This window comes from Micromonospora sp. LOL_015, assembly GCF_048060275.1.
Lineage (GTDB): Bacteria > Actinomycetota > Actinomycetes > Mycobacteriales > Micromonosporaceae > Micromonospora_E.
This window is the reverse complement of sequence record NZ_JBHMIO010000002.1, coordinates 284,150-339,915: the sequence shown is the minus strand read 5'-3', so window position 1 is coordinate 339,915 and position 55,766 is coordinate 284,150. Positions and strand designations below refer to the sequence as shown.

Annotated in this window: 56 protein-coding genes, 1 tRNA gene, 1 pseudogene and 1 riboswitch (2 of these 59 running past the window's edge); of the genes and pseudogenes, 28 read left to right on the top strand and 30 right to left on the bottom strand. The window is 71.0% G+C overall.

What is annotated here, in order from left to right:
• From ACFHWU_RS04010 to ACFHWU_RS03995, 4 genes are all read left to right on the top strand, one after another.
• Positions 1–256, top strand: partial view of an APC family permease gene (locus tag ACFHWU_RS04010; RefSeq protein WP_416551029.1) — the final stretch only. 1,244 nt of this gene lie to the left of the window's left edge; the window shows 256 of its 1,500 coding nt (coding positions 1,245–1,500); its start codon lies beyond the left edge, outside the window; the stop codon is at positions 254–256.
• The gene (locus tag ACFHWU_RS04005) at positions 213–638 is read left to right on the top strand and encodes a GNAT family N-acetyltransferase (protein WP_416589834.1); all 426 of its coding nucleotides are present in this window, start codon (positions 213–215) and stop codon (positions 636–638) included. The genes ACFHWU_RS04010 and ACFHWU_RS04005 overlap by 44 nt, the downstream gene beginning before the upstream one ends.
• 125 nt (positions 639–763) lie before the next feature.
• The gene (locus ACFHWU_RS04000; protein WP_416551027.1) at positions 764–997 is read left to right on the top strand and encodes a helix-turn-helix domain-containing protein; all 234 of its coding nucleotides are present in this window, start codon (positions 764–766) and stop codon (positions 995–997) included.
• Positions 994–1,173, top strand: a complete 180-nt coding sequence (locus tag ACFHWU_RS03995; protein WP_416551026.1) for a hypothetical protein — start codon at positions 994–996, stop codon at positions 1,171–1,173. Before ACFHWU_RS04000 ends, ACFHWU_RS03995 begins: the two co-directional genes overlap by 4 nt.
• A gap of 108 nt (positions 1,174–1,281) precedes the next feature.
• On the opposite strand, the gene ACFHWU_RS03990 is transcribed toward ACFHWU_RS03995, so the two are convergent.
• From ACFHWU_RS03990 to ACFHWU_RS03980, 3 genes are all read right to left on the bottom strand, one after another.
• A complete protein-coding gene (locus ACFHWU_RS03990; protein WP_416551025.1) occupies positions 1,282–1,800 on the bottom strand; it encodes a hypothetical protein in 519 nt (172 codons plus the stop codon).
• A 122-nt stretch (positions 1,801–1,922) separates the two neighbouring features.
• Entirely contained in the window at positions 1,923–2,948 is a 1,026-nt protein-coding gene (gene fbaA, locus ACFHWU_RS03985; RefSeq protein ID WP_416551024.1) for a class II fructose-bisphosphate aldolase, read from the bottom strand.
• Between the two features lie 144 nt (positions 2,949–3,092).
• Positions 3,093–3,476 (bottom strand): phage holin family protein, encoded by a 384-nt coding sequence (locus tag ACFHWU_RS03980; protein ID WP_416551023.1) that lies wholly within the window; start codon positions 3,474–3,476, stop codon positions 3,093–3,095.
• Between the two features lie 136 nt (positions 3,477–3,612).
• Between ACFHWU_RS03980 and ACFHWU_RS03975 the strand changes: the two genes are divergently transcribed.
• The 4 genes from ACFHWU_RS03975 to ACFHWU_RS03960 all read left to right on the top strand — a co-directional run bounded on the left by ACFHWU_RS03975 (position 3,613) and on the right by ACFHWU_RS03960 (position 8,949).
• On the top strand, positions 3,613–3,828 hold the full coding sequence (locus ACFHWU_RS03975; protein ID WP_416589833.1) for a hypothetical protein: 216 nt from the start codon (positions 3,613–3,615) through the stop codon (positions 3,826–3,828).
• A 75-nt stretch (positions 3,829–3,903) separates the two neighbouring features.
• Complete coding sequence (locus tag ACFHWU_RS03970) at positions 3,904–5,421, top strand: 3' terminal RNA ribose 2'-O-methyltransferase Hen1 (protein WP_416551022.1); 1,518 nt, start codon at positions 3,904–3,906, stop codon at positions 5,419–5,421.
• Positions 5,418–7,985, top strand: a complete 2,568-nt coding sequence (locus ACFHWU_RS03965; protein WP_416589832.1) for a polynucleotide kinase-phosphatase — start codon at positions 5,418–5,420, stop codon at positions 7,983–7,985. Before ACFHWU_RS03970 ends, ACFHWU_RS03965 begins: the two co-directional genes overlap by 4 nt.
• Before the next feature lie 25 nt (positions 7,986–8,010).
• Positions 8,011–8,949: a DUF368 domain-containing protein gene (locus tag ACFHWU_RS03960; RefSeq protein WP_416589831.1), complete on the top strand. Its 939-nt coding sequence runs from the start codon at positions 8,011–8,013 to the stop codon at positions 8,947–8,949.
• A gap of 71 nt (positions 8,950–9,020) precedes the next feature.
• Here ACFHWU_RS03960 and ACFHWU_RS03955 read toward each other — a convergent pair whose 3' ends face one another.
• The 7 genes from ACFHWU_RS03955 to ACFHWU_RS03925 all read right to left on the bottom strand — a co-directional run bounded on the left by ACFHWU_RS03955 (position 9,021) and on the right by ACFHWU_RS03925 (position 16,573).
• A complete protein-coding gene (locus ACFHWU_RS03955) occupies positions 9,021–9,683 on the bottom strand; it encodes a class II aldolase/adducin family protein (RefSeq protein ID WP_416568759.1) in 663 nt (220 codons plus the stop codon).
• Positions 9,684–9,761: 78 nt separating this feature from the next.
• Positions 9,762–10,139 (bottom strand): ArsR/SmtB family transcription factor, encoded by a 378-nt coding sequence (locus ACFHWU_RS03950; protein ID WP_123606510.1) that lies wholly within the window; start codon positions 10,137–10,139, stop codon positions 9,762–9,764.
• A gap of 58 nt (positions 10,140–10,197) precedes the next feature.
• Positions 10,198–10,737 (bottom strand): orotate phosphoribosyltransferase, encoded by a 540-nt coding sequence (gene pyrE, locus ACFHWU_RS03945; RefSeq protein ID WP_416551018.1) that lies wholly within the window; start codon positions 10,735–10,737, stop codon positions 10,198–10,200.
• Between the two features lie 155 nt (positions 10,738–10,892).
• The gene (locus tag ACFHWU_RS03940) at positions 10,893–11,684 is read right to left on the bottom strand and encodes an SDR family NAD(P)-dependent oxidoreductase (protein WP_416589830.1); all 792 of its coding nucleotides are present in this window, start codon (positions 11,682–11,684) and stop codon (positions 10,893–10,895) included.
• A gap of 84 nt (positions 11,685–11,768) precedes the next feature.
• Positions 11,769–12,554 (bottom strand): hypothetical protein, encoded by a 786-nt coding sequence (locus tag ACFHWU_RS03935; protein WP_416551016.1) that lies wholly within the window; start codon positions 12,552–12,554, stop codon positions 11,769–11,771.
• Positions 12,555–12,712: 158 nt separating this feature from the next.
• Positions 12,713–15,304, bottom strand: a complete 2,592-nt coding sequence (gene clpB, locus ACFHWU_RS03930; RefSeq protein WP_416589829.1) for an ATP-dependent chaperone ClpB — start codon at positions 15,302–15,304, stop codon at positions 12,713–12,715.
• Between the two features lie 111 nt (positions 15,305–15,415).
• Positions 15,416–16,573, bottom strand: a complete 1,158-nt coding sequence (locus ACFHWU_RS03925) for a hypothetical protein (RefSeq protein WP_416551014.1) — start codon at positions 16,571–16,573, stop codon at positions 15,416–15,418.
• A 136-nt stretch (positions 16,574–16,709) separates the two neighbouring features.
• Between ACFHWU_RS03925 and ACFHWU_RS03920 the strand changes: the two genes are divergently transcribed.
• From ACFHWU_RS03920 to ACFHWU_RS03910, 3 genes are all read left to right on the top strand, one after another.
• Positions 16,710–17,210: a cation:proton antiporter regulatory subunit gene (locus ACFHWU_RS03920; RefSeq protein ID WP_416589828.1), complete on the top strand. Its 501-nt coding sequence runs from the start codon at positions 16,710–16,712 to the stop codon at positions 17,208–17,210.
• A 7-nt stretch (positions 17,211–17,217) separates the two neighbouring features.
• The gene (locus ACFHWU_RS03915; RefSeq protein ID WP_416551012.1) at positions 17,218–18,447 is read left to right on the top strand and encodes a cation:proton antiporter; all 1,230 of its coding nucleotides are present in this window, start codon (positions 17,218–17,220) and stop codon (positions 18,445–18,447) included.
• A 117-nt stretch (positions 18,448–18,564) separates the two neighbouring features.
• Positions 18,565–18,996, top strand: a complete 432-nt coding sequence (locus ACFHWU_RS03910) for a hypothetical protein (protein WP_416589827.1) — start codon at positions 18,565–18,567, stop codon at positions 18,994–18,996.
• Positions 18,997–19,081: 85 nt separating this feature from the next.
• Here ACFHWU_RS03910 and ACFHWU_RS03905 read toward each other — a convergent pair whose 3' ends face one another.
• The 4 genes from ACFHWU_RS03905 to dnaK form a co-directional block, all read right to left on the bottom strand.
• On the bottom strand, positions 19,082–19,525 hold the full coding sequence (locus ACFHWU_RS03905; RefSeq protein WP_416551010.1) for a heat shock protein transcriptional repressor HspR: 444 nt from the start codon (positions 19,523–19,525) through the stop codon (positions 19,082–19,084).
• A 7-nt stretch (positions 19,526–19,532) separates the two neighbouring features.
• Positions 19,533–20,750 (bottom strand): molecular chaperone DnaJ, encoded by a 1,218-nt coding sequence (dnaJ, locus tag ACFHWU_RS03900; RefSeq protein ID WP_416551009.1) that lies wholly within the window; start codon positions 20,748–20,750, stop codon positions 19,533–19,535.
• Positions 20,751–20,931: 181 nt separating this feature from the next.
• Positions 20,932–21,873 (bottom strand): nucleotide exchange factor GrpE, encoded by a 942-nt coding sequence (locus ACFHWU_RS03895; protein WP_416589826.1) that lies wholly within the window; start codon positions 21,871–21,873, stop codon positions 20,932–20,934.
• Between the two features lie 67 nt (positions 21,874–21,940).
• Positions 21,941–23,845: a molecular chaperone DnaK gene (gene dnaK / locus ACFHWU_RS03890; protein WP_416551007.1), complete on the bottom strand. Its 1,905-nt coding sequence runs from the start codon at positions 23,843–23,845 to the stop codon at positions 21,941–21,943.
• 344 nt (positions 23,846–24,189) lie between these two features.
• Here dnaK and ACFHWU_RS03885 point away from each other — a divergent pair, with 344 nt between their 5' ends.
• The 3 genes from ACFHWU_RS03885 to ACFHWU_RS03875 all read left to right on the top strand — a co-directional run bounded on the left by ACFHWU_RS03885 (position 24,190) and on the right by ACFHWU_RS03875 (position 29,048).
• Positions 24,190–25,926 (top strand): ABC transporter, encoded by a 1,737-nt coding sequence (locus tag ACFHWU_RS03885; protein WP_416589825.1) that lies wholly within the window; start codon positions 24,190–24,192, stop codon positions 25,924–25,926.
• Positions 25,923–27,683 (top strand): GTPase, encoded by a 1,761-nt coding sequence (locus ACFHWU_RS03880; protein ID WP_416589824.1) that lies wholly within the window; start codon positions 25,923–25,925, stop codon positions 27,681–27,683. Before ACFHWU_RS03885 ends, ACFHWU_RS03880 begins: the two co-directional genes overlap by 4 nt.
• Before the next feature lie 135 nt (positions 27,684–27,818).
• A complete protein-coding gene (locus ACFHWU_RS03875; RefSeq protein WP_416551004.1) occupies positions 27,819–29,048 on the top strand; it encodes a hypothetical protein in 1,230 nt (409 codons plus the stop codon).
• A 13-nt stretch (positions 29,049–29,061) separates the two neighbouring features.
• Here ACFHWU_RS03875 and ACFHWU_RS03870 read toward each other — a convergent pair whose 3' ends face one another.
• Positions 29,062–29,838, bottom strand: a complete 777-nt coding sequence (locus tag ACFHWU_RS03870; protein WP_416568765.1) for a hypothetical protein — start codon at positions 29,836–29,838, stop codon at positions 29,062–29,064.
• Between the two features lie 449 nt (positions 29,839–30,287).
• Between ACFHWU_RS03870 and pdhA the strand changes: the two genes are divergently transcribed.
• The 6 genes from pdhA (at position 30,288) to ACFHWU_RS03840 (ending at position 38,327) form a co-directional block, all read left to right on the top strand.
• Positions 30,288–31,466 (top strand): pyruvate dehydrogenase (acetyl-transferring) E1 component subunit alpha, encoded by a 1,179-nt coding sequence (gene pdhA / locus ACFHWU_RS03865; RefSeq protein WP_416551002.1) that lies wholly within the window; start codon positions 30,288–30,290, stop codon positions 31,464–31,466.
• A complete protein-coding gene (locus ACFHWU_RS03860; protein WP_416551104.1) occupies positions 31,463–32,452 on the top strand; it encodes an alpha-ketoacid dehydrogenase subunit beta in 990 nt (329 codons plus the stop codon). Before pdhA ends, ACFHWU_RS03860 begins: the two co-directional genes overlap by 4 nt.
• A gap of 6 nt (positions 32,453–32,458) precedes the next feature.
• Positions 32,459–33,919, top strand: a complete 1,461-nt coding sequence (locus ACFHWU_RS03855; protein WP_416589823.1) for a 2-oxo acid dehydrogenase subunit E2 — start codon at positions 32,459–32,461, stop codon at positions 33,917–33,919.
• A gap of 222 nt (positions 33,920–34,141) precedes the next feature.
• A complete protein-coding gene (locus ACFHWU_RS03850; RefSeq protein WP_416551000.1) occupies positions 34,142–34,279 on the top strand; it encodes a hypothetical protein in 138 nt (45 codons plus the stop codon).
• Between the two features lie 335 nt (positions 34,280–34,614).
• Complete coding sequence (locus tag ACFHWU_RS03845; RefSeq protein ID WP_416589822.1) at positions 34,615–36,495, top strand: LppU/SCO3897 family protein; 1,881 nt, start codon at positions 34,615–34,617, stop codon at positions 36,493–36,495.
• The gene (locus tag ACFHWU_RS03840) at positions 36,492–38,327 is read left to right on the top strand and encodes an NHL domain-containing thioredoxin family protein (protein ID WP_416550998.1); all 1,836 of its coding nucleotides are present in this window, start codon (positions 36,492–36,494) and stop codon (positions 38,325–38,327) included. The genes ACFHWU_RS03845 and ACFHWU_RS03840 overlap by 4 nt, the downstream gene beginning before the upstream one ends.
• 7 nt (positions 38,328–38,334) lie before the next feature.
• Here the strand turns inward: ACFHWU_RS03840 and ACFHWU_RS03835 are convergent, their stop codons facing one another.
• From ACFHWU_RS03835 to ACFHWU_RS03825, 3 genes are read right to left on the bottom strand one after another with little or no spacing between them, the layout of a single operon-like run.
• Entirely contained in the window at positions 38,335–39,084 is a 750-nt protein-coding gene (locus ACFHWU_RS03835) for a LamB/YcsF family protein (RefSeq protein WP_416550997.1), read from the bottom strand.
• Complete coding sequence (locus tag ACFHWU_RS03830) at positions 39,059–39,928, bottom strand: biotin-dependent carboxyltransferase family protein (protein WP_416550996.1); 870 nt, start codon at positions 39,926–39,928, stop codon at positions 39,059–39,061. The genes ACFHWU_RS03835 and ACFHWU_RS03830 overlap by 26 nt, the downstream gene beginning before the upstream one ends.
• Positions 39,925–40,641, bottom strand: a complete 717-nt coding sequence (locus ACFHWU_RS03825) for a 5-oxoprolinase subunit B family protein (protein WP_416589821.1) — start codon at positions 40,639–40,641, stop codon at positions 39,925–39,927. Before ACFHWU_RS03825 ends, ACFHWU_RS03830 begins: the two co-directional genes overlap by 4 nt.
• Before the next feature lie 96 nt (positions 40,642–40,737).
• On the opposite strand from ACFHWU_RS03825, the gene trhA reads away from it, so the two are divergent.
• Positions 40,738–41,415: a PAQR family membrane homeostasis protein TrhA gene (trhA, locus tag ACFHWU_RS03820; RefSeq protein ID WP_278172704.1), complete on the top strand. Its 678-nt coding sequence runs from the start codon at positions 40,738–40,740 to the stop codon at positions 41,413–41,415.
• Positions 41,416–41,525: 110 nt separating this feature from the next.
• Here trhA and ACFHWU_RS03815 read toward each other — a convergent pair whose 3' ends face one another.
• Positions 41,526–41,813 (bottom strand): DUF6458 family protein, encoded by a 288-nt coding sequence (locus tag ACFHWU_RS03815; protein ID WP_416550994.1) that lies wholly within the window; start codon positions 41,811–41,813, stop codon positions 41,526–41,528.
• A gap of 116 nt (positions 41,814–41,929) precedes the next feature.
• Between ACFHWU_RS03815 and ACFHWU_RS03810 the strand changes: the two genes are divergently transcribed.
• Positions 41,930–42,430, top strand: a complete 501-nt coding sequence (locus ACFHWU_RS03810) for a SixA phosphatase family protein (RefSeq protein ID WP_416589820.1) — start codon at positions 41,930–41,932, stop codon at positions 42,428–42,430.
• Positions 42,431–42,483: 53 nt separating this feature from the next.
• On the opposite strand, the gene ACFHWU_RS03805 is transcribed toward ACFHWU_RS03810, so the two are convergent.
• From ACFHWU_RS03805 to ACFHWU_RS03790, 4 genes and pseudogenes are all read right to left on the bottom strand, one after another.
• On the bottom strand, positions 42,484–42,744 hold the full coding sequence (locus tag ACFHWU_RS03805; protein WP_123606537.1) for a DUF6458 family protein: 261 nt from the start codon (positions 42,742–42,744) through the stop codon (positions 42,484–42,486).
• 102 nt (positions 42,745–42,846) lie between these two features.
• The gene (locus ACFHWU_RS03800; protein ID WP_416589819.1) at positions 42,847–44,706 is read right to left on the bottom strand and encodes an acyl-CoA dehydrogenase; all 1,860 of its coding nucleotides are present in this window, start codon (positions 44,704–44,706) and stop codon (positions 42,847–42,849) included.
• A gap of 408 nt (positions 44,707–45,114) precedes the next feature.
• Positions 45,115–46,245, bottom strand: a complete 1,131-nt coding sequence (locus tag ACFHWU_RS03795; RefSeq protein WP_416550991.1) for a PP2C family protein-serine/threonine phosphatase — start codon at positions 46,243–46,245, stop codon at positions 45,115–45,117.
• A gap of 189 nt (positions 46,246–46,434) precedes the next feature.
• Positions 46,435–46,692: pseudogene (locus tag ACFHWU_RS03790) on the bottom strand (septal ring lytic transglycosylase RlpA family protein); the annotation flags it as partial.
• A gap of 205 nt (positions 46,693–46,897) precedes the next feature.
• Here ACFHWU_RS03790 and ACFHWU_RS03785 point away from each other — a divergent pair.
• Complete coding sequence (locus ACFHWU_RS03785) at positions 46,898–47,488, top strand: phosphoribosyltransferase family protein (protein WP_416550990.1); 591 nt, start codon at positions 46,898–46,900, stop codon at positions 47,486–47,488.
• 18 nt (positions 47,489–47,506) lie between these two features.
• Here ACFHWU_RS03785 and ACFHWU_RS03780 read toward each other — a convergent pair whose 3' ends face one another.
• Entirely contained in the window at positions 47,507–47,950 is a 444-nt protein-coding gene (locus tag ACFHWU_RS03780; protein WP_416550989.1) for a hypothetical protein, read from the bottom strand.
• Positions 47,951–48,024: 74 nt separating this feature from the next.
• On the opposite strand from ACFHWU_RS03780, the gene ACFHWU_RS03775 reads away from it, so the two are divergent.
• From ACFHWU_RS03775 to ACFHWU_RS03765, 3 genes are all read left to right on the top strand, one after another.
• The gene (locus tag ACFHWU_RS03775) at positions 48,025–48,804 is read left to right on the top strand and encodes a glycosyltransferase family 2 protein (RefSeq protein WP_416550988.1); all 780 of its coding nucleotides are present in this window, start codon (positions 48,025–48,027) and stop codon (positions 48,802–48,804) included.
• A 313-nt stretch (positions 48,805–49,117) separates the two neighbouring features.
• Positions 49,118–49,402, top strand: coding sequence for a hypothetical protein (locus ACFHWU_RS03770; protein ID WP_416550987.1), 285 nt, complete (start codon positions 49,118–49,120; stop codon positions 49,400–49,402).
• Entirely contained in the window at positions 49,390–49,770 is a 381-nt protein-coding gene (locus ACFHWU_RS03765; protein ID WP_416589818.1) for a ribbon-helix-helix protein, CopG family, read from the top strand. The genes ACFHWU_RS03770 and ACFHWU_RS03765 overlap by 13 nt, the downstream gene beginning before the upstream one ends.
• Before the next feature lie 76 nt (positions 49,771–49,846).
• Here the strand turns inward: ACFHWU_RS03765 and ACFHWU_RS03760 are convergent.
• A tRNA-Gly gene (locus ACFHWU_RS03760) sits at positions 49,847–49,920 on the bottom strand.
• Between the two features lie 146 nt (positions 49,921–50,066).
• On the bottom strand, positions 50,067–50,582 hold the full coding sequence (locus ACFHWU_RS03755; protein ID WP_416589817.1) for a pyridoxamine 5'-phosphate oxidase family protein: 516 nt from the start codon (positions 50,580–50,582) through the stop codon (positions 50,067–50,069).
• 127 nt (positions 50,583–50,709) lie between these two features.
• Here ACFHWU_RS03755 and dcd point away from each other — a divergent pair, with 127 nt between their 5' ends.
• Entirely contained in the window at positions 50,710–51,288 is a 579-nt protein-coding gene (gene dcd, locus ACFHWU_RS03750) for a dCTP deaminase (RefSeq protein WP_416550984.1), read from the top strand.
• A gap of 159 nt (positions 51,289–51,447) precedes the next feature.
• Here the strand turns inward: dcd and ACFHWU_RS03745 are convergent, their stop codons facing one another.
• Positions 51,448–52,479: an NlpC/P60 family protein gene (locus tag ACFHWU_RS03745; protein WP_416589816.1), complete on the bottom strand. Its 1,032-nt coding sequence runs from the start codon at positions 52,477–52,479 to the stop codon at positions 51,448–51,450.
• Positions 52,480–52,484: 5 nt separating this feature from the next.
• A riboswitch (cyclic di-AMP (ydaO/yuaA leader) is annotated at positions 52,485–52,628 on the bottom strand.
• A gap of 257 nt (positions 52,629–52,885) precedes the next feature.
• A complete protein-coding gene (locus tag ACFHWU_RS03740) occupies positions 52,886–53,929 on the bottom strand; it encodes an NlpC/P60 family protein (protein WP_416589815.1) in 1,044 nt (347 codons plus the stop codon).
• A gap of 191 nt (positions 53,930–54,120) precedes the next feature.
• Here ACFHWU_RS03740 and ACFHWU_RS03735 point away from each other — a divergent pair, with 191 nt between their 5' ends.
• On the top strand, positions 54,121–54,822 hold the full coding sequence (locus ACFHWU_RS03735) for a GOLPH3/VPS74 family protein (protein WP_416568772.1): 702 nt from the start codon (positions 54,121–54,123) through the stop codon (positions 54,820–54,822).
• Here ACFHWU_RS03735 and ACFHWU_RS03730 read toward each other — a convergent pair.
• A complete protein-coding gene (locus ACFHWU_RS03730) occupies positions 54,819–55,403 on the bottom strand; it encodes a VanZ family protein (RefSeq protein ID WP_416568773.1) in 585 nt (194 codons plus the stop codon). The genes ACFHWU_RS03735 and ACFHWU_RS03730 overlap by 4 nt on opposite strands.
• Before the next feature lie 10 nt (positions 55,404–55,413).
• Positions 55,414–55,766: the 3' portion of a heterodisulfide reductase-related iron-sulfur binding cluster gene (locus ACFHWU_RS03725; RefSeq protein ID WP_416550979.1), read on the bottom strand. Its footprint extends 1,876 nt past the window's final position; the window shows 353 of its 2,229 coding nt (coding positions 1,877–2,229); the start codon falls outside the window, past its right edge — the gene reads right to left on this strand; it ends in the stop codon at positions 55,414–55,416.

The window sequence follows — 55,766 nt, the reverse complement described above, 5'->3', positions numbered from 1 at the left end:
CGCCGCACCCGCCGGGGCGTTCGTCGTGCTCGCCGTCATCCTCACCGCCACTCTCGCCGGCTTCGGGGACCTCCTCGACACCCCTGCCGGCTCACCCGCGCGGTGGGCGCTGCCCGGCCTCTACGCCGCCGCGATCACCACCGGCCTCGCCTGGGCCGCCGTCCTGCACCACACACGCCCCCACGTCTACGCCACCGTCGGCACCGGAGCCGATGCCACCACCCACACCACCGTCCGGAAGGAAATCCACCGATGACCACCCCCACCACTGTGATCCGTGTCGCCGACCGCCACGACATCCCACCACTCGTACCCGCCCTGGTCGACGCGTTCGCCACCACCCCCGACGCCGCCCTCACACCTACCTCGCCTACCTCGGCGTCGCACCCGACCGGCAGCGCCACGGCATCGGCACCGCCCTGCTCACCCACCGCCACACCACCTGCGACACCGCCGGCACCGGCATCCACCTCGTCGCCACCAGCCACGGTGCCCGCCGCCTCTACCAACGACACGGCTACTACGACACCACCCCCACCCCGATCCACCTCCCCGACGGCGGACCACCCCTATGGCCCATGTGGCGCCAACCCCGCACCCCCCACGCTGCCGCTGGCGGTCCAGGTCGCGAGCGGTGATGACCCTCCCCGACACCAGCCACACCCCCGCCACGCCGGGCACCAACACCGCCTTCGACACAAGCCGGACACAAGCTCAGGACAAGTCAACGGCGCATCCACCCGTATCAGCGACCACCCGGCAGATGACACCAAGACGACGCATCAGCGGTATCGACCGGTACAGCTGCAGAAACGAGTTCGCGCAGCTGTACCGCGCCGGTTACTCCATCCGCCGCATCGCCCGCGAAACCCACCGCTCCTACGGCTTCGTGCACCGAATCCTCAACGAAGCCAACGTCACCTTCCGGACACGAGGCCACGACCGTCGACCGCACACCCAGACCGCCGACCACATCCCCGAAACCACCAACCCGTGACCGAGGGCACCGTACTCATCCTCGGCCTCGTCCTGCTCGCCATCGCCATCCTCCACGCGGGCAACAGCATCACCTGGGCCTACACCAAATACCGGGCCCGGCGGCTCCTCACCACCGGACTCCTCATCCTCACCGCCGTCATCCTCCTACGCCACCACACCGGCGAACCCGAATGACCCCGCCCACACCAACCGGGCTTGGGTCGACGCCTCAGACGCCGGCCTCGGTGATCGGGGTGATGGGTGGACGTGCGGTGCTTCGCGCAGCGCTCCCTACCGGGCCGGTCAGGCGACGGGGCGGCGGCGCCAGGCGACGATCGGCATCTCGACGTCGGGTTCGGCGGACAGGCCGTTCTCGTCGAGGGCGTTCTGCACGGCCAGCCGGGCACCGTCGAAGCGGAACTCGACCGCGTGCAGCACGTGCGGCCGCCAGTGCGACGGCATGATCCGCTCGATCACGTTGACCGCCCGCAGCGGTCGGCCCCGGGCCGGCAGCGGCGCCGGGTGGCGGTCGCTGCGCCAGTCCAGCCGCAGGCCGGGCTGGTCCACCGGCATCGTCATGTCCACCTGGTTCCAGGTGATCGCGCACTCGTCGAACTTGCGGTGGGTGACCTCGACGTTGACGTCACCGAAGCCGAGGATGACCGGACCGTTGGCGTACCAGGTGTCCAGGTCGAGGTCCCACATCAGCCAGGTGTCGACCAGCGGACGTCCGATGATGCGGGAGAACCGGGCCCGGTGGGCGGCGGCGAGCGTCGCGGCGTCGTGACACCACTGTGGCTCGTACCCATCGATGCCGAGCACGACCGACCTCCGCAGCGGACCACTCTGAATCGGTAGATCCTACCGGTGTAGTTCGTCCGGCAGCGACGCGCGGCCGGCCCCGGGGTACGGGACCGGCCACGCGGCGAGTGGTTCGGTGGGTGTTACTTGGCCAGCGTGGTGCCGGTGGAGCGCAGGTGCTCGCAGGCGCCGACGACCCGCTTGGCCATCCCGGCCTCGGCCGCCTTGCCCCAGGCCCGGGGGTCGTACGACTTCTTGTCGCCGACCTCGCCGTCGATCTTCAACACCCCGTCGTACTTGGTGAACATGTGGGTGACGACCGGGCGGGTGAAGGCGTACTGGGTGTCGGTGTCGATGTTCATCTTCACCACGCCGTAGTCCAGCGCGGCCCGGATCTCCTCCAGCAGCGAGCCGGAGCCGCCGTGGAAGACCAGGCTGAGCGGCTTCTCCTTGCCGTACTTGGCGCCGACCGCGTCCTGGATCTCCTTGAGGATCTCCGGCCGCAGCTTGACGTTGCCCGGCTTGTAGACGCCGTGCACGTTGCCGAAGGTGAGCGCCGCCATGTAGCGGCCCTTCTCGCCGAGGCCGAGCGCCTCGACCATGGCCAGCCCGTCCTCGACGGTGGTGTACAGCTTCTCGTCGATGGCGCCGACGACGCCGTCCTCCTCGCCGCCGACGACGCCGACCTCGATCTCCAGCACGACCTTAGCGGCGGCGGCCTCGGCGAGCAGGTCGGTGGCGATCTCCAGGTTCTCCTTCAGCGGTACGGCGGAGCCGTCCCACATGTGCGACTGGAACAGCGGCGCGCCACCGGCGGCGACCCGCTCCTTGGAGGCGGCCAGCAGCGGGCGGACGAAGCCGTCGAGCTTGCCCTTCGGGCAGTGGTCGGTGTGCAGCGCGATGTTGACCGGGTACTTCTTGGCCACCTCCTCGGCGAAGGCGGCGAAGGCCAGCGAGCCGCTGACCATGTCCTTGACGGTCGGGCCGGAGAGGTACTCGGCACCACCGGTGGAGACCTGGATGATGCCGTCGCTCTCCGCCTCGGCGAAGCCCTGCAGCGCGGCGTTGAGGGTCTGCGAGGACGTGACGTTGATGGCGGGGTACGCGAACGCGCCGGCCTTGGCGCGGTCAAGCATCTCGGCGTAGACCTCGGGAGAGGCGATGGGCATCTCGAACGCTCCTTTGTGCCGGTTCGGCCCGTCGACGGGCCGGATTCCATGCTCAGCTCACTGCGCTGGACCGCGCTGTCCTCCGTCAGGCAGTATCCCGCAGCGGCACCGCCCCGGCGACATCGGCCCTGTCTGTGGGCACGGTCAGCGACGGTCGTACTTGTCGGGGATGACCAGGCTGATCAGCCAGCCGACGACGGCCATCACGATCGCTCCCCAGAATGCCGGCCAGAACCCGTCGATGACGAACGGCAGGTCCAGTTGCTGCGCAAGCCAGTCGGTCAGCAGGAAGAGCAGGGCGTTGACGACCAGGGCGAACAGACCGAGGGTGAGCAGGTAGAAGACGCAGCCGACGACCTTGATGACCGGTTTGAGGACCGCGTTGACCAGTCCGAAGATCAGCGCCACGATGACCAGGGTCAGCGCGTTGTTGGTCGCGGTGTCCCCGGTGACGTCGATGCCGGGCACGATCAGCGTGGTTATCCACAGGGCGACCGCGTTGACCGCAAGCCTGATCAGAAATCCCATACGCCCATCCTGCCACCCGGAGTAAACCACCGCGTCACAAAAACGGACAAGCCTCCTATCTTGGACGGTGGTCAGCGGGCGCCCCGGTTGACCCGTACCGTGGTGGAAGCACCGGTACGGACGAACGGAGGGCGACATGACCTACCCGGACGAGGACATCGCCCCAGGGGACCACCTCGCTCCCGAGGAACGTGACCCGGAGACGCCCGCCGACGACGCGGTCGAGCAGTCGGTCGTGGCCAACCCGGTCGAGCAGCAACCCGAGGTACACCGCGGTCTGGAGGTTGACGACTGGGACGCGGTCGAGCAGTCCCGCATCGTCGACCTCGATGACGACGACGGCTACCGCTGACGACGGCGCGACGGCCACCGGGCAACCGCGATAACCGGTGTCGACCGGTGGTGGCCGGCTGGCACCATCACCCGGGTGCTGATGACCGTGACGACGACCCACCGGCCCGCCACCGACCTCGGCTACCTGCTGGTCAAACATCCGGACCGGATGCAGTCGTTCGACGTACCCACCGGCACCGCGCACGTGTTCTACCCGGAGGCCACCGAACAGCGCTGCACCGCCGCGCTGCTGCTCGACGTTGACCCGGCGCGGCTCGCCGCCGGCGGTCCGCGCCGTGGCCGGCGCACGGCCGCGATGCCGGCGAGCTTCACCCTCGGCCAGTACGTCAACGACCGGCCGTACGCCGCGTCCAGCCTGCTCGCCGCCGCGCTCGCCAAGGTGTTCCGGTCCGCGCTGCGCGGGGAGAGCCGGGACCGTCCCGAGCTGCCCGGCACCGCCCTGCCGCTGACCATCCGGGTGCCGGTGCTGCGCTGCCGGGGCGGCGCGACTCTCGCCGAGCGACTGTTCACCCCGCTCGGCTGGACGGTGACCGCCCGACCCATTCCGCTGGACGAGCGCTACCCGCAGTGGGGGGACAGCCGCTACGTCGACCTCACCCTGACCGGCACGCTGCGGGTCGCCGACGCGCTCAACCACCTGTACGTGCTGCTGCCGGTGCTCGATGACGCCAAGCACTACTGGATCGCCCCGGACGAGTTGGACAAGCTGATCCGGGCCGGCGAGGGCTGGCTGGCCGGCCACCCGGAACGCCGGTTGATCACCCGGCGTTACCTGGCCCACCGGCGGGTGCTCGCCCGACGCGCCGAGGACCGGCTCGCCGAGGCGCGGGCCGCCGAGCTCCGGCTCGCCGACGCCGCCGTCGACGACGTCACTGGTGCTGACGACGACACTGGCGCTGACGAGGACGCCGGGCTGCCGGCGGTGGTCCGGCCGCGACCGCTGGCCGCGACCCGCCGGGCCGCTGTGCTCACCGCGCTGGCCGAGGCCGGTGCCACCCGGGTGCTCGACCTGGGCTGCGGCGGCGGTGCGCTGCTGACCGAACTGCTCGCCCAGCCCCGGTTCACCGAGATCGTCGGCACCGACGTGTCGGCCCGGGCGCTGGAGCTGGCCGCCCGGCGGCTGCGACTGGACCGGCTCCCGGCGCGCCAGCAGCAGCGGATCCGGCTGTGGCAGTCGGCGCTGACCTACCGCGACGACCGGCTGCGCGGCTACGACGCCGCCGTACTGATGGAAGTTGTCGAGCACCTCGACCCGCCCCGGCTGCCGGCGCTGGCCGAAGCGGTCTTCGGCCACGCCCGCCCCGGCACCGTGCTGGTGACCACCCCGAACGTGGAGTACAACGTGCGCTACGAAGGCCTCGCCGCGGGCGCGCTGCGGCACCCGGACCACCGGTTCGAGTGGACCCGCGCCGAGTTCGCCGACTGGGCCGGCCGGGTCGCCGCGGCGTACGGCTACCGGGTCGGGTTTCGGCCGGTCGGCGAGGTCGATCCGGACGTGGGGCCGCCGACCCAGCTGGCGGTCTTCACCCGCGACGACGCCGGCCCGGACAGCACCGGCCGCGACGACGTCGGCGCCGGGGGTGCCCGGTGAACAGGCTGGAGATCCCCGAACTCGCCCTGATCGCCCTGGTCGGTGTCTCCGGCTCCGGCAAGTCGACCTTCGCCCGCCGGCACTTCGCCGCGACCCAGGTGCTCTCCTCGGACACCTTCCGGGCGATGGTCGCCGACGACGAGAACGACCAGTCGGCGTCGGCGGACGCCTTCGACGCGCTGCACTACGTCGCCGGCAAGCGGCTGCGGGCCGGCCGGCTCACCGTGGTCGACGCCACCAACCTGCAGGAGCACGCCCGGGCCGGGCTGGTCGCGCTCGCCCGGGAACACGACGTACTGCCGGTCGCGGTGGTGCTCGACGTGCCCGAGCAGACCTGCTGGGAACGGACCCAGGGCCGGGCCGACCGCGCCTTCGGTCGGCACGTGATCACCCGGATGCAGCGTGACCTGCGCCGCTCGGTCGGCCGGCTGACCCGGGAAGGATTCCGGCACGTGTTCGTGCTGCGCGGCACCGACGAGATCGACGCCGCCGAGATCCGGCTGACCCGGCTGTACAACGACCGGCGGGAGCTGACCGGGCCGTTCGACATCATCGGTGACGTGCACGGCTGCCGCACCGAACTGGAGGCGCTGCTGACGAAGCTGGGTTGGGCGCTCGACCGCGACGACGCCGGCCGACCGGTCGACGCCCGGCACCCGCAGGGGCGTACCGCGGTCTTCGTCGGTGACCTGGTCGACCGCGGCCCGGACTCGCCCGGCGTGCTGCGCCTGGTGATGGGGATGGTGCGGGCCGGCACCGCGCTCTGCGTGCCCGGCAACCACGAGCAGAAGCTGCTGCGCAAACTGCGGGGACGCAAGGTGACCGTGTCGCACGGGCTGGCCGAGACCCTGGAGCAGTTGGCCGCCGAGTCGGCCGGGTTCACCGACGAGGTCGCCCGGTTCATCGACGGGCTGGTCAGCCACTATCGGCTCGACGGCGGCGCGCTGGTGGTGGCACACGCCGGGCTCAAGGCCGAATACCAGGGTCGGGCGTCCGGCCGGGTGCGCAGCTTCGCGCTGTACGGGGAGACGACCGGCGAGACCGACGAGTACGGTCTGCCGGTGCGCTACCCGTGGGCGCGCGACTACCGGGGTGCCGCCACCGTGGTCTACGGGCACACCCCGACGACCCGTCCCGACTGGGTGAACAACACCATCTGCGTCGACACCGGCTGCGTCTTCGGCGGCCGGCTGACCGCGCTGCGCTACCCGTCGCGGGAACTCGTCTCGGTACCGGCTGACCGCGAGTACTACCCGCCGGTCCGGCCACTGACGGCCGAGCCGGGTGCCGCCGACATCGGCGGGCCGGTCACCGACCGCCCCGACGACGTGCTGGACCTGCGCGACGTCACCGGCCGTCGGCACATCGACTACGGCTACGGCACCACGACGGTCCCGGCCGAGAACGCGGCCGCCGCGTTGGAGGTGATGAGCCGCTTCACGGTGGATCCCCGGTGGCTGGTCTGGCTGCCGCCGACCATGTCGCCCTGCTCGACGTCGACCCGGGACGGGTTCCTGGAGCATCCGGCGGAGGCGTTCGCCGACTACCGGGCCGCCGGTGTCGACCGGGTGGTCTGCCAGGAGAAGCACATGGGATCCCGGGCGGTGGTGCTGGTCTGCCGCGACCCGGCGGGGGGCCCACTGTTCGGCCCCGGCGGCGGGGTGGTGCACACCCGGACCGGGCGGCCGTTCTTCACCTCCGACGAGCGGACCGAGGCGCTGCTGGCCCGGATCCGGGCGGCGGCCGAGGCGGCCGGGCTGTGGCAGCGGCTAACCACCGGTGCCGGGCCGGCCGGCTGGCTGCTGCTCGACTGCGAGCTGCTGCCCTGGTCGGCGAAGGCGCTCGGGCTGATCCGCGAGCAGTACGCCAGCGTCGCCGCCGCCGGCCGGGCCGCGCTGCCCGCCGCGTTGGACGTGCTCGACGCCGCCGCCGGTCGGGGCCTGCCGGTCGGGCAGCTGCGTGCCCGGTTGGCCCGCCGGGCCGGCGACGTCGACCGGTACGCCGACGCCTACCGGGCGTACGTCGGTGACCCGGACGCGGTGACGCTGGCGCCGTTCGCGGTGCTGGCCGCCGACGGCCGCTCGTACGCCGACCGCGACCACGGCTGGCATCTGGAGTGTGCGGACGCGCTGGTGGCGGCCGATCCGCAGCTGTTCACCACCACCCGTCGGCGGGTGGTGGAGCTCACTGACGAGGCGGCGGTGACCGACGCCACCGACTGGTGGTCGGAGCTGACGGCGGCCGGCGGTGAGGGCATGGTGGTCAAGCCGTACGCCGGACTGACCGCCCGCAGCGGCACCGGCCGGCTGCTGCAGCCCGGCGTCAAGTGCCGGGGCCGGGAGTATCTGCGGATCATCTACGGTCCGGAGTACACCGAACCGGAGCGGTTGGCCGAGCTGCGCCGGCGGTCGCTGGGCCGAAAACGGTCGATGGCGCTGCGCGAACACGGTCTCGGTCTGGCCGCGCTGGATCTGCTGGCCACCGGCGCACCGCTGTGGCGCCGGCACGAGTTGGTCTTCGCGGTGCTCGCCTGCGAGTCCGAACCGGTCGACCCACGACTGTGAGCACTGGCCCGGTATGGTTCTGCGAATGTCAGTGCGCGAACGTGTCGGCCATATGTTCCGGGGTGCGGCGATCGGGGTGGCAGAGGCCGTCCCGGGGGTCAGCGGCGGGACCATCGCCCTGGTCACCGGCGTGTACGAGCGGCTCATCGCCTCGGCCGGGCACCTGATCAGCGCGGTCCGGTACGCGGTCACCGACGTGCCCCGTAAGCAGGGCTGGGCGCGCAGCGGGGAGCAGTTCCGGCAGGTGCACTGGGGGGTGATCATCCCGCTGGCGCTGGGCATGCTGCCGGGTCTGCTGCTGGCGGCCCGGCTGCTGGAGCCGATGCTGGAGGAGTACCCGGAGCACACCCGAGGGTTGTTCTTCGGCCTGGTGCTGGCCTCGGTGCTAGTGCCGGTCTCGATGATCGGCCGGCCGTGGCGCGGCCGGGACGTCTTCGCGGTGGTCGCCGCCGGGGTCGCTGCGTTCGTGCTGACCGGTCTACCGTCGGCCAGCATCGACCCGAACCCGGTGGTGGTGCTGCTGGCCGCCGCGGTCGCGGTCTGCGCGCTGGTGCTGCCGGGCGTGTCCGGGTCGTTCCTGCTGCTGACCGTCGGGCTCTACGAGCCGACCATCGAGGCGGTCAACGACCGCGACGTCGGCTACCTGGCGGTCTTCGCCGTCGGCATGCTCGTCGGGTTGACGCTGTTCGTGAAGCTGCTGCAGTACCTGTTGGAGCACCACCGGCGGGTGACCCTGGCGGTGATGACCGGGGTGATCGTCGGTAGCCTGCGGGCGCTGTGGCCGTGGCAGACCGAGGAGCGCGGGCTGCTCGCCCCTGGCAGCAACGTGCTGTCGGTGGTGTTGCTGCTGGTGCTGGGGGTCGCCGTCGTCACCGCGATGGTGGTTCTGGAGCAGCGTCGGCTGCGCCGCGCGGCGGTCGATGTCACCCAGGAGGAGTCGCCGCAGCTGCCGACCCACCACTGAGCTGGTCCGCCGGCCGGTTGGCCGACCGGCCCAGCGGGCTTTCCTCATCGGGTCGGTCCGGTCCGGTCGGGTCAGACGGTGCCGTGCTCCGTGTCCGGCAGCCGGTCGAGGTAGTCGGCCGGCAGCGGCGTCAGGTCGTCGAGCCGACCGATGGCCAGTGCCCGGTAGGTGAGCCGGGCGGCCTCTTCCAGGTTGACCGCCCGCTTGTGGGCGAGTTCCACCGACCCGGCCAGTACGGAGCAGCCGTGCCGGGACAGGATCAGGCAGTTGGTGCCGTCGGCGGCCGCGTCGGCGGCGGCTCGGGCGAGCCGCTGTCCGCCGGGCGGCGCGAACGGCACGGTGACGACGCGCCGCAGGTAGAAGGCGTGGTCGGTGGTGACCAGCCGAATCGGTACGCCGAGCGTGTCCAGCAGCAGCATGCTCTGCGGGTGCAGATGCACGATGGCGCGGACGTCGGGGCGGGCACGGTAGACCGCCAGGTGCAGCGCCAGCTCACTGGTCGGTCGGATCTGCGGTTCGTCGGGCAGGGTGCAGCCGTCCGCGATCCGCACCCGGGCGAACGATGCCGGGCCGAGCCGGTCCAGCCAGGTGCCGGACGCGGTTACCCAGCATTCATCGTCGCCCGGCAGGCGGGCGGAAAGGTTGCCGCCGGAGCCCACGACGAGACCGGCGCGCACCACGTCGGACCCGACGTGGGCAAGCTGGTCCCGCAGATCGCCAGCGATGTACGTCACGCGGCGACCTCCGTAAACCTTGGGCACCTTGCCTGGCAGCTCCGCCTCCGCGAGTCGACCAGGCAAGGCGCCGTCAGGTCAGCGTGCCTTCTTGGTGGCGCGCTTACGCGGCGGGGTCAGCAGATCCGCGATCGTGGCGATCGCGGTCGGCACCAGCCGGTAGTAAGCCCACACTCCGCGCTTCTCCCGCTCCAGCAAGCCGGCCTCGGTGAGGATACGCAGGTGGTGGCTCACCGTCGGCTGGGAGAGCCCCAGCGGAGCGGTGAGGTCGCAGACGCAGGCCTCGCCTTCCGGCGCCGACTGGATCAGGCTGAGCAGCCTGAGTCGGGCCGGGTCGGCGAGCGCCTTGAGGACTCCAGCGAGTCGCTCCGCGTCCGCGCGTTCGATCGGCTCGCCGGCAAGCGGCGAGATTTGAGGCATGGTCATTTCAGCCAACGCAGTTCCCACGAAACCCATCCTTCCACCAAACAGCATCGATCCGCCTGCATATCAGCAGATCCGAATCGGCAAACTTTTAGGCCGGAAGGCCGAGGTCAGCCAACGTATAGGCGGCCCGATAGGCCAGTCCGGCTGCCCGAACCGCGTCACCGGCCCCACGATCGACGATCACCGCCACGCCGACCACCTCAGCCCCTGCCTCCTGTAACGCCTCGACAGCGGTCAGTACGCTTCCGCCGGTCGTCGAGGTGTCCTCCACTGCCAGCACCCGCCGGCCGGCCACGTCCGGCCCTTCGATCCGTCGCTGGAGTCCGTGCGTCTTGCCAGCCTTGCGCACCACGAAGGCATCCAGTCGCCGTTGCTCCGCCGCAGCGGCGTGCAACATGGACAGAGCCACCGGGTCCGCTCCCAACGTCAGGCCACCAACCGCGTCGTACTCCCAGTCCGCGGTGAGATCGAGCAGCACCCGTCCCACCAGCGGTGCGGCGGCGTGGTGCAGCGTCACCCGCCGCAGGTCGACGTACCAGTCAGCCTCGCGACCTGACGACAACACCACCCTGCCGTGCACCACGGCCAGGTCAGTGATGAATTTGCGCAGGTCGTCGAGGTTCCCCATGTCACAAAGAGTACTGCCCGTCACTGGGTCCCCATCCGCCGGCCCGGCAACTCGCCGATATCCACCATCCGCCTCGCTACCTGGTCATACACCACGAAATCCCTGGTCAACGCGGCGACCAGTGCAGCGACGTACCCGCTGATACGCTCTTCGGCTCACTCGCGACTCTTTGGGCGCCCGGCCGCCAACCGGAGCAGTCCATGCGGAGCGTGACGCACCACAGTGGCGAGCGTCTTGTAGCGCCAGTCGGGGACGCTCACCGCCCGCCCCCTGGCCAGGTCCCGCAGGCCATCGGCGACCACGTCGTCGGCCCGCAGCCACAGCCAGGTCGGCGAGCCGGAGGTCCGGATGCCGGCGCGTTCGTGGAACTCGGTGCGGACGTAGCCCGGGCACAACGCCATCACCCGCACCCCGAGGTGGCGGACCGACATGTCGATCGACTCACTGAAGTTTGTCACCCAGGCCTTGCTCGCCGAATAGGTCGAACCAGCTGCTAATGGCCCAAAGCCCGCCACCGACGAGACATTAATCACTCTGCCCTGTCGGCGTTGCACCATGCCGGGCAGGACAGCATGCGTCAACCGCAGCACCGCCTCCACATTGAGCCGCAGCAGCCGCAGCTCGTCCGCCTCATCGGTGCGCCGGAACGACCGGTTCAGACCGATGCCCGCGTTGTTGACCAGCAGGTCGACCGGCGCGTCGACGGACCGCAGCCGGTCGGCCACGGCGGTCACTCCACCGTCAGTAGCCAGGTCGGCGTCGAGCACCTCGACGGTCACGCCGTGCCGGTCGGCCAACTCGTCCGCCAACGTGGTGAGCCGCTGCCGGTCACGGGCGACCAGCACCAGCCGATACCCGTCGGCGGCGAGCCGACGGGCGAAGCTGGCACCGAGGCCGGCGGTGGCCCCGGTGACCAGTGCGGTACGCGGGGCAGGCTTGTCCCCCACGTCGTCACCTCCTACGAGGACCGGGTCTCCCCGTACCGGCGGGTCGGTCCGCCCCGGGCGGACCGACCCGTGATCGACTGATCGTCAGCTGGTCGGCGGCGGGGGGTTGCCCGGCGGATTCTCCGGCGGCTCGGCAGCCGGCGGCGCGCCAGGGGTCGGCGGCGGACCGGGCGGGGTGGCCGTCGGCGGTGGGCCGGCAGCCGGCGGCCCACCGGGGGCGGCTGGGTAACTCGGGTAGGCGCCGCCCGGCATCGGCGGCACGCCGTACCCACCGCCCGGCACCGGCGGCTCCCAGGCCACGGCCGGCTTACGGAAGAAGTCGTTCGACGGCGGCAGCGCCAGCAGGATCAGCGCGGCCAGCAGCGCCAGCACGGTCACGACGCCGAGCAACAGGTTGGCCGGCTCGTACCAGCCGGGCAGCGCGGCCTCCAGATCCCGTTGCACCTGCGCCGGGTCCGGCATGTTCGGGTCGGTGCTGGTCGGGCCGGTGGGCAACGCGCTGCCGGCCGCTCCGAGCGCGAGCCCGCCCCCGGAGCAGCAGAGGAAGATGCCACCGAGCACCCAGGTGACGATCCGAGACGGGTTCTTGCCCCGGTTGTTGAGCAGAGCCAGCACCACCAGGCCGGCGGCGATCAGCAGGCCGAAGATCGCGCCGGCGATCAGGGAGATCGTCGTAAGGCTGCTGATGGCCTCCATGTCGGTGCCGGCGTAGGCGTCCTCGTAGACCTGTTGCATCGTGCCCATCACCGACAGCGCGACGATCAGGCCGACGACCTGCAGCGCGGCGATCAGGAACAGCAGGTAACTCGAAATGGTGACGGTGCTCGGCCGCGCCTTGACCGGTGGCGCGGCCGGATTCGGATCCGACACGGCTCTCCTTCCCGAAGCTTCGGAAGATCACCGTAGCGGTACCCCGCCAGTGACACGGGGCAAACGGACGCCGCGTCGACCTCGCGTTTCGTCGCCGAACCCGGCCGCGCCGTCGAGCAGAGCGATCGACAGCACTCACCGATGCACATCGATGCCGGTCAGCCGGCCTGCACCGCCAGCCCTTCCTTGTCGTCGGCGAGCTGCACCCGGACGGTGTCGCCGTCACGGATCTCGCCGGCCAGCAGCGCCTTGGCCAACTGGTCGCCGATCGCCGACTGGACCAGTCGACGCAGCGGCCGGGCTCCGTAGATCGGGTCGTAGCCGTGCTCGGCCAGCCAGCTGCGGGCAGTGTCGTCGACGTCCAGGGTCAGCCGCCGGTCGGCCAACCGCCGGCGCATCCGGTCCAGTTGGATGTCCACGATCGACCGCAGCTCCGCGCCGCTGAGCATCGCGAAGACCACGATGTCGTCCAGCCGGTTGAGGAACTCCGGCTTGAAGTGCGCCCGGACCACGGCCAGCACCGCGTCGCGGCGCTGCTCCTCGGTCAACGTCAGGTCGTTGATCAGCGTCGAGCCGAGGTTGGAGGTGAGGATCAGGATCGCGTTGCGGAAGTCGACCGTACGGCCCTGCCCGTCGGTGAGCCGACCGTCGTCGAGCACCTGCAGCAGCACGTCGAAGACGTCCGGGTGAGCCTTCTCCACCTCGTCGAGCAGAATCACCGAGTACGGCCGGCGGCGTACCGCCTCGGTCAACTGACCGCCCTCCTCATACCCGACGTAGCCGGGCGGGGCACCGACCAGCCGGGCCACGGAGTGCTTCTCAGCGTACTCACTCATGTCGATGCGAACCATGGCCCGCTCGTCGTCGAAGAGGAACCCGGCCAGCGCCTTGCCCAGCTCGGTCTTGCCGACGCCGGTCGGGCCGAGGAAGAGGAAGCTGCCGGTCGGCCGGTCCGGGTCGGCGACCCCGGCCCGGGCCCGGCGGACCGCGTCGGAGACGGCGGTGACGGCGGCGGCCTGGCCGACCACCCGGGCCCCCAGCGAGGACTCCATCCGTAGCAGCTTGGCGGTCTCGCCCTCCATGAGCCGGCCGGCCGGGATGCCGGTCCAGGCGGCGACGACGGCCGCGATGTCGTCCGCGCCGATCTCCTCCTTGAGCATCGCGCCGTCGGCCTGCAGCGCGGCCAGCTCGGTCTCGGCGTGGGCCAGCTCGCCCTGCAGCGCCGGGATCCGGCCGTACCGCAGCTCGGCGGCGCGCTCCAGCTCACCGTCGCGTTCGGCCCGCTCGGCCTCGCCGCCGAGGCGTTCCAACTCCTCGCGGGCGGTGGAGATCCGGGTGATGTGCCCCTTCTCCAGCTGCCAGCGGTCGCTGAGCGCGGTCAACTGCTCGCGCTTGTCGGCCAGCTCCCGGCGCAGCCGCTCCAGGCGCTGCGCCGAGCCGGGATCCGGCTCCTTGGCCAGCGCCATCTCCTCGATCTCCAGCCGGCGGACGGCCCGCTCGATCTCGTCGACCTCGACCGGCCGGGAGTCGATCTCCATCCGCAGCCGGGAGGCGGACTCGTCGACCAGATCGATCGCCTTGTCCGGCAGGAACCGGTCGGTGATGTAGCGGTCGGACAGGCCGGCGGCGGCGACCAGCGCGGCGTCGGTGATCCGTACGCCGTGGTGCACCTCGTAGCGTTCCTTGAGCCCGCGCAGGATGCCGATGGTGTCCTCCACGGTCGGCTCGCCGACCAGCACCGGCTGGAACCGGCGCTCCAACGCCGGGTCCTTCTCGATGTGCTCGCGGTACTCGTCGAGGGTGGTGGCGCCGACCATCCGCAGCTCGCCACGGGCCAGCATCGGCTTGAGCATGTTGCCGGCGTCCATCGAGCCCTCGCCCTTGCCGGCACCGACCACGGTGTGCAGCTCGTCGAGGAAGGTGATCACCTGGCCGTCGGAGCTCTTGATCTCCTCCAGGACGGATTTGAGCCGCTCCTCGAACTGGCCCCGGTACTGCGCACCGGCGACCATCGCGCCGAGGTCGAGCGACACCAGCCGCTTGTCGCGCAGCGACTCGGGTACGTCGCCGGCGACGATCCGCTGGGCGAGCCCTTCGACGATGGCGGTCTTGCCGACGCCGGGTTCGCCGATCAGCACCGGGTTGTTCTTGGTACGCCGGGACAGCACCTGGATCACCCGGCGGATCTCGGCGTCCCGGCCGATCACCGGGTCGATCTTGCCGTCCCGGGCGCTGGCGGTCAGGTCGACGCCGTACTTCTCCAGGGCCTGGTAGGTCTGCTCGGGGTCGACGGTGGTGACCCGGCGGTCGCCGCCGCGTACCGACGGGAACGCGGCGACCAGGTTTTCCTCGGTGGCTCCGGCATCCTTGAGTAGCCCGGCGACGGCCCCGCCGACCCGGGCCAGGCCGGCCAACAGGTGCTCGGTGGAGGTGTACTCGTCGCCGAGTGGACGGGCGATCTGCTCGGCCGCGCCGATCGCGTTGGCGAACTCGCGGGACAGGCTCGGCTCGGCGACGCTGGAGCCGCGCGCGGCGGGCAGGTTCTCCACGGTCCGTACGGCGGACCGGCGGATCTCCACCGGGTTGGCGCCGACGGCCCGCAGCAGGCCGGCGGCGGTTGAGCCGCCGGTGTCCAGCAGGGAGAGCAGCAGATGCCACGGTTCGACCGTGGCGTGGCCCCGCTGGTTGGCGATGGCGACCGCGGCGGTGATGACTTCGCGACTCTTGGTGGTCAAACGTTCGGCGTTCATGAGCTCCCCTGTACGGCAGGTTGGTCCACTGATGAGGACACCACCAGACTTGAGTCTATTCCACTCAACTCCGATCGACGAGTCGACCGCCGAAGCCCGACCCGCACCGGGCTACCGCCCGTACGGTTCCCAGGAGATCTCCACCCACCCGGCACCCGACGGCTGTCGCGCCTTGAGCAGCACCGCGCCGCCCGGCCGGACCGCCTGCACCGTCCCGTCCCGCAGCCGGGTCAGGTAGGCGCCCTGCACCGGCCAGTCAACCGGCTCGAAGCGGCCGTCGGAGCCGACCGACCAGACACCGGTACTGGTGGTGACCAGCAGCCGGCCACCGTCCGGCAGCACCGACATCACCTCCGGCGGCGGGTCATCGAACCGCACCGGCTCCAGCCGACCCCAATCGGCCCGCCAGACGAGCGGAAACTCACCCGGCAGGGGCACCGGCTCGCCGATCAGCCAGTAACCGCCCGACGGCGTCGTCTCCACGACGAGCTGACGGATCCGCTCCGGATCCGCGACGGTGACCGCGTCGGTCCGCCACAGCCAGCGCACCCCTGGCCCACCGCCGCCATCATCGTCGGTCGCCACCGGCGCGCCGAACGCCACATGCAGCCGGCCGTCGTGCAGCCCGGCGACGGTCAGCTTGTCGCCGATGTGGCCGACGGTCTGCACCACCGGGATCGGCGGCTGCGGGGCCAACGGGACCGTCCCCTGCTCGGTCACCTCGACGACCCGCGGCACGGGATCGGTTCGGCAACACACCTGGTACGGCCCGTCCCAACTGGCGAACTCGGGCGGCATCGACCCGTCCGGACTGTCACCCTGGGTGAAGGTCACACCCCCGTCGACCGACCGGTACCAGGCCGCGCCGGCGGACAGCACCAGGCTGCCGTAGCCGACCAGCATCGAATGCTCCACCGCCGCCGGGTCCGGGTGCTCCCGGTGCTGCCAGGACCGGCCGCCGTCGGCGGTCGCGTAGAGCTGCGACGGGCAACCCGACGCAACCCCGACGGACGCCCGGGCGTTGCATCCGTGAAAGAAGGCGTACCCGTGGTCGGCGTCGTCGAACGCGACGAATGGGGCGTTGTAGCCGGCCCGCACCCGCATCGGGCGTACCTCGACGGCGGGCCCGCCGACAGGCCCCGTCGCGTCCGTCGACGGGGCCGCGCGGTCTGGAGGTGGCCGGCGGATGTCGCCGATCGAACACCCGGTGAGGATCAGCACGGCCGACAGACCGACGGCCGCGACCGACCCGCCTACCCGACGTCGCATCCACCCTCTCCTTCCGCCCGCGCCCCACAACCGCCCGGTCCGGCGACCACTCCTGGGCCGATTCGGCACCGCGTCCGCACCAGTCTGCCGGGACGCGGCGCGACCGTCTGCCCTTAGGCGGCGTAGCGTGGACGGTGTGCGCGCACGTGTGGAACAGGTCGATCTCCCCGGCATCGGAGTACGCCACGACCTGATGACCGAGTCAGGCCGACGGATCGGCGTGGTGAGTCACCGGTCAGGGCGTCGTGACCTCGTCCTCTACGACCGGGACGATCCGGACTCCTGTGACGCCGACATCCCGCTGACCGACGACGAGGCGGAGGCGCTCGCCGACATCCTCGGCGCGTCGCTGATGCTCAGCCAGCTCGCCGGGTTGCGCGACCAGGCGGCCGGGCTGCTCACCGAGCAGGTGCCGATCTCGGCTGGCTCGCCGTTCGTCGGCCGCACCCTCGGCGACACCAAGACGCGGACCCGTACCGGGGCGTCGATCGTGGCGGTGCTGCGCAACCGGGAGGTGCTGGCCTCCCCGGGGCCGGAGTTCCGGTTCGCCGCCGGCGACGTGGTGGTGGTCGTCGGTACCAGGTCCGGGCTGGACGGCGTGGGCGGCATCCTCGCCGACGACGACCCGGCCGGCTGACCCGGCCATGCACGACAGCGCACTGCTGCTGATCGAACTCGGCGCGCTGCTGCTGCTCCTCGGGCTGCTCAGCCGCCTGTCCCGGCGCTACGGGCTGTCGCCGATCCCGCTCTATTTGCTCGCCGGGCTGCTGTTCGGTCACGGCGGCCTGCTCCCGCTGCACGACATCCAGGACTTCTTCGCCGTCGGGGCAGAGATCGGCGTGGTGCTGCTGCTGGTGATGCTCGGGCTGGAGTACTCGGCGAGCGAGCTGATCGGCAACCTGCGCCGGGCGGCACCGGCCGGCCTGATCGACGCGCTGCTCAACGCGCTGCCCGGTGTCGCGTTCGCCCTGCTGCTCGGCTGGGGGCCGACCGCCGCCGTGGTGCTCGGCGGGATCACCTGGATCTCGTCGTCCGGCGTGATCGCCAAGATGCTCGGCGACCTGGGCCGGCTGGGTAACCGGGAAACGCCGGTCATCCTGTCGATCCTGGTCGTCGAGGACCTGGCGATGGCGTTCTACCTGCCGGTGCTCAGCGCGGTGCTGATCGGCGCCGGGCTCGCCGCCGGCAGCCTGGCGGTCGCGGTGGCGGTCACCGCGGTCACCGTCGTGCTGCTGGTCGCGGTCCGGTTCGGCCACCGGATCTCCGCTCTGCTGTCGGTACGCGACCCGGAGGCGCTGCTGCTCGGCGTACTCGGATTGACCCTGCTGGTCGCCGGGATCGCCGCCGAACTGCAGGTCTCCGCGGCGGTCGGCGCGTTCCTGGTCGGCATCGCGCTGTCCGGGCCGGTGGCGCACAGCGCCACCGAACTGCTCACCCCGCTGCGGGACGTGTTCGCTGCGGTCTTCTTCGTCTTCTTCGGGCTGGTGACCGACCCCCGGGACATCCCGCCGGTGCTGCTGCCGGCCCTCGGGCTGGCGGTGGTGACGATGTGCACCAAGGTGCTGACCGGTTACCTGGCCGCCAAGCGGGCCGGTATCGCCGCTCCCGGTCGGTGGCGGGCCGGGCTGGCGCTGATGCCGCGTGGGGAGTTCTCCATCGTGATCGCCGGCCTGGCGGTCGCCAGCTCCGGTATCGAGCCGGCGCTCGCGCCGTTGGCCACCGCGTACGTGCTGATCACCGTGGTGACCGGACCGGTGCTGGCCCGGATTCCGGATTCCCGCTGGTTCAAGCGTCGGCTGCGGAGGCGGCCCGCACCCCTCGCGGCCAGCGGGGATCACCTGACGGAAGCGGACCGGCACGTACCGGCTTCGTGAAAGGCATTACCAGGGACTTCCCCGATCACCCTCCGACACGCTACCGTGGCGCGGCAGTAGCTAGTGGTAGGCCCAGGGCCGGTTGTGCCCTGTCGGCCGCGAACGGGAGGGTCCCCGTTGAGCGTGCAAGAGTCGGCGTTCCGCGGCTTCACCAACCCGGTGGACCCGTCGCCCGCCGAGCTGCGCACCTGGGCATACCAGCCGGACTCGGTCCCGCTGCAGTCGATGCCGCAGGACTGGGACCTGCTCGTCTCCGGTGACCGGTTGATCACCACGCTGTTCGACCTGGCGATGGATCCGACCTGTCCGGCCCGCCGGTTTGCGCTGCACTGCCTCTACATCTACGCGGCGGACGGCATCCGGACCAACTTCCGCGCCCACCCGAAACGGCGGCTGCGCAAGCTGGTCGAGCAGGCCGAGCAGGACGGCGACGAGCTGATGTCGGTCTGGGCGCACAACACCCGGGTGCTGCTGGCCAAGCCGCAGCTGTTCGACTACCACGACTGGTGCGAAGGCGGCCTGGTCCGTAAGTCCCGCCGGCTGAGCTAGCATCCGCGAGTCCCGCCGGCTCAGCTGATCGTCAACGGCTCCCGCCGGCTGAGTGACCGACGGACCGGTCCGGCTCCGCCCCCGCTTACTCCTGCCGGCTGCCCCGGTTGGGCCGCCACACCACCAGCGCGGTCGAGGTGCGGCTGGTCGGGACCAGGTCACGTCGCGGGTACGGGCCGACCGACTCCAGCTCGGCGATCCGCCGGTACGCCTCGGCCAGCTCGGCGCGCAACCCGTCAACCTGCTGCTGCAGGTCGCCGACGAGCTGCTCCAGCCCGATGATCCGCTTGATGCCGGCCAGGTTGACGCCGTCGTCCTGGCTGAGCCGCTGCACCTCGCGCAGCAGCACCACGTCCCGGACGCTGTACCGGCGGCCGCCGCCAGCCGCCCGGCCGGCCTGCACCAGGCCCAGCCGGTCGTACTGGCGCAGCGTCTGCGGATGCATGCCGGCCATCCGCGCCGCCACCGAGATGATCAGGACCTTGGCGTCGGAGGCGGCCTCGAACGTGATCAGCAGATCCTCGTCCACCCCTCACTCACCTCCCGTCTGTCCCTCGCGGCGACCCGGCGGCCTGCTCCTCGTTGCGACGCAGCCGGGCGGCGAGACGTTCCCGGTCGGCAGCGGGGGTGTGCTCCGCGAAGGTCCGCAGGGCGGCCTGTGCCGACTCGTCCACGGTAGCCGGAACGACGACCTCGACGGTAACCAGAAGATCACCGGCGGTGCCGTCCCGGCGGGGCACACCCTTGCCGCGCGCCCGCAAGGTACGCCCACTCGGTGTACCCGGTTGCACCCGAAGCGTTACGGCACCGTCCATGGTCGGGACCCGCAGGTCGGTGCCGAGCACCGCCTCGGCGTAGGTGATCGGCACGGTCAACGTGAGATCGTCGCCGGTCCGCCCGAACAGTTCGTCGTTGCGGACCTTGACCAGCACGTACAGGTCACCGGCCGGGCCACCCCGGTCGCCCGGCTCGCCCCGCCCGGCCAACCGGATCCGCTGGCCGTCCGCCACGCCGGATGGGAAGCGGACGTTCAGCGTCCGGGTCTTGGTCACCCCACCGGAGCCATGACATTCCGGGCACTTCTCGTCGACGATCGTGCCCACCCCCTGGCAGTCACGGCACGGCTCGGAGAAGCTGAACGACCCCTGGTTGCGGGTGGTCAGCCCGGACCCGGCACAGGTCGGGCAGGTCCTCGGCACCGAGCCTGGCTTGGCACCGTTGCCGTGGCAGGTGTCGCACACCCCAGGTGCCCGCAGGCTCAGCGGCAGCGTCGTGCCGCGTACGGCGGCGCCGAAGTCCAGCACCACCTCGGCCTCGACGTCGCGGCCTCGGGCCGGTCCACGGGTACGCATCCCGCCCCCGCCGCCGCCGGAAAAGATCGAGCTGAAAATGTCGGAAAACCCGGCCCCGCCGAACCGACGGTCGCCGGCACCGCCAGCCCCGGCGAAGCCGCCGAACAGGTCGGCCGGGTCGAAGCCCGGCCCGCCGCCACGCGCCCCCCGGCGGAACGCACCCGAACCGAACAGCGAGCGCATCTCGTCGTACTCCTTGCGCCGCCGATCGTCGGCGAGCACGTTGTACGCCTCCGACACCGCCTTGAACCGCTCCTCAAAGGCCGAGTTGCCGGGATTGTGGTCGGGATGCAACTCGCGGGCCAGCTTGCGGTACGCCTTCTTGATCTCGTCGGCGGAGGCCGTCTTGGGCACCCCCAGTACGGCGTAGAAGTCCTTTTCCAGCCAGTCCTTGGAACTCACCCTGTCCTCCTCCTGTCCGTCACCGGACCCCGACCCTGACCGCCCTGGTGCCAGGTGGACGACCGGCCAACCACTGCGGGCCCGGCCCACGCGCGGCGGCCGGTACCGCGGTGCCGGCGGCGGGACGCGGTCCGCGTCCCGCCGCCGGCAGTGATGTGCGCCGGTGGACCACCGGCGGCGGTCATTCCGGGTCTGCGACAGCGACCAGCGCCGCCCGCAGCAGCCGGTCCCCGAGCAGGTAGCCCCGCCGCATCACGTCGACGCAGGTGGGTTCGGTGACCTCGGCGGAGGTCAGGTGCGCGACCGCCTCGTGCAGGGTGGGATCGAACGGGTCGCCCTTCTCGCCGAACGCGGTGAGCCCGAACTTGCCCAGCGCCGCGCCGAGTTGCTCGGCCACGGCGCCGAACGGGCCGACCAGGTCGCCGTGCTCCCGTGCCCGGTCCAGGTCGTCCAGGATCGGCAGCAGCGCGGCGAGAACTGCACCAGTGGCCTGATCTGCGGCGACCCCTTTGTCCCGCTCGACCCGCTTGCGATAGTTGGCGTACTCAGCGGTCACCCGCTGCAGGTCGCGGGTGCGTTCGTCGAGATCGGCGCGGAGCGCCTCCAGCTCGGCGCCGAGCGGACCGGGACCGGCCACGCCCCCGGCCGCCTCCTCGGCGTCCGACTCCGGCGCCGGCTCCACCACTTCGCCGACCACCGGCTCGTCGACGACAGCGGTGTCCGACGAGTCGGGCTGAACGGCCCGGTCGGTGCCGGTCGCGGACCCGCTGCTCGTCGCGGACCCGCTTCCGGTCGCGGACCGGGTCGGCTCGTCCTTTCCGGTGTCGCTGGCGGCCGACCCGTCGGCGGACCTGTCGTCGGCTTTCCCGCTCACTGGCTCCTCCTCCGTGCCCGACCGGGCGTGCCGCCCGGTCGGACGATGGTCGGTGGGGGGTGCCGCACCCGTCGGCTCGGCCGCCGCGTGCCGCGCGGTCCGAGGCCGCGTCCCGGTCGGGTCGATCCGGCGTTTGTCCCGGATCACCAGGCGCTCGGTGGTCTCACCGTCCGCCTGCTCGACCGGTGCCGAGCGGCGCCTCGGCGGGCCGGTGCCGGCCGGATCAGCGGCCCGTGACTTCTCCGTCATGTGGCTACCTCGCTCCGTGCGGCAGTTCGAGGGAAGATCATCGCTGGTCCTCGGCCTCGACGGAGACTCACTTCTTGTCGTCCTCGATGATCTCCGCGTCGACCACGTCGTCCGGCCCGCCGGCGGCACCACCTGACGCGGACGCCCCAGCGGCGCCCGGTCCGGCGGTGCCCGGTCCGGGCTCGCCGGGGGTGCCGGCACCGCCCGGCTGCTCGGCCTGCTGGGCGTAGAGCTGCGAGCCGGCCTGCTGGGAAACCTGCGCCAGCTTCTCGTGCGCGGACTTGATCGCCTCGATGTCGCTGCCGGCCAACGCGCCACGCAGTTCGCCCAGCGCGTCGTTCATCTGGTCGCGGGAGTCCGACGGCAGCTTGTCGCCGCTCTCGGCGAGAAACTTCTCGGTCTGCCACTGCAGCTGCTCGGCCAGGTTGCGGGTCTCCGCCTCCTCGCGACGCCGCTTGTCCTCGTCGGCATGGTCCTGCGCGTCGCGCATCATCCGCTCGATGTCGTCCTTCGGCAGCGCCGAGCCGCCGGTGATCGTCATCGACTGCTCCTTGCCAGTGCCCAGGTCCTTGGCGTTGACGTGGACGATGCCGTTCGCGTCGATGTCGAAGGCGACCTCGACCTGCGGCACGCCGCGCGGCGCCGGCGGGAGCCCGGTGAGCTCGAAGGTGCCAAGCTTCTTGTTGTACGCGGCGATGTCCCGCTCACCCTGGAAGACCTGGATGAGCACCGACGGCTGGTTGTCGTCGGCCGTGGTGAACACCTCGGAGCGCTTGGTCGGGATGGTGGTGTTGCGCTCGATCAGTTTGGTGAAGATGCCGCCCTTGGTCTCGATGCCCAGGCTCAGCGGGGTCACGTCGAGCAGCAGGACGTCCTTGACCTCGCCCTTGAGCACACCGGCCTGCAGCGCGGCACCGACCGCGACCACCTCGTCCGGGTTGACGCCCTTGTTCGGCTCCCGGCCGGTCAGCTGCTTGACCAGGTCGGAGACGGCCGGCATCCGGGTGGACCCGCCGACCAGGATGACGTGGTCGACATCGGCCAGCTTGACGCTGGCGTCCTTGATCGCCTGCTCGAACGGGCCCTTGCAGCGGTCCAGCAGGTCCTGGGTCATCCGCTGGAACTCGGCGCGGGTCAGCGTGACGTCCAGGTGCAGCGGCGCCGACGGGGCGCCGTCCGACCCGGCCGGGCCGGCGGTGATGTACGGCAGGTTGATGCTGGTCGTGGTGGCGGCGGACAGCTCGATCTTGGCCTTCTCCGCGGCTTCCCGCAGCCGCTGCATCGCCATCTTGTCCTGGGCGAGGTCAACGCCGTGCTGGCCACGGAACGTCTTCACCAGGTGGTCGATGATCCGCTGGTCCCAGTCGTCACCACCGAGCAGGTTGTCACCACTGGTCGACTTGACCTCGATCACGCCCTCGCCGAGCTCCAGCAGCGAGACGTCGAAGGTGCCGCCACCGAGGTCGAAGACCAGGACGGTCTGCTCCTTGGAGCCCTTGTCCAGGCCGTACGCCAGGGCCGCCGCGGTCGGCTCGTTGACGATCCGCAGCACGTTGAACCCGGCGATCTCGCCGGCTTCCTTGGTGGCCTGACGCTGCGCGTCGTTGAAGTACGCCGGGACGGTGATCACCGCGTCGGTGATCCGCTCACCGAGGTAGGCCTCGGCGTCCCGCTTGAGCTTCATCAGGGTACGGGCGGAGATCTCCTGCGGCGTGTACTTCTTGCCGTCGATGTCGACGGTCCAGCTGGTGCCGATCTCACGCTTGACCGACCGGATCGTCCGGTCCGGGTTGGTTACCGCCTGCCGCTTGGCGACCTCGCCGACGAGCACCTCACCGTTGCGGGCGAACGCGACGATGGAAGGAGTGGTCCGGGAGCCCTCCGCGTTGGCGATGACGGTAGGCTCACCACCCTCCAGCACACTGACGCAAGAGTTCGTCGTGCCCAGGTCGATACCGACCGCACGTGCCATGGTCGCTTCCTCGCTTCGTTCGTAGAGCAGGTGCCGGGGCACCGCCCCGCCGCACACCCACCACAAGTTGAGTGGACTTGACTCAATACTGCCACGATCGTAGCCACCGTCAAGTCAGGTTGAGTCGGAGTCGCGCAACTCATGCCCCCACCAGCACCGATACCCCCTCAGGCCGCGTCACCCACAGTGTCATCGGCAGCCACGCCGGGCCGGTTCAGGTTGTCTGGCATGCATTGATCGGGCACGCTTTACCCGTGACCACGCAGGGCAGACCGGCCGCGCCCAACCCCGGCGCACCCGAACTTCCCGCTGCACTCAAACGACTACGCTCCGCAATTGCGGCGATGGCGTACCCTCTCGTGTTGCCCTCAGCCGGGGAGGGCCGCGAGGTCGGTGCCGGCCTGCTCGCCCAGTTGGACGACTATCTGCTGCCCCGGCTCGCCCGACTCGACGCCCCGCTGCTGGTGGTGGTCGGCGGCTCCACCGGTGCGGGCAAGTCGACCCTGGTCAACAGCATGGTCCGGGCCCGGGTCAGCGCCACCGGCGTACTGCGGCCCACCACCCGGTCCCCGGTGCTGGTCAGCCATCCGGCGGATGCCGGCTGGTTCCGGCAGGGCGAGCTGCTGCCCGGCCTGACCCGCACCGCCGGCCCCACCGACGCGCCGGACGCGCTGCAGCTCGTCGCCGCGCCGGCGCTACCCCCCGGGCTGGCCTTCCTCGACGCGCCGGACATCGACTCGGTGGTCGACGCCAACCGGGCGCTCGCCGTCCAACTGCTCGCCGCCGCCGACCTGTGGCTGTTCGTCACCACCGCCGCCCGGTACGCCGACGCGGTCCCCTGGCAGCTGCTGCAGACCGCGCAGCTGCGCGGGACCATGGTCGCGCTCGCCCTGGACCGGGTGCCGACCGAGGCAGCCGACGAAATCACCGCGCACCTGCGGGAGATGCTCACCGACCACGACCTCGGCGACGTACCGATCTTCGTGGTGCCGGAGACGGTGGTCGGCGGCCAGGGGCTGCTGCCGGAGATCGTCGCCGCGCCGCTGCGCGAATGGTTCGGCCGGCTCGCCGGGGACGCCGCCGCCCGCGCCGCGGTGATCCGGCAGTCCCTCGACGGGGCGCTGAGCGCGCTGGCACCGACCGTCGAAGGGCTGGCCTCCGCTGCCGACGACCAGCTCGACGCGGCCCGCACCCTGACCGACCGGGTCCGCGCCGCGTACCGCAGCGCTAGCCGTAACGCCGAGCAGGCAGTGCAGGACGGCCGGCTGCTCCGCGGCGAAGTACTCGGCCGCTGGCAGGACTTCGTCGGCACCGGCGAACTGTTCCGTTCACTGGAGGCCAGGGTGGGGCGGCTTCGCGACCGGGTACTCAGCGCCGTCACCGGGCGGCCGGCACCCGCCAACCAGCTGCGGACCGCGATCGAGTCACAACTGGTCACCCTGATCAAGGGCGCGGCGACCGAGGCCGCCGACGCCGCGCACCTCGCCTGGCGGACCCACCCGGCCGGCGCCGCGCTACTCATCCCGGACCTCGCCCGGCCCTCCGCCGACCTGCCGGAACGCGCCGAGCGGCTGGTCCGCGACTGGCAACGCGACGTGCTCGAACTGGTCCGGGCCGAGGCCGGCGACAAGCGGTTCGTCGCCCGCACCGCCGCGTACGCGGTGAACGCCACCGGGCTCGCCGTCATGATCGCCGTCTTCGCCTCGACCGCCTTCATCCCGACCGGGCTGGAGGTCGCCGCCGCCGGCGGCACCACCGTCGCCGCCCAGAAGGTACTTGAGGCGATCTTCGGCGACCAGGCGATCCGCAACCTCGCCAACCGGTCCCGGGAGGGCCTGCTACGCCGGATCCGGACACTGCTCGACGAGGAGGCCGGCCGCTACCTGCGGCTGATCGAAGCGGCCGGTGTCCCGCCGCAGGCCGTCGACGCCACGGCCACCGCGCCCGGCGACCGGCTGCGCGCCGCAGCCGTCGAGGTCGAGCAGGCCCGGGCGACCGCCGGGTTGAACAGCGGTACGCCGTACCGGTTGCCGGACACACTGCCCGGCGCGACCGGACCGCTGCCGGGAGCGGTCGCGTGACCGGCTTCGTCGATCGGGTCCGACACCTGGTCCGAGGAGACTCACGGGTGGACGCCGACCTGCTGGTCGACCGGCTCGACGCGCTCGGGCGGTTCCTGCGCGCCGCCGACGGTCGGATTCCCGACGACCGTCTCGGAGCCGCCCACACCCTGGTCGAGCGGGCCGGGGCCCGGCTGGCGCTGTCCCGGGAACACACCGTCGTGGCGCTGGCCGGCGCCACCGGCAGCGGGAAGTCCAGCATCTTCAACGCGCTGGCCGGGCGGGACCTCTCTCCGGCCGGCGTACGCCGGCCCACCACCGGGTACGCGCACGCGTGCGGGTGGGGCGCGGTCGACGGAGCGAGCGGGCTGTTGGACTGGGTCGGGGTCCTGCCCCGGCACCGGTTCGTCCGGGAGAGCGCCCTGGACGGCACCGACGAGGCCGGGCTGCACGGTCTGGTCCTGCTCGACCTGCCCGACTTCGACTCGGTCGAGTACGGGCACCGGCTGGAGGTCGACCGGCTACTCGGCCTGGTCGACCTGGTGATCTGGGTGGTCGACCCGCAGAAATACGCCGACCGGGTGATCCACCGCAGCTATCTGCGGGAGTTCCATCGCAACCGGGACGTCACCGTGGTGGTGCTCAACCACGCCGACCGGCTGGACCGGACCGAGCTGCCCCGGCTACTCGCCGACCTGCGCCGGCTGCTCGACGCCGACGGGCTCGACGGAGTCCCGCTGCTGGCCACCTCGGCGCTGGTACCGGCCGCGATGACCGAGCTGCGCCGGCTGTTGGAAGGCACGGTGGCCGAGCGGCAGGCGGCGCTGCGGCGACTCTCCGGTGACCTGGACTCGGTCACCGGAGGCCTGGCGGAACTGGTCGGCCCAGCCGGCGAACACGCCGAGGAGGAGATCAACCGTGGCACGGTGCGCCGGCTCAGCCTGGCGCTGGCGGCGGCGGCCGGGGTGCCGAGCGTGGTCGACGCCGTCGACTCGGCGTACCGGCACCGGGCCGGGGCCGCGACCGGCTGGCCGCTCACCCGGGCCTGGCGCAGGCTGCGGCCGGATCCGCTGCTACGGCTGCACCTGCTCGGCTCCCGCCGGGCCGGCGGGATCGACCCGGCCGACCAGCCAGCGCCGGTGACCGCGCCCGGTCAACCGGGGCCGCCGTCGCTGGCCGGGGCTGGTGGACCGGTGCCGGTCACCTCGTTGCCGGCACCGAGTGCCGCACAGCGCGCCGCGGTCGATCTGGCCGTACGCGGCCTCGCCGAGCAGGCCGGCAGTCGGCTGCCGACCCCCTGGTCGGCGGCGGTCGCCGCCGCCGCCCGGTCGCAACGGGCCGAGCTGCCGGACGCTCTCGACCGGGCGATCGGCGGCGCCGACCTGGGCCTGGACCGGCCGCCGATGTGGTGGCGGCTGGTCGGCGCGGTGCAGTGGGCGGTCACCGCCACCGCCGCCGCCGGGATCGGCTGGCTGCTGGTCGGCTTCATCATCCGTACGCTGGGTCTGCCGGCCCTCGATTATCCGACGGTCGGTGTCCTGCCGGTGCCGACCGCGATGCTGCTCGGCGGTTTGCTCGGCGGGATTCTGCTCAGTCTGCTGATCCGGCCGGTGACCGGGTGGGCGGCCCGGCGGGTCCGCAGACGGGCCGAGGACCGGCTGTACGACGTGGTGGCCGAGACTGCCCGCCGGCTGGTCGTCGCCCCGGTCCGGGCGGTCCTGCAGGCGCATGCCGACGCCCGTGACGCGTTGGACCGTGCCCGGTCGTCCCACCGCTGACGACCTCGTCCGGTCTTCCCGATGCAAGCGCGGCCCATCGGCCGGCTGGACGGGGCCGGAGTCCGCCCGCCCGGCGTACCCGACATGTGACGCGCAGGTGATGCCAGCCGCCGCAGCACAGCGTAGGGTCGATTCATGGCCACGCCTGAAACCCCCTACGAAGCGGTGCTCGCCGCCGCCCGTGACGTGACCAAGTTGGAGTGTGCCCTCGACGCGGAGATGCTCGGCGCCGCCCTGCTCGGCAGCGTGTACGCGGTGGCGGAGACGGACCGCGCCGACGCGGTGCGGGAGTTCGTCGGCGGCTTTCTCGCCGCCACCACCCGCCGGCGCGCCGCCGCCGCGACCACCATCCGTACCGTCTTCGCCCGGCTGGTGCCGGAGGCGGCGGGCGCCGCCGCGGTGAAGGTCGGCAAGACCGCGCCGCCCTGGTCGGACCGGTTGGGCCGGGTCCGGCTGACCGGCAGCTACGCCTACGGCGACGTGTACGGCGACCAGACCTCGTACCTGGCCACCTTCGCCTACGACGACGAGCTCGGCGGCCCCGAGCACGCGATGGTGGCGCTGGTCGACCACAACATCGGCATCACCAAGGACGTCTTCGTCGGTGGTCCGGCCGAGCGGGTCCTCGGTCAGGTTCGGCAAATGTGTGCCAACGACGAGCTGACCTGGTTCCGCGATGAGGATCCCCGGGTGCTGCGCGGTGAGGTGAGCCGGCACCTGGCGATCACCGACGGCCTGGGCGAACTGCCCGGCGAGGGGTCGCTCGCCACCGACCGGGCGTTGGTCGGCGCGCGGCTCGCCGTACTGCCCGCGCCGCAGCCGACCGTGGCACCGGCACCGGACGATCCGCTGCCCGCCGACCGGCGGACCGTTCTGGTGCGGGAGTTCCTCGCGTCTGCCGAGGCCAAGCGGTTCGGACTGGACGCGGCCGGCGACGCCGACCTTGCCTCGCTGCACTTCTGCCTGAGCCTGGTGCTCGACCACTCGGCGAGCCTGCTCGACCCCGACCCGATGCGCTGGAGCCCGGCGGTGGCCGGCATGTTCCTGCTCGACTGGGTGCACCGCCGGGCGGTGCTGGACATCGACGACGCGGCCATGCTGCCCGGCGTGGTCCGCGGCTGGTCCGCGTACGCCGGCCGGCAGCGCGGTCTACCGGCGGCGGCGTTCAGCCAGACGGACGCCGCGATCGCCGAGATGGTGCCGGAGTTCGTCCGCCTCTACACCACCGGGGAGCGCCGCAGCCCGGCCACGGCCGCGGTCGCCCAACTCCTTGCCGAGGGTGTCGACCTCAACGATCCGCAGGCGCTCGACGCCTGGATCGAGGCCAACCGGCAACGACTCGCCGACGAGCAGGGCGGATCCTGACGGGTCTACCCGGTCACGCCGCGTCCGATGGGCGCGGACTGCAGGACGGACCCGGCGTCGGACCCGGATCCACATCTGGGTCCGGAGTCGGCGTCGGATCGGGGTCCGGCGACGGGTCGATGTCCGGATCCACGTCTGGGTCCGGAGTCGGCGTCGGATCGGGATCAGGGGACGGGTCGATGTCCGGGTCGATGTCCGGGTCGATGTCCGGGTCGATGTCCGGGTCGATGTCCGGATTCGGCGACGGTGTAGGCGTCGGATCGGGCTCCGGGTCGACGTCGGTGACGGGCGGCGGGTCGTCAGGGTCCGGCGAGTCGTCCGGAGTGTCGGATGGTGGCTGTTCTGACCCAGGATCGCTGGGGGTCGTCGGTGCCGGACCATCGGAGTCCGCCGGTGCGCCCGGGGCCGGCCGGTCACGATCCGACGATCCGCTCCCGCTGTCGCGCTTCGTGCCGGTGGAAGGTCCGCCCCGGCCGCCGGCACGACGGTCCGCCGACGCGTCCTGCTCCGTACCGTCCCCGCCGGTCGGCTCGACCGGTCCGGACGGGGTCGGGTGCGGCAGCGGCTGCACGATGATCGGTCCGCCGCCCGGCTGACCGATCAGCGGCAGCACCGTGGCCGGGCCACCTCCGGCCACCGTCGCCGAACCCGCGCCGAGCGTCGCAAGCAGCGGCAACGAAGCGGTCAGCACCAGCAACGCCACGATCAACGCGAACCGCCGGGCAGGTCCGTCCACCCCCGTGGGCCGGGCCACGCGATCCTGCGGCAGCAGCACGGCTCGTCTCCTCATCGGTATGGTCTCCGGTCGATCCACGGTCCCACAGATCACCGGCTCTGGATACATCGTGAAGCAGTGACAGAAAGTTTTCCAGTTCAATACATCGTGTTATCAGAACCGGACGGATGAGTCACACTCGGCCGAACGCAGCGCGAGGCTACAAGTTCCGCGCAACGCGGACATCGCACCTGCACGACCGGACCGACCTATGACACCCCTCACCTCCAATGCGAATATGGACCGGACGGCACCGCAGCCGCTGCCTCCGCCTCTACCGCGGCGGGCACGACTCGATGGCGTCCCTCCCGGACCGGGTCCAGCCAGAACCCGGCCCGTGCCGCGCGGCAACCCTGACCCGGGCCAGGCGCGGCGAGAGGACCTGCACCGGCAGCAGCCGGCGGCAGGACGAGCTGCGCGGTCGGGACACCCCCGCTGCCACGCACGAACGATGGGAGAGACGGATGGCGAAAGGCGAGCGCGGGACAGCGACCCGTGCCAGACCGGCCGCGGCTCGACGGCGCGTCAACAGGAACGCCGCCGATCCGGAGTTGGTGCAACTACTGACTCCGGACGGCGAACGGATCGACCGGGTTACCGGCCCCGACGGCACGCAGTACACGGTCGACTTCACCGACGCCGAGTACCGTGCCCTCTACCGAGACCTCGTCGTGGTGCGGAAACTCGATGCCGAGGCGACCGCCCTGCAGCGCCAAGGTGAGCTGGGCATCTGGGCGAGCCTGCTCGGTCAGGAGGCCGCGCAGGTCGGTTCCGGACGGGCGCTGCGCGCTCAGGACATGGCGTTTCCCACCTACCGCGAACACGGTGTGCTGTACTGCCGCGGCATCGACCCGATCATGCCGCTGGGGTTGTTCCGCGGGGTCGACCAGGGTGGCTGGGATCCGAACGAGTTCAAGTTCAACATGTACACGATCGTGATCGGCGCCCAGACGCTGCACGCCACCGGCTACGCCATGGGCATCACCATGGACGGCAAGGTCGGCGGCGACGACGGCGAGGCGGTCATCGCGTACTTCGGTGACGGGGCGTCCGCACAGGGTGACGTCAACGAAGCCTTTGTCTGGTCCAGCGTCTTCAACGCGCCGATCGTCTTCTTCTGTCAGAACAACCAGTACGCCATCTCCGAACCCCTCGAACGACAGACCAGGATTCCGCTCTACCAGCGGTCGTCCGGCTTCGGCTTCCCGGGCGTACGGGTGGACGGCAACGACGTGCTGGCCAGCTACGCGGTGACCCGGACCGCGCTGGACAACGCCCGGCACGGGCAGGGCCCGACGCTGATCGAGGCGTACACGTACCGGATGGGGGCGCACACCACCTCCGACGACCCGACCCGGTACCGGATTGCCAGCGAGGTGGAGGCGTGGCAGGCCAAGGATCCGATCACCCGGGTCCGCGCCTTCCTGGAGAAGCAGCAGATCGCCGACGCCGACTTCTTCGCCGAGGTTGACGCGCAGGCCAAGCAGGACGCGGTGCAGCTGCGGGAGCGGGTGCTGAGCATGCCCGACCCGCAGCCCGGCGCGCTCTTCGATCACGTGTACGCGCACGGCTCGCCGTTGCTCGACACCGAACGGGCCCAGTTCGAGCGGTACCTGGCGTCGTTCGAGGGAGGGTCGCACTGATGGCTGAGACACTCACTCTCGGTAAGGCGCTCAACGCCGGGTTGCGCAGGGCGCTGGACAACGACAACAAGGTCGTCCTGATGGGCGAGGACGTCGGCAAGCTCGGCGGTGTCTTCCGGATCACCGACGGGCTGCAGAAGGACTTCGGTGAGGACCGGGTGATCGACACCCCGCTGGCCGAGTCCGGAATCATCGGCACCGCCGTCGGTCTGGCCATCCGCGGCTTCCGTCCGATCTGCGAGATCCAGTTCGACGGCTTCGTCTACCCGGCGTACGACCAGATCGTGTCCCAGGTGGCCAAGATGCACTACCGGTCGCAGGGCAAGGTGAAGCTGCCGATCGTGATCCGGATCCCGTTCGGCGGCGGCATCGGCGCGGTGGAGCACCACTCCGAGTCGCCGGAAGCGTACTTCTCGCACACCGCCGGGCTGAAGGTCGTGGCCTGCTCCAACCCGCAGGACGCCTACACGATGATCCAGCAGGCGGTGCTCTCCGACGACCCGATCATCTTCCTGGAGCCGAAGCGGCGGTACTGGGAAAAGGCGTCGGTCGAGCTGGAGGCACCGCCGGGTACGGCGTATCCGCTGCATGCCGCCCGCACCGTGCGACCCGGCAGCGACGCGACGGTTCTGGCGTACGGGCCGATGGTGCGCACCGCACTGGACGCGGCGACCGCCGCCGCCGAGGAGGGCCGCGAACTCGAGGTGATCGACCTGCGGTCGCTGTCCCCGCTGGACCTGGCCGGCACGTACGAGTCGGTCCGGCGGACCGGTCGTTGCGTGGTGGTGCACGAGGCGCCGACGAACCTCGGTCTCGGTGCCGAGATCGCCGCCCGGATCACCGAGGAGTGCTTCTACTCCCTGGAAGCGCCGGTACTGCGGGTGGGCGGCTTCAACACGCCGTACCCGGCCGCCCGTCTGGAGGAGGAGTACCTGCCGGACCTGGACCGGGTACTCGACGCCGTCGACCGCGCGTTCGGTTGGTGAGCGCCGATGTCTCGGATCAAACAGTTCGACCTGCCCGACCTCGGCGAAGGCCTCACCGAGGGCGAAATCCTCAAGTGGCTCGTCCAGGTCGGCGACGTCATCGAGCTGAACCAGCCGATCGTCGAGGTGGAGACCGCGAAGGCCGCGGTGGAGATTCCCGCCAAATGGGGCGGGCGGGTGCAGGCCATCCTCCACCAGGAAGGTGCCACCGTCGAAGTCGGCACGGCGATCATCGCGATCGACACCGAGCCGGCCGCCGGCCCCGCCGCTGAACCGACCGGCCCGAAGCCGGCACCGTCCCGACCCGAATCGCCACAGCCGGAGATCCCGCCGCCCGGCGGTGCGATCGAGCCGGGCATGATCGGCGGGCCGGCCCCCGGTGGTCGGACCGCCGTGCTGGTCGGCTACGGCCCGCGGACCACCGCGGCCAAGCGCCGGCCGCGCCGCACCACGGGCGAACTGGCCCAGCCCGCCGAACCGATGCCGGTGTCGACCGGGCCGCTGACGGCCCAGCCGGCCCAGACTGAACCGGCCCAGACTGAACCAGGCCCAGCCGGACCAGGCCCAGCCGCACCGGCGACGAGAGCGCTGGCCAAGCCGCCGGTGCGCAAACTCGCCCGGGACCTCGGCGTCGACCTGGCCGGGCTGCGCGGCAGCGGTCCGCTCGGCTCGGTCACCCGCGACGACGTGCTCCGTGCCAACGATCAGGCCGGGTCGACGCAGGCCGGGTCGGCACAGAACGGGTCTGCCGCACTGCCGCCCGGCCCCAACCGCGAACAGCGGATTCCGGTCAAAGGGGTACGCAGGTTGACTGCTGAGAACATGGTCGCGTCGGCGTTCACCGCGCCGCACGTCACCGAGTTCCTCACCGTCGACCTGACCAGATCGGTGAAGGCACTGGACCGGATCCGGAGTCAGCCCGACTGGCAGGGGATCAAGGTCTCGCCGTTGCTGATGGTGGCTCGGGCGATGCTGCTGGCGGCCCGCCGGCACCCGTTGGTGAACTCCACCTGGGCCGGCGACGAGATCGTGGTCAAGGAGTACGTGAATCTCGGCATCGCGGCGGCGACCGAGCGGGGCCTGATCGTGCCGAACATCAAGGACGCTGGGCGGCTGACCACGCGGGAACTCGCCGAGGCGATGGCCGATCTGGTTCGGACCGCGAAGGCGGGGCGGACCGCGCCGGCCGACATGGCCGGCGGCACGATGACCGTGACCAACGTCGGAGTGTTCGGAGTGGACAGTGGCACTCCGATCCTCCCGCCGGGCGAGTCGGCGATTCTCGCGATCGGCACGATCCGCAAGGCACCCTGGGTACACAAGGAGAAGATTCGGATACGCCAGGTAGCGACCCTGGCGCTGTCGTTCGACCACCGGATCATCGACGGCGAACTTGGCTCCGCCTTCCTGCGCGACGTCGGGGCGTTCCTGACCGACCCGGAGGCGGCACTGCTCGCCTGGACCTGACCGCCGAGCACCGACGCGACTACGAACGGCGTCGCCACCATCACTGGTGGCGACGCCGTTCCCGTTGTTATCCTAATCATCATCAGACCAAGCTCCCTGATAGCACGGATTCTTAGGAACGTGGCGGCTCTCACCTAAGAATCATTGGCAGCCCAGGGGCCGGTGCGCTTCACTTGAGTTGACCGCCGAACGGTCGACAAGAGATCCACAGGAGAGAGCACCATGTCCATGATCGATCGCATCCGCCGCCACCGGGAAGCCAGCCGACGGACCCGGGCCCTGGAGCGGGCGCTGCGCTCCACCGACTCGGCCGCCGTACGCGACGAGATCCGCGCCATCGCACAGCGCTACCACGGCTGAACGGACCGCCGTCACGGTTCGCTGTCCCGCGACACCTCCGCCACTTCGACGGCACCAGGATTCCTCCGTTGCGGCATGGCCCGGTACGGTGGGCTCGGTCGCCGTCGGGTCGATCCGGCGCGCTGGAGACCAGAACCGGTCGGCAGCCGCCGGACGACCAGCCGGCACACCCAGGCTGGTAGTGCAGAGAGCCAGCCGGGCCCGCCTGGCCACGGTGGCAGCAGAGCCGCCGCAGGTCGGGTGAGCCCGCCCGGCCGGTCCACCGGTGTCCCTGGTCGACCGACCAGCCAGGTCGGCGGCACCGGCGCGGCTGACATGTCATGGAGGAGGCGCACATGACGTCCGAGGGCACGCAGCATCCCGGCCAGGAGCCGGAGGAGGCGGGTGTCGGCGGACCCGCGCCATACGGCAGCAGCCAGCCGCAACGCGGCGCGGCACCCGATCCCGGCGACCCCGGTGCCGGACACCAACCCGAGCAGTGGGCGCCGGCCGGTGGCGGTTGGCCGACCGGATTCGGCGACCAGCCGGGCGGTGCCGGCTACCCGGCGCCGCCGCCCTACCCAGCCCCGCCCGGCATTCCGGCGCCCAGCATTCCGCCGGCCGAGCCCTGGTCTCCCCAGCAAGCCTGGCGGACCGACCCGGAGCGGCCCGTGACGCCGGCTCCCGCGCCACAACCCCCCGCCGTGCCGCCGACCGCCGCAGGGTCCGGGGAACTACCGCAGCGTCAGCCGGAGCCGCAACAGCAACCCGAGCAGCCGGAACCACCGCGGTTCGCTCCGGGTCCGCCGGCGGAATCGCCACGGCCCGGCGGGGCGCTACCGTTCTCCCCGTCCGGCCCCACGCCGCTACCGCCCCAGGAGACGCGGGTGCCCGGTGCGTCGCTGGCCGCCGCGCTTGGCGGCGCTCCGATGCCGCCCGATCCGATGCAGGCTCCGCACGTACCGCCGCAGCAGGCGCAACACCCGCAGCAGCAGGCCCCGCACGTACCGCAACAACGTGGTCCGTACCCCGATCCGGCACTGGCCGACGCCCACCCGGGCTTCCCCGACTCCGGGCAACCCGGCGGCGAAGCCAGCGGCCCGGAGCCGGCCGCCGACCGCCCGGCAATGGCCGCCGGGCCGTCCGTACCGGCTGGTCCCGGGGTCGAGCAGCACCGCCCAGCGGCCGCGACAGCCGGCAGCACCGGCCGAGCGGTGACCGCCACCGCAGCCGTGCCCAGCACCAGTCGGGTCGCCCCGCCGACGGATCCGGCCGCGCTGCCCGCCGGTCGGGCACCGGCCCAGCCCCGCGTCTACGGCCGGCCGGTCAGTGGTGCCGCACCGGCCGCCGAGCAGCACCCCGAACCGTTCGGCCAGCGGCCCCAGCCACCCGGCGGCCAAAACGGCGTTCCGTTCGCACCAGCCGGCTCACCGGTCCCCATGCCGGAGCACAACCCCGGGCTGCCTCCGCTGACCCCGCGCCGACCCGGACAGGTCGCACCTCCGTTCGGTGCTCGGCCGACGCCGGACGGCCCCGGCCCCGACGCTGCTGCGCTCGCACTGCCGCACCTGAGCGCCGGGGCGCACATCCAGCCCAGCTCACCGCCGGAGTCGGCGCAGGGCTACCGACCAGCCGGTGCGCCGCCGTACGGTGATCTCGTCGACTCCGGCAACCCCGGGGCGGGCCACTGGAACCACCCGGACCTGGCCGGCCGTCAGCACCCGGCCGGCCCCGGCCAGCCAGGAGCGACACCGGCTGCCGACGGCGCCCCGCCGGCCGGCCAGTGGGGGCCGCCCGACCCGGAACAGAACCGGTTTGACGCGTTCCGGCCGGATGCGGCCGAACCAGCAGCCGACGAGGCCGAGCCGGAGCCGGCCCCCCAGGTCCGCAACGGACGGGTACTCGTCGCGGTTTTCGTCGCCGCCGTGCTGCTGGTGGGAATCCCGATGTCACTGGTCTGGCTCATCACCCGGCCCGGGGAGCAGCCGTTCAACCCGGCCGTCGGCGACTGTGTGAAGCAGTCGGGCAACACCGCCGCACCGGCCGACTGCGCTGAGCCGGGCGCGTACCAGATCATCGCCAAGGTCGACCAGCTCGACCAGTGCGACGACCCGGCCGCCCCGCACATCGAGATCCCGGCGGACTCGGGCCGGGCCCAGGTCCTCTGCCTGCAGACCGCAGCAACCGAACCGGACCCGCAGAGTAGTGCCGACACTGGCGAGGAAGCCACCGAGTGACCGCACCCCGCGTCCGGGCACCAGAGCTGAACGGTCGACAGTGGCTGAACACCGGCGACCGTGAACTCAGCCTGCGTGAGCTGCGTGGGCGGATCGTCCTGCTGGATTTCTGGACCTTCTGCTGCGTCAACTGTCTGCACGTGCTCGACGAACTGCGGCCGCTGGAGGAGAAGTACGCCGAGGTCCTGGTGGTGATCGGGGTGCACTCGCCGAAGTTCGCCCACGAGCGGGATCCGGCGGCGGTGGCGGCCGCCGTGGAACGGTACGGGGTGAGCCACCCGGTGCTCGACGACCCGGACCTGGACATGTGGCAGCAGTACGCCGCTCGGGCCTGGCCGACCCTGGTACTGGTCGACCCGGAGGGCTACGTCGTCGCCACCATGGCCGGCGAGGGACACGCCGACGGTCTGGCCAGGGAGATCGGCCAGCTGATCCGGACGCACGAGGCGAAGGGCACGCTGCACCGCGGCGACGGCCCGTACCTGCCGCCGACGCCGGCCGACACCACCCTGCGCTTCCCCGGCAAGGCGGTGGCGCTCGACGACGGTGCCCTGCTGGTCTCCGACTCGGCCCGGCACCAGCTGGTGGAGCTCGAACCGGACGGCGAGACCGTCCGTCGCCGGATCGGCGCCGGCGAGCGCGGCGGCGCCGACGGGTCCGCCCGGACCGCGACGTTCAACGAACCGCAGGGCCTGCTCCGGCTACCGGCCGACGTCGCTGCCGTGGCCGGGTACGACATCGTGGTCGCGGACACCGTCAACCATCTGCTGCGTGGCCTGGAGTACGCCACCGCGGAGGTACGCACGGTCGCCGGCTCCGGCCGCCAGTGGCGCTCGACGGTGGACTACCACCCGCACGACGCCCACGCCGTCGACCTCTCCTCGCCCTGGGACCTGGCCTGGTACGACGGCAAGGTGATCGTCGCCATGGCCGGCATCCACCAGCTCTGGTGGTTCGACCCGGTGACCCGCACCGCTGGCATGTACGCCGGCACCACCGTTGAGTCGCTGCGTGACGGCCCGATCCCGGATGTCTGGCTGGCCCAGCCGTCCGGCCTCGCCACCAGCGTCGACGGCGACCAGCTGTGGATCGCCGACAGCGAGACCAGCGCGCTGCGCCGGCTCGCTGACGGCGAGCTGCGTACCGTCGTCGGGCAGGGCCTGTTCGACTTCGGCCAGGTCGACGGGGCAGCGACCGACGCGCTGCTGCAGCATCCGCTCGGAGTGTGCGCACTGGCCGACGGCTCGGTGCTGGTGGCGGACACCTACAACGGCGCGGTCCGTCGCTACGACCCGGCCACCGACCGGGTGTCCACGGTGACTGACGGTCTGGCCGAGCCGAGTGACGTGCTGGTGGCTGCGGACGGCACCGTATGGGTGGTGGAGTCGGCGGCGCACCGGCTCACCCGGCTGGCCCCGGGTGCCCTGTCGGCGGCCGGCGCCACGATCGTCCGGGCCCGGCGCCGCGCCGAGCGTCCGCCGACGCTGATCGCGCCCGGTGCACTGTCGCTCGAGGTGGTGTTCACTCCGGCGCCCGGTCAGAAGCTGGATGCCAGTTTCGGTCCGGCGACCCGGCTGGAGGTCTCGGCCGACCCACCGGAGCTGCTGCTCGACGGGGCAGGCAGCGACACCGGGCTGACCCGGCGGCTGGTCATCGACCCGGCGGTGGCCGCTGGCGTGTTGCAGGTGGTCGCCCAAGCGGCGACATGCGACGCGGACGCCGAGCACGCCGCCTGCCACCTGACCCGGCAGGACTGGGGAGTGCCGGTACGGATCGATCCGGCCGGGGCGGGTCGGTTGCCGCTGATCCTGCGCGGAGTCGACGCACCCTGACCGGCGGTCAGACGAAGGCGGCGAGGCGTTGACCATCCGCGCGTAGTGCAGCGCGGATCCGTCCGGCCAACTCGACCGCGCCGGGGGTGTCACCGTGCAGGCAGATCGACTCGACCGGGCAGGCGACGATGCTGCCGTCGGTCGCGGTGACACTGTGCCGCCGGGCCAGGGACACCGCCTGCCCGACGACCCTGTCGGGGTCGCCGAGCAGCGCGCCCGGGTCCGATCGGGGCACCAGCCCACCGTCGGGCAGATAGCCACGGTCAGCGAAACCCTCGGCGACGGCCCGCAGCCCGGCACCGGTGGTGAGCTGTCCAAGGACCGAGCCCGGCAGGCAGAGAACCGACAGCGCGGGGTCGTAGTCGGCCACCGCGGCGACGACGGCGGCGGCCTGCGTCTCGTCCACGCAGGCCGTGTTGTACAGCGCGCCGTGCGGCTTGACGTAGCGGACCCGGGTCCCGGCCACCCGGCAGAAGCCGTCCAGTGCGGCGAGCTGGTAGAGCACGTCGTCGCGCAACTCGTCAAAGCGGTAGTCGATCCGCCGCCGCCCGAAGCCGGCCAGGTCGCGGTAGCCGACCTGGGCTCCGACGGCGACGGCCCGCTCGGCGGCGGCGGCGCAGATGCGGCGCATCGTCACCGGGTCGCCGGCGTGAAAACCGCAGGCGACATTCGCGGAGGTCACCACGTCCAGCAACGCCTCGTCGTCGCCGAGACGCCAGACGCCGAAGCCCTCACCGAGGTCCGCGTTGAGATCCATGGAACCGCACAGTAGTACCGGGCCGCGCCTGGGCCAGCGGGGTGACGTCGTCGACGACGCCGACCACCGGATATCCGCCGGTGGTCGGATGGTCAGCGAGGAAGACCAGTGGCTGCCCGTCGGCGGGCACCTGGACCGCGCCGACCACCAGCCCTTCACTGGGTAGTTCGTCGCGGACGGACCGGGTCAGCGGCGCGCCGGTCAGTCGGACACCGATCCGGTTGCTCAGCGGGCTGACCTCGTACCCAGTGGTGAGCAGCCGCTGGACCGCCTCAGCGGTGAACCAGTCCGCCCGTGGCCCGAGCCGGACGGTGAGCCGGACCGGGACGGCCGGCGCGGACCAGGGCACCGCGTCGGCCGCGGCCCGGCTCAGCGCCGCTGGCGGCGGTGCGGCGCCGACCGGCAGTACGTCGCCGTCGCGTACGGCCGGCGGTCCGATGCCGGCGAGTGTGTCGGTGGACCGGCTACCGAGCACCGCTGGTACGGCGATCCCGCCGGCGATCGCGAGATAGCTGCGGACGCCGTACCGGGCCGGACCGACCTCGACCACGGCGTCCGGCGGCACCGGTGTTGGGGTGAGGAAGCCACCGGACCGGCCGGCGATGCGGACCGTTGCCGGTGCCCCGGTGAGCGCGACCCAGCCGCCGGTACGCAACCGAAGCGTGCAGCCGGTCAGGGTGACCTCCAGACCGGCGGCGTCGGGTGGGTTGCCGACCAGCCGGTTGGCCAGCGCCAACGCCGGCTGGTCGAGCGCACCGGCCCGGGGTACCCCCAGGTGCGCCCAGCCGTACCGGCCGCGGTCCTGCACGGTGGTGAGCGCGCCGGCCCGGATCACCTCGATCATCGGTCCGCCGCCGGGGACCTGTTCCTCTCGGCTGGCCCGGTGGCGGTCAGCCGGACCCGGGTGCCGGGGGTCAGCGTCGCGGGCGGCTCCCGGTCCAGGTCGAACAGCACCAGGTCGGTACGCCCGACCAGCTGCCAGCCGCCGGGCGACGCGGTCGGGTAGATGCCGGCGTATTCGCCGGCCAGGGCCACCGAGCCGGCCGGGACGGCGGGGCGGGGCGTGGCTCGGCGGGACACGTTCCATCGCCTGGGCAGGCCGGTCAGGTATCCGAAGCCGGGCGCGAAGCCGCAGAACGCCACGGTGAACTCGATCCGGGTCAGCCGGTCCACGACGTCGGCGACGGCGACCTCCCACTGCCCGGCGACGTCGATCAGGTCGGGGCCGTCGAACCGGACCGGTACGGTGATCCACCGTCCGGTGTCGTCGACGGCCTCGGCCGTCGCCGGTTGCCAGCTGGCCAGTTGGCTGGCGGTCAGTGCGGGGTCCGGCAGGCCGTCGAGCAGAATGGTCCGGGCTCCGGGGACAATCTCGGCTACCCGCAGTTCGCCAAGTTCACAGCGCCGGCTCAGCTCGGCGCGCCAAGCGTCGACGGGGCCGCGTTCGCTGCCCCTGAATTCGCTGTCTTCGAGTTCGCTGCCCCCGGGTAGCACGGTGCCAGCCGGCGCCGCCCATTCGAGCAGTAGCGCGTGCCGGCCGACGGGGTGGATCCGCATGGGTCCATTGTCGGCCGCCGGACGTCAGCTGGACATCAGGCGGACGTGAGGCGATTCACTACCAGCGAGTAACCTACGGTGCCGTAACCTTGTCTGGTGACCACCGAAGCGCCCCTTCGCCTCAAGCCGGTCGACATCGGCAAACCCCGGATGCGCGGCTGGCTGCACACGTACGCATTCTTCGTGGCCCTGGTCAGCGGAATTGTGCTCTGCGCGCTGGCCGCCACCCGACCCGGCTGGACCGCGCTGGTCAGCTGCGTCGTCTACAGCCTGACGGTGTGCGGCCTGTTCGGCACCAGCGCGCTCTATCACCGCCGAGTCTGGTCGGAACGGGCGTACCAGATCATGCGCCGCCTCGACCATTCGATGATCTTCGTCTTCATCGCCGGCACCTACACGCCGTTCTGCCTGCTTCTGCTGCCCGGGCGCAGCGCGGCCACCCTGCTTACCGTGGTCTGGGTCGGTGCGCTGGCCGGGGTGGCGATGAAGCTGATCTGGCCGCATCTGCCGCGCTGGGCCGGCGCCCCGCTCTACATCGCCCTCGGCTGGGTCGCGGTGGTGGTACTACCCGACATTCTGCAGCACGGTGGGGTCACCGCGCTGGTCCTGCTGATCGTCGGCGGTGCGGTCTACAGCGTCGGGGCGATCTTCTACGCGCTGCGCCGCCCCAACCCGTGGCCCACCGTCTTCGGCCACCACGAGTTCTTCCACGCCTGCACCCTCGTCGCCGCGCTGTGCCATCACATCGCGATCTACTTCGCGCTCTACGCCTGACCCGCCACCACCCCGGCGGGGACCGCCCGGTCCGGGATCGTCGGAGATCCTGTTCCGTTCGTGGCAGATCCTGATCCGTCGGGGGGTGGCGGTCTGCTCGGGGTCCGGGATCACCGCCGCACCGGGCCGCCCGGGCGACGCACCTCCCGGTACTGCTCCTCCACGACCCGGTCCGCCTCCACCGGAGCATCCGGTGCCGGCTCGTCCTGCGCGGTCCGGGACACCACCGTACGGCGCCGGCTCTGCCAGAACCACAACGTCAGGGCCAGCCCGAACACGCCGGCCACCATCAACACCCAGCCGACCGTGGTCAGGTCGAGAAAGCCCAGTTCGGCCTCGACCGCGAAGGCCAGGATGGCGCCCAGGGCGATGAGGAAGATACTTCCGCCGATACCCACTTCGTACCTCCTTGGCTGTTGCCGGCACCGTCGTGCCAGCCGGATGCCGCTTGTGAGGTAGCGGCGGGCACGGATGTACCCAGGCGCTTGTGAACTCAATCAGGCAAGCTGAACCGATGACCCGACGCAGCATCGTGCTGCTCCGGCACGCCAAGGCGGAGCAGCCCGAACAGATGGCAGACGAGCAACGCGGGCTCACCCCGCGCGGACATTCGGACGCGGCACACGCCGGGCAGTGGCTGGCCGAACACCAGCTCTGGCCGCAACTGGTGCTCTGCTCGCCAGCCCGGCGTACCCGGCAGACCTGGCAGGAGGCATCGGCGGCGGGTCCGCCGGCACCCGCCCGCTTCGAACCCCGGTTGCACGGCGGGACCGCGGTCGACCTGCTCGGCCTGGTGCGGCAACTGGACAACTCGGTGTCCCGGGTGCTGATCGTCGGGCACAACCCGACGGTCTCCTACGCCTCAGCGCTGCTCGACCCGGTCGGTGCCAGCGACAGCGGACTGCGGACCTGTGGGATCGCCGTTCACGAGTTCACCGGCGACTGGACGGTGTGTGGGCCGCAGGCGGCTCCTGCGACCCACACGTACACCGCCCGGGCTGCCCGTACCAGCTGACCGCGCGGCCCTGATCAGCTCGACCGACGTGGTCAGCCAGGTTGGCGACGTGATCAGTTGGGCGGCTGCGGCGGTTCGGCTGGCGGCGGCACCATCTGCGCCGGATGGGCCAGCTTGTTCTCCTCGACGATGACCGTCCGGGCCCGGCGGCGGCGATCGTTCCAGAACCAGAGCACGGTGAGCAGGATCGCCAACCCGGCCAGGATCAGCACCCAGCCCACGGCCCGCACGTCCAGCCACCAGACGTCGGCCCGGACGGCGTACGCCAGGATGGCGCCTATTGCGATGAGGAAGATTCCACTGCCGATACCCATGCGTGCACTCCTTGTGCGGTGGCTACAAGTTGTGCGGTCGCCTGCTGATCTACCCGCCGGGGAGGGCCCGAAACGGTGGCGGCGGAACCTCCGGTCAGCGGCTCAAAAGGCGTCCTCGGGTAGGTCCATCAGGTCGAGTCCGGTTCCGGCGATGATTCGACGGTCGGCACCGATCCGGGGCAGCACCTCGCTGGCGAAGAACCGGGCGGCGGCCACCTTGCCCTGGTAGAAACTCTGGTCGGCGTCGGAGACCCCGTCGCCGGCCAAGGCGGTCAGGGCGACCTCGGCTTGGCGCTGCAGCAGCCAGGCGATCACCACGTCGCCGAGCGCCAGCAGCAGTCGCCGGCTGCTCAGGCCGACCTTGTACAGCGAGCGCGGCTCGCCGCTCTGCACCTCACCGAGCCAGCCGGTCATCACGCCGAGAATGTTCTGCACCTCGCCGAGCGCCCGGCCGAGCGCGGCGCGCTCCTCCTTGAGCTGGCCATTGCCGCCCTCGGCGGCGATGAAGGCCTGAATCTCGCCGGCGATCGCCATCAGCGACTGGCCGTTGTCCCGGACGATCTTGCGGAAGAACAGGTCGATGCTCTGGATCGCGGTGGTTCCCTCGTACAGGGTGTCGATCTTCGAATCCCGGACGTACTGCTCCAGCGGGTAGTCCTGCAGGAAGCCGGAGCCGCCGAAGGTTTGCAGCGACTCGTGGCCGAGCAGTTCGTACGCCCGTTCCGAGCCACACCCCTTGACCAGGGGCAGCAGCAGGTCGTTGACCCGCTTGGCGAGCTGAACGGTCTCCTCGTTGCCGGCCGCCCGGGCAATGTTGATCTTGTCCTGCCAGCTGGCCGTGTAGCAGACCAACGCACGCAGGCCCTCGGCATACGACTTCTGCAGCATGAGCGACCGACGGACATCGGGGTGGTGGGTGATGGTCACCCGCGGTGCCGATTTGTCAGTCATCTGCAGCAGATCAGCGCCCTGGACCCGGTTCTTGGCGTACTCGAGGGCGTTGAGGTAGCCGGTGGAGAGGGTGGCGATCGCCTTCGTGCCGACCAGCATCCGGGCGTACTCGATGATCAGGAACATCTGCCGGATTCCGTCGTGCACGTCGCCGAGCAGCCAGCCCTTGGCCGGCACGCCATGCTCACCGAAGGTGAGCTCGCAGGTAGTGGAGACCTTCAGCCCCATCTTGTGCTCGACGTTGGTGGCGAACACGCCATTGCGTTCGCCCAGCTCACCGGTTGCCGCGTCGAAGTGGTACTTGGGCACGACGAACAGCGACAGGCCCTTGGTGCCCGGACCACCGGCGCCCTCGACTCCAACCGGACGGGCCAGCACGTAGTGGATGATGTTCTCGCTGAGGTCGTGCTCGCCGCTGGTGATGAAGCGCTTGACGCCCTCGATGTGGTACGAACCGTCCGGCTGCGGGATCGCCCGGGTGCGCCCGGCGCCCACGTCGGAGCCGGCGTCCGGCTCGGTCAGCACCATCGTCGACGCCCACTGCCGCTCGACGAAGAGCTTGGCCCACTCCTTCTGCTCCGGCGTGCCCTCGACGTAGAGGGTGTGCGCGAAGGACGGCCCGGAGGCGTACATCCAGACCGGCGCGTTGGAGCCGAGCACCAGGTCGGCCAACGACCACCACAACGCCCGTGGCGCGTTCGTGCCGCCGAGCTCCTCCGGCAGGTCCAGCCGCCAGAACTCGGCCTGCATGAAGGCCTCGAACGAACGGCGGAACTCGGGCGGCAAGGTCACCGAGTGGGTGGCCGGGTCGAAGACCGGCGGATTGCGGTCGCCCGGCACGAAGCTGGGTGCGAGCTCCTCGCGGGCCAGCCGCTCGACCTCGCTGAGGATGCTCCGGGCGGTGTCGACGTCCAGGTCGGCGTAGGGCGCCTGGCCGAAGGCGCGGTCGGCGCCGAAAACCTCGAACAGGTTGAACTCGAGGTCCCGAAGGTTGCTCTTGTAGTGGGTCATCGCGTGGTGGCCCCGCTCTCAAACAGCTGTTACTGGTCAGTAACCACCACTGTATTACTCCCGGGTAGCCAACGACAAGCGCGCCGTCTGGCAAACCGAGGACAGCAACGGGGCAACTGACGGCCCACCAGTCGTCACCTGTCCGGTATACGGTCGTTTTGCCCGGTGCAAGAGGCAAAAATTGGGCAAAGCCCAAGAAGCGCCGCAGTTGCCATCGGAGGCACAGATGTCCGTCACCCGCCTGCTCAACGCACTGGTCGAACCGATCGCCAGCCGTCGCTACGTCGGCCGGCACCGGGCCCTCGGCGGCACCAACTTCCTGTTCGCGAACGCCCAGCCGGTCTGACCCGCCCGGGGCCTCGGCACCACCTGCCGTGGGCGCTCCGCCCCGGAGGGCGATCCGGCCGGTCAGCCGCCGGGCGCGCCGACTTCCCAACTCGGCACGGCCGGAGCGGGCACCACCCCGGAGCCCGAGTACTCCATCAGGACCAGGGCGATGTCGTCGTCGAGCCGCCCGTACACCCACTCGACCAACGCCGTCTCCAGCGACGCCAGGCCGTCACCGACGGTGCCGTGGCCCAGCAGCCGCCAGGCCCGGTCCGCGGTGGGGAAAAAGGCACCGTCCCGACGTGCCTCGCCCAGTCCGTCGGTGAACAGCAGCAACCGGTCACCCGGCTCGAGACGTTCGACCCGGGGGCGTACCACCGGCATGAACCCGAGCGGCGGCGCCGGAGCCGGCGGTTCCAGCGGGATCACTTCGCCCCGGCGCAGCAGCAGCGGCGCCGGGTGCCCGCAGTTGACGATGGTCAGCGTTCCACCGCGCTCCTCCACCAGAGCGGCGGTGACGAAATCCTCGTCGCCCACGCTGCGCGCCACCGCCCGGTCCAGGTCGGCCACGATGGCCCGCAGATCGGCCCGCTCATAGGCGACGTGCCGGTACGAACCCAGGACGATGCTGGCCAGTCGGACCGCGTCCAGGCCTTTGCCCCGCACATCTCCGATGATCATGCGTACGCCGTACGGCGTGTCGAGCGCCTCATACAGGTCACCGCCGATGTCAGCGGCGGCGGTGGCGGAGATGTAGCGTCCCGCCACGGCGAGCGTGCCGACCTGTGGTCCGAGCGGACGCAACACCGCCTGCTGGGCTACCGACGCCAGCCGCGAAAGCTCGGCGATCTGCTGTGCCTGCCGTTCCCGGATGACCGCCACCGCCGCCGCCAGCCCGGTGGCCAGCGCGATACCGACCACGTTCACCGCGGTCGCCAGCGAGAGCATCTGACCGGTCAGTGCGAAGATGCCACCGACCAGGGTCGCCAGCACCCCGGTGGAGAGCACTACCCGCCACGTCGCGAAGGCCGCCGCGAGGAACGGGGCAGCGGCGACCAGACCGACGTAGTTGACACCGGACCCGTCCGCGATCTCCACCACGGAGACGAGCGCGAGCAGCACCAGGGCCGCGCCGAGGCCGACGCGGGAACCAGCGCTGAGTGGGCGGCGGCCGCCCATCGGGATGATGTGCATGGGTACGCGAAACAGCATGACTCATCGGTGGCGGTGGCCCAACGAAGTTGGCCTGTCGTCTGATCCGGATATAGCCACCCGGAGTATTGGACAACCACGGCACCCTGGCTATCCCCCGGGCGGGCGGTGAGCGGTTGCTCAACCTGTGGGCAAACCTGAATATGGCACATCACGCCGTTGACCAGCAGCTCGACACTGAGTGGCAACTCAGGATCGCGGTAAGTCGCCGAGAATCTCGTAGCGGACCTGGAGGTGGCCCAGGTCAAGAGCCGCAATCTTCGCGAAAGCGGCACGGGCCAGGTCGAGGCACCGCCCGTCGACGAACGGTCCACGACCGTTGATCCGAACCACCACGCTGGCACCGGTCTGCGGGTTGGTCACCGCACCTGAGTGTCGAACGGCAGGGTACGGTGCGCGGCGGTCCCCGACGGGTCGAACGACTCGCCGTTCGCGGTGGGCCTGGGCCTCGTTCTGGGTCGGGGACGGCCCGCCGGTCGGGGACGGTTTCGGCGTCGAGGCGGCTCGGTCGGCCCCACGTGCCGCCCGGGTCGACGCGGTCGAGCGGTCTGGCACAGGGGAGCCGGCCGCCGCACGGTAGCCGTAGCAGGCCGTGCCGTGTCAAGTGTGCCCGGCAGATTCACCGGCCGAGGAGCCCCGGCATACTCGGCCGGTGACCGACGCCGCAGCCGGCGACGCGCCGGACCCGATCGACCTTCGGCAGCTGCTGATCGACACCTTCGTCTGGCACGACCCCGGCCCGGCCAGCAGCCATCTGGTGAGCGACCTGTCCGGGTGGTGGCGACACCCCCGGATCCTCGCCGGGATCGGCCCGGCCCTAGCCGAGCTGGCCAGCGCCGGCCTGGCCGACGCGGACCGGCCGAGCACGGTGATGACCCCGCAGGTCACCGGGCTGCTTGTCGGCCCGCTGGTGGCGACAGCGCTCGGCGTCGGCGTCGTACCCGCGTACAAGGAGGATCCGCAGCGGACAATCGCAGACGCGACCACCTGGACCACGACGGCGCCCGACTACCGGGGCCGCACGCTGCGGCTCGGTGTCCGTGACCGGCACCTCGGCCCAGGCGACCGGGTCCTGCTGGTCGACGACTGGGTCACCAGCGGCGCGCAGCTGCGGGCCATGGCGCAGCTCGCCGCGGCTCGCGGGGCGGTCGTCGTCGGCAGCGCGGTGATCGTCGCCGACTGCCCGCCCGCCGTCGTCGACGAACTCCGGATCCGCAGCCTGATCCACAGCAAGGACCTGTGAACCGCCGGGTCGGATCGGCTACGGCGTCGCCTCGTGTCCCGGTCGGCCGACGGTACGCCGGGCCTGCTTCATCTCTGCCTCGTGGATGTGCCGGCGGCCGCCCACCAGCGCCTCCCGGGCCGCCCGCTCGACCGCCTGGAAGGTAGCGTAGTAACCGTCGTCGAACTCCTCGACGATCTGAAACGTCCAGCGGCCCGGCAGGACGTTGCGACCGATCAGCTCCGTCTCGACCCGGTCAGCCATGTGCCGGTGACCGGCCCCGCGCAGCAGCTGGACGACCCGGTCCAGGGTCGCGTCCGCGCCGCCGATCAGTTGGTGCATCGAGTAGAGGTGGCCACGGGCCCGGTGCACCGTCTCCAGTGCCTTACTCAACTCGCCGAGCGCCGCGACCGTGGCGTCGTCCACCCCTCGAGGTCGGGCGTGTTCGGCATCCACAGCCGGCAGATCCTTCGGTTCCGACATGGAACATTCGTACCAGAGACCGGGGCGCCACAACACTGGGTCAACGATCAACGACCCATAGTAGAGTTGGAGCGATGCGCCCGCCCCCGCAGACCATCTCGGTGGTCACTCCTGTCCATCCCGCGAGCATCCCGTACCTCGCCGACGCGTACGCCTCGCTTCGGGCGCAGCGGATGCCGCCTGGCTGGCAGTGGCGCTGGCTGGTGCAGGAGGACGGGCAGACCGGTGCGGTCGCCGCCGCGCTGCCTCAGGACCGACGGATCAGCGTCGGCCACAACCGCCCTGGTGGCCCCGGCGTCACCCGCACCATGGCGCTGTCCCGCGTCGACGGGCCGCTGGTCAAGGTGCTCGACGCCGACGACCGGCTGACCTCCGACGCGCTGGCCCATGACATCGCGATCCTCACCGCCGACCCGACGGTCGGCTGGACGACGGCGGCGGCGCTCGATCTGCTGAGCGACCACAGCACGATACGGATGGCCACCGATCCACCGGGCGGCCGGTTGCCCGCCGGTACGGTCCACCGGTGCTGGCAGGAGGACGCCTACCGGCTGCCGGTGCACCCGGCGACGCTGTGCATCCGTACGGACCTGCTGCTGGCCCTGGGCGGCTGGCTGGCGCTGCCCGCCTCGGAGGACACCGGGCTACTCCTCGCCGCGAGCACGGTCAGCGACGGTCACTTCATCGACGAGCCGGGGTTGCTCTACCGGAAGTGGCCCGGGCAGGTGACCAACCAGCAGGCTCACTGGTCCCCGACGGAACGGGCCGACCGGATCCAGGTGATCGAAAGCCGGGTCGCCGCGCTGGCGCTGCTGGGTATCGGCCCGACGTCGTCCACACCGCAAGGTCGGTGATGACGCGCGGCGGTCGTTGCACGCAGTGTGCCCCCTCGGGCCGGTGGTCACCTGTTCAGCTTGATGCCGCAGGTGCATCAGGATGCACCTGCGGCATCACGTCCGCCGAGGCGGCGTGGTTCTGAGGCGGCCTCCCGTAACCTGGGCTGGCCTTGATCATCCTGGCCTACTGACACGCCAATGGCACGACCGGACAGCGCGCAGGGAACTCTCACCGCAACCACAGATCGAGTTGCCTGGCCGAGCCCTTGCCTGCGGCCGAGTACACGTGTCATCCTAGCCAGGACAGGTTTCGTCGGACAAAATGCGATGCGTGGCCAGGTACAGGTACTCGTGGGCGCAGTCCGCCGGCAAGCACAACATAGCGCAACAACGATCACGGTACGTCATCGAACACTGCGGTCAGCCGTACGCCCTTCCACCAGAACCCCCGGACCGGCCAGAACGGCTGCTGTTCCTCGGCGACGACAGGGACGGCGTCGCTCTCGAAGTCGTCGCCATCGAGTTGTTGGACGGGACGCTACGCGTGATCCACTCCATGGACATGCGACCTAAGTACAACCGGCTCTACAAGGAGGCGAAGCCATGGCGGGTGTAACGCGAACGACGAAGGACCGAACGACCTCCACGACCTCTAACAAGGCAAAGGCACCGCGCCGAGCAACCACCACCGGAGCCCGGGCGACTCGGGCAGCCAGCCGACAGGCCAAGAACGGTACAGCGCTCACGTCGCAGCTGGAGAGCGAGCTGGTCGCAGAGGCAGAGGCTGGATACGACCCCGACAGTCTCGCCCCCCGCCGGGTCGGCAGACCGCCGCTTTCCAGCAGCGGCGGCGCCTCGCACAAGATCAGCATCCGAGTTGATGACCAAACCTACGAAATGATCAAAAAGGTGGCAGAGCTGACCAACCGCAGCCCCAGCGAGTTGATCCGCGAAGTACTGCAGGCCGCGTACCCACGGAAGTAGGAACCTCGCGACGATCCCGCGTACGTACAGCGCAAGCCCTGGTTGGGATGATGGCCCCGACCAGGGCTTCGTGTGTTGGAGCGGGTGACGGGAATCGAACCCGCACTGTCAGCTTGGGAAGCTGATGTTCTGCCATTGAACTACACCCGCGAGCGGACCCACTCTACCCGGTCAGCCCGGTCACTGCGCAACAGGCCCGGCCGCCAACCGAGCACAGCATGGGGTACGGCTCGACACCCGTCGACCGGGCGTCAACGGGTAGGGCGTCGACGCGTCGGCCGGTGCCACGCGGCGGGTCAGCAGGCGACCGGGGTCGGCACCGGGTGGGAGACGCTGCCGCTGGTCGGGTCGAGCCAGACCTGGACGGCTGGTTGCCGTGGCGCCGCCGCCGCGTAGTGGCCGGTGCTGCCACCGCGTTGCGCCACCATCGCCACGTCGACGGAGAACTCGAACAGTCGCCAGTCGACGTGCGGCACGGCCCCGAGATCGCTGGCGAGCCGACCCACCTTGGCCGGATCGGTGACCGGATGCGCCCGACCTGCCAGGTACGCCTCGTCGTCACTCTCCTCCGGCGGGAACGAGTGCAGCGCGTACCGGCCATCCCGCTCCAGGTCACGCCGCTTCGGCGAGTCGATGATGAAGCAGAACAGCCCGTTGTCGGTGATCACCGGGGAGACCGGGTGCACCCGGGGACCACCGTCGGCTCGGACGGTGGCGAGGTAGCCGAGGCCGGGACCGTACTGCTGCATGAGGAGTCGGATCGCCGTGGCCAGGCGGGGCTCGTCGGCTGCGAACTCGGACCAGGTTGCCATGCGATGATTCTATCGAACATGTGTACGAAGAGATAGGGGGATCGCCCGTCCAGGCCAATCCGGGTACGTACCGGCCGGACAGCCGGCCGCGCGGTCGCACCGGCCGGACGGTCGCTATCGTGTGACGATGCTTCTCTCCGACCGGGACATCGTCGCGGAGACCAAGACCGGCGGACTCTCCCTCGAGCCGTTCGAACCTTCGCTCGTCCAGCCGTCGAGCATCGATGTCCGGCTCGACCGGTATTTCCGGGTCTTCAACAACCACCTGTACACCCACATCGACCCGGCGACTCGGCAGGACGATCTGACGTCCCAGGTCGAGGTGCCCAGCGGCGACCCGTTCGTACTGCACCCCGGTGAGTTCGTCCTCGCCTCCACGCTCGAGGTCGTCTCGCTCGGCGACGGCCTGGCCGCCCGGCTGGAGGGCAAGTCGAGCCTGGGTCGGCTGGGCCTGCTGACCCACTCCACCGCCGGCTTCATCGACCCCGGCTTCTCCGGCCACGTGACGTTGGAGTTGTCCAACGTGGCCAACCTGCCGATCAAGCTCTGGCCCGGGATGAGAATCGGCCAGCTGTGCATCTTCCGGCTCTCGTCGACGTCCGAGCATCCGTACGGGTCGGCGGTCTACGGATCCCGGTACCAGGGACAGCGTGGACCCACTCCGAGCCGGTCCTGGCAGCGGTGGCGCACCTGGCCGACCAGCTGAACGGCTGGGCTGTCGCAGCGCCGGCGCGCCGGCGGTGGGGAGGCGAAAGGCGCCCTCCCAAGCCGGGGGGAGACATGGGAGGGCGCCTTTCCGGTGGCCGGTGCTGCCGCTTGACGGGGGGATCAGCGGCATGCGCCAGGCCATGGGGAGGAGTGAGGTCTAGCCGGGCCTGCCGTAACTGTGCACACTCGAACCGATCTTGCGCATCTGCACCGGTTCGCCCGCCTGGGAGGCGTGCACGATCCAGCCGTTACCCACGTACATGCCGACGTGGGAGAGCCCGCTGTAGTAGAAGATGAGGTCGCCGGGGCGCAACTCGTCCCGGCTGACGTTGGCGGTCATTTGGCGCTGCCGGGCGGCGTTGTGCGGCAGCGTGACGCCGGCCTGCGCCCAAGCGGCCAGGGTGAGACCCGAACAGTCGTAGCTGCCCGGTCCCGCTGAACCCCAGACGTACGGCTTGCCGATCTGCGCACAGGCAAAGGTGACCGCCTTGCCGGCCGCACCGCCGGGGTAAGTCGCCGGGCAGGGCGCGGGACGCAGCGAGCCGAGGGTGTTGGTCGAGCCGTACGCCTCCAGGCGCAGGTCCTGCAACCGGTCAACCTCGGCGTCGATCTCCTTGGCCTTCGCCGCCAGCTGAGCCTCGGTGCTGGTCAGCTCGACGATCAAATCGTCGAGCGGGGCCTTCTTCGCGGCGTACTCGTTCCTGAGGTCGACGACGGCCTGCACGTCGCGGGCCTGCCGCCGGGCGAACTGGTCCAGCAGCTCGAGCTGGTCGGCGAGGTGGGTCGGCTTGCCGTTGGTCAGGATCGCGTTGAAGACCGACGGACTACCACCCTTGTACGACCGGGCGGCGAACTCGCTGACCCGGTCCATCGCCAGGTCGATCTGGATCTGCAGTGGCTTGATCTTCTTCTGTAGTTCGTCCGCCTGCTTCTTTTTGGCGGCAAGGTCCTGCCGTACGGCATTGTGCCGTTCGATCGTTGGTTCGAGCTCGGCCCAGACCTCGTCGATCTGCGACTCGATCTCGGCGACGGTGGGCTGCGCCTGCGCCGGCGCTGCTACCAGCAGCAGACCGACGCCGGTGGTGGCGGCGACCAACGCGGTGAGTACTCGGCTAGGGTCGTGCGGCGATTTTCGCCGATGGTCGCGGCTGGACCACCGGAGGTATCGCCGAGGGGCGCTCGTAGCCACCGGACTCCTTCTCCCCAGACCGCCTACCGGGTTAGCTGCCGGGTTCGGGCGGAAAGGAGACGCCCTACCGCAGGTGGCCTGCGGATTCACCCCGGAAGTGCCGTGGGTCCCCGGCTCGCCGTCAGACGGCGATTAGGCGGTGTCAGGCCGAGGTCAACCCGGTTGGTTGACGTCCTCCCGACTCGACGATCCCCAAGAGTAGAGAGCGGCGTTCTCGCTACGCAAGCGAGAACATGGACTATCTCATTGAGTACACAGACGATTGCGTATCGTACATAGGCTGCCATCGCTCAAGCGTTCGAATTTTCCCGGGCGGACCGGCCCGTTCATACCGGTCCGCCCGTACGTTCGGCCAGCCAACGCGCGCCACTCAGATTGCCTCAGCAGGCTGGCTGACCTGCCACGATCAGCCGACCCGCTTGAATCCGGCGAGCGGCATGTTGTCGATGTTCTCCATCTGCACGGGTTGACCCGCGCGGGGAGCGTGCACCATCAGGCCATTACCGATGTAGATCCCCACGTGATGCAGATCACTGAAGAAGAATACGAGATCCCCGGGTTTGGCGTTGGCACGGCTGACCGAACTGCCCTGATTCCACTGAGTTCCGGTGTAATGCGTGAGGCTGACACCGGCACTTGCCCAGGCGTACTGGGTCAGGCCGGAACAGTCGAAGGCGTTCGGCCCGGTGGCACCCCAGACGTACGGCTTACCGAGCTGTGCGCAGGCGGTGCGGACCGCGGTTCCGGCGGCTCCGCCGACCGACACCGCCGGGCACGGGCCGGAGGCACCGGATCCGCCGGTGTAGCCGGTGGACTGGTACGCGGCGTTGCGCGCCCGTTCCAGGCGTTTGATCTCGGCGTTGATGGTTTTGCGCTGCTCGGCGAGCGTCTTGTCCTGTGCCTGCTGCTTCGTGATCAACTCGTCCAGCGTCTGCCGTTCGGCGAGATAGCGGTCCCGGGTCTCCAAAACAGCGGTGATCTTTTCCTGCCGACGCTTGGAGATTCGGTCCAGCACCACGAGCTGATCCGCCAGACTGGTCGGTGATCCGGTCCGGAGCAGGGCGTTCAGTTCGCTCGACGGCCCGGTCCGGTAGTAGCGGTTGGCAACCTCGCCGATCTCGTCCGCCGCCAAGTTGGCCTGCAGGGACAGGGGGCGGATCTTCTCGTCGAGCGCGGCCGCTTTCTTCTCGTTGGCCTTGAGCTCGCTGTGCACCTTGTTGTACTGCTCGATGACCGGTTCCAGTTTCAGCCACTGGGCGTCCAACTCGGCTTCGATCTCAGCCAGCGTCGGCTCGGCGTGGGCCGGCCCAGCCGGGAAGAGCAGCGCAGTTGCAGCAAGTAACAGCGCAATTGCGATACGTTGAGGAACCCGTACACGCCAATGCTCTCCGCGTCGATACCGGGACCCACTGTGACGATGGATGTGCGAATTCGCGAGCGCACGTGCCATTGGCAGCGACTCCTTCAATGGTTCGATCGCTGGGGCCTCACGGGCGGGGGTACGGAGGCCGACATCCGCAGCGGTCGGTGCATCACCTTATTGGAAAGCGCGGTGTTCGTTCAAGACCGCCTGCCGCCTCCGCTTCCCCCGCAGCTACCGCTTCTCCTGCAGTCACCGGTCTGGGCGGTTAGCGTGATGACATGGAGTCGCTCAGCCTCGCGGAGGAGCTCGTCCTGCTCAGCTATGACGGTTCCGGGGCCGCGTCCGTCGCATCCCCGGAGCTCGACTATGCCGTCGCCGGGGCGGTGTTGTGCGACCTCGCCGTCGGCGGGCAGATCTCGATTGACGCAGACGGCCGGGTGCTGGCCGGCGACGATCCCGCCGGCAGGTACGCGCCCGGCGAAGCCCCGGGTCGAGGCCACGGCCGGGAGTTCCTCGACCAGGTACGGATCAGGATCCAGGCCGAGCCTGGCCGCGCAACCCGCGACTGGGTGGTCGAGCTGTCCCACGGTGTGGTCGAGGAGGTACTCGACGGGCTGGTCGCCTCGGGGGTGCTCCGCCGGGAACGGGACCGGGTGCTCTGGGTCCTGCCCCGGACCAGGTTCGCTCCGCCGGACGGCGTCGAACCGCCCGCTGAGACGGAGACCCGGCGACGGTTGGCCGCCGCCGAGCGCGGCGCCGGACCGGTCGGACCGCGTACCGCCGCGTTGGCCTGCCTGCTGAACGCACTCGACGTGCCGGACGTCGGTGCTGCACGGCTTTCGGACGCGCGGCGCCGGCCGCCTGCGGTGCTCGGGCCGGCGGCCTGGCCGATCGCTGCGACCACCGACGTCGTCGACGGGTACCGGGCGACGGTCGCCCGCAGCGTCTTCACCGCCACCGACGTCGCGACTGGCAGCTAGCTGACCCCGGTAGGCGACGGCGCGAACCGCCGCCACAGCAACCGGACCACACTGCCGCCGACCGCCCCGATCAGCGCCCCGGTCGCGTTGTTGACCCAGTCGTAGCCGACACACTCGCGGCCGACGCCGAGCACCGCCTGGCCTACTTCGACGACGACCGGGGCCAGCACGAGCAGCCCGGTGGCCAGCACTGGCCGGTGGACCGCCAGCACCGTACAGAACGCCAGCGGTACGAACATCGCCACGTTGCCGACCCGTTCACCGAGCGAGTCGACGGTGACCAGCCCGGACCACAGCACCGCCGGATCGGTGAGCGACCGGAGGCACGCGGCGAAGACCTGGCCGTCCGGGCCGGAAACGGAGACCCCGGGGGCGAGCGGTACGCCGGACCCGGTCGGCGCCGGTGGCAGGGTGAGCGCGGCGATCGCGGCAGCGCTGACAAGCATCCCGAGCGTCGGCCAGCGCGCCCAACCGAGCCGTACGGCGAGCGGCCGGTGCACCAGCAGGCTCACGCCGGCCAGCACCGCGAGGGTGAGGAACGGCCAGGGCTGGGCGAGGAACTCGCGGGCCCAACCCAGCACCCGCTTCTCCCTACTCCTCGGCCGACGATGACGCCGACGATGCTACCGCCGGCTTGACCGACCTGAGCAGCACCGTCGCCACATCGACGACCTCGACGTTCTCGTCCGCCGCGCCACTGGACTGCTTGCCGGTGACCCCGTCGCCGAGCATGGTGTAGCAGAACGGGCAACCGACCGCGATGGTCTGGGCCCCGGTGGAGAGCGCCTCCTCGACCCGGTCGACGTTGACCCGCTTGCCGATCCGCTCTTCCATCCACATCCTCGCCCCGCCGGCACCGCAGCAGAACGAGCGTTCCGAGTTGCGCGGCATCTCCCGCAGCTGAGCCGCGTCGCCGCCCGCCTCGGCACCTGCGGTCAACGCGG

Bases quoted from the DNA above. Each gene is read 5' to 3' on its own strand.
- dcd (WP_416550984.1), top strand. From the start codon at position 50,710: ATGCTTCTCTCCGACCGGGACATCGTCGCGGAGACCAAGACCGGCGGA.
- ACFHWU_RS03870 (WP_416568765.1), bottom strand. From the start codon at position 29,838: ATGAGGAGACGAGCCGTGCTGCTGCCGCAGGATCGCGTGGCCCGGCCC.
- ACFHWU_RS04005 (WP_416589834.1), top strand. From the start codon at position 213: ATGCCACCACCCACACCACCGTCCGGAAGGAAATCCACCGATGACCAC.
- pdhA (WP_416551002.1), top strand. From the start codon at position 30,288: ATGGCGAAAGGCGAGCGCGGGACAGCGACCCGTGCCAGACCGGCCGCG.
- ACFHWU_RS03800 (WP_416589819.1), bottom strand. From the start codon at position 44,706: ATGACCCACTACAAGAGCAACCTTCGGGACCTCGAGTTCAACCTGTTC.
- pyrE (WP_416551018.1), bottom strand. From the start codon at position 10,737: ATGGGGAACCTCGACGACCTGCGCAAATTCATCACTGACCTGGCCGTG.
- ACFHWU_RS03925 (WP_416551014.1), bottom strand. From the start codon at position 16,573: ATGCGACGTCGGGTAGGCGGGTCGGTCGCGGCCGTCGGTCTGTCGGCC.
- ACFHWU_RS03895 (WP_416589826.1), bottom strand. From the start codon at position 21,873: ATGACGGAGAAGTCACGGGCCGCTGATCCGGCCGGCACCGGCCCGCCG.
- ACFHWU_RS03950 (WP_123606510.1), bottom strand. From the start codon at position 10,139: ATGGGTTTCGTGGGAACTGCGTTGGCTGAAATGACCATGCCTCAAATC.
- ACFHWU_RS03975 (WP_416589833.1), top strand. From the start codon at position 3,613: ATGACCTACCCGGACGAGGACATCGCCCCAGGGGACCACCTCGCTCCC.
- dnaK (WP_416551007.1), bottom strand. From the start codon at position 23,845: ATGGCACGTGCGGTCGGTATCGACCTGGGCACGACGAACTCTTGCGTC.
- ACFHWU_RS03915 (WP_416551012.1), top strand. From the start codon at position 17,218: ATGCACGACAGCGCACTGCTGCTGATCGAACTCGGCGCGCTGCTGCTG.
- ACFHWU_RS03850 (WP_416551000.1), top strand. From the start codon at position 34,142: ATGTCCATGATCGATCGCATCCGCCGCCACCGGGAAGCCAGCCGACGG.
- ACFHWU_RS03980 (WP_416551023.1), bottom strand. From the start codon at position 3,476: ATGGGATTTCTGATCAGGCTTGCGGTCAACGCGGTCGCCCTGTGGATA.
- ACFHWU_RS03765 (WP_416589818.1), top strand. From the start codon at position 49,390: ATGGCGGGTGTAACGCGAACGACGAAGGACCGAACGACCTCCACGACC.
- ACFHWU_RS03795 (WP_416550991.1), bottom strand. From the start codon at position 46,245: ATGCTGTTTCGCGTACCCATGCACATCATCCCGATGGGCGGCCGCCGC.
- ACFHWU_RS03845 (WP_416589822.1), top strand. From the start codon at position 34,615: ATGACGTCCGAGGGCACGCAGCATCCCGGCCAGGAGCCGGAGGAGGCG.
- ACFHWU_RS03835 (WP_416550997.1), bottom strand. From the start codon at position 39,084: ATGGATCTCAACGCGGACCTCGGTGAGGGCTTCGGCGTCTGGCGTCTC.
- ACFHWU_RS03755 (WP_416589817.1), bottom strand. From the start codon at position 50,582: ATGGCAACCTGGTCCGAGTTCGCAGCCGACGAGCCCCGCCTGGCCACG.
- ACFHWU_RS03740 (WP_416589815.1), bottom strand. From the start codon at position 53,929: ATGGCACGTGCGCTCGCGAATTCGCACATCCATCGTCACAGTGGGTCC.
- fbaA (WP_416551024.1), bottom strand. From the start codon at position 2,948: ATGCCCATCGCCTCTCCCGAGGTCTACGCCGAGATGCTTGACCGCGCC.
- ACFHWU_RS03960 (WP_416589831.1), top strand. From the start codon at position 8,011: ATGTCAGTGCGCGAACGTGTCGGCCATATGTTCCGGGGTGCGGCGATC.
- ACFHWU_RS03875 (WP_416551004.1), top strand. From the start codon at position 27,819: ATGGCCACGCCTGAAACCCCCTACGAAGCGGTGCTCGCCGCCGCCCGT.
- ACFHWU_RS03885 (WP_416589825.1), top strand. From the start codon at position 24,190: ATGGCGTACCCTCTCGTGTTGCCCTCAGCCGGGGAGGGCCGCGAGGTC.
- ACFHWU_RS03830 (WP_416550996.1), bottom strand. From the start codon at position 39,928: ATGATCGAGGTGATCCGGGCCGGCGCGCTCACCACCGTGCAGGACCGC.
- ACFHWU_RS03775 (WP_416550988.1), top strand. From the start codon at position 48,025: ATGCGCCCGCCCCCGCAGACCATCTCGGTGGTCACTCCTGTCCATCCC.
- ACFHWU_RS03810 (WP_416589820.1), top strand. From the start codon at position 41,930: ATGACCCGACGCAGCATCGTGCTGCTCCGGCACGCCAAGGCGGAGCAG.
- ACFHWU_RS03855 (WP_416589823.1), top strand. From the start codon at position 32,459: ATGTCTCGGATCAAACAGTTCGACCTGCCCGACCTCGGCGAAGGCCTC.
- clpB (WP_416589829.1), bottom strand. From the start codon at position 15,304: ATGAACGCCGAACGTTTGACCACCAAGAGTCGCGAAGTCATCACCGCC.
- ACFHWU_RS03735 (WP_416568772.1), top strand. From the start codon at position 54,121: ATGGAGTCGCTCAGCCTCGCGGAGGAGCTCGTCCTGCTCAGCTATGAC.
- ACFHWU_RS03780 (WP_416550989.1), bottom strand. From the start codon at position 47,950: ATGTCGGAACCGAAGGATCTGCCGGCTGTGGATGCCGAACACGCCCGA.
- ACFHWU_RS04000 (WP_416551027.1), top strand. From the start codon at position 764: ATGACACCAAGACGACGCATCAGCGGTATCGACCGGTACAGCTGCAGA.
- ACFHWU_RS03825 (WP_416589821.1), bottom strand. From the start codon at position 40,641: ATGCGGATCCACCCCGTCGGCCGGCACGCGCTACTGCTCGAATGGGCG.
- ACFHWU_RS03805 (WP_123606537.1), bottom strand. From the start codon at position 42,744: ATGGGTATCGGCAGTGGAATCTTCCTCATCGCAATAGGCGCCATCCTG.